The sequence below is a fragment of the Kitasatospora purpeofusca genome, from assembly GCF_034043715.1.
Lineage (GTDB): Bacteria > Actinomycetota > Actinomycetes > Streptomycetales > Streptomycetaceae > Kitasatospora > Kitasatospora purpeofusca_A.
On record NZ_JAXCLC010000003.1, the window covers coordinates 112,623 to 169,426 of the forward strand.

General features: G+C 73.8%; 48 protein-coding genes, 3 tRNA genes and 1 pseudogene (1 of these 52 only partly in view). 22 read left to right on the forward strand and 30 right to left on the reverse strand.

Annotated elements, in window-relative coordinates; all coding sequences use genetic code 11:
• The 7 genes from SM793_RS02660 to SM793_RS02690 all read right to left on the reverse strand — a co-directional run.
• On the reverse strand, positions 1-216 hold the 5' end (the start) of the coding sequence (locus tag SM793_RS02660; protein ID WP_320436329.1) for a serine hydrolase domain-containing protein. 1,050 nt of this gene lie to the left of the window's left edge; the window shows 216 of its 1,266 coding nt (coding positions 1-216); the start codon lies at positions 214-216; the stop codon falls past the left edge of the window.
• A gap of 258 nt (positions 217-474) precedes the next feature.
• Complete coding sequence (locus tag SM793_RS02665; RefSeq protein WP_320436330.1) at positions 475-1,245, reverse strand: CDP-alcohol phosphatidyltransferase family protein; 771 nt, start codon at positions 1,243-1,245, stop codon at positions 475-477.
• A gap of 106 nt (positions 1,246-1,351) precedes the next feature.
• Positions 1,352-2,083, reverse strand: a complete 732-nt coding sequence (locus tag SM793_RS02670) for a YidC/Oxa1 family membrane protein insertase (protein ID WP_320436331.1) — start codon at positions 2,081-2,083, stop codon at positions 1,352-1,354.
• A gap of 87 nt (positions 2,084-2,170) precedes the next feature.
• On the reverse strand, positions 2,171-2,467 hold the full coding sequence (locus SM793_RS02675) for a DUF6412 domain-containing protein (protein WP_320436332.1): 297 nt from the start codon (positions 2,465-2,467) through the stop codon (positions 2,171-2,173).
• A gap of 77 nt (positions 2,468-2,544) precedes the next feature.
• Entirely contained in the window at positions 2,545-3,075 is a 531-nt protein-coding gene (locus SM793_RS02680) for a hypothetical protein (RefSeq protein ID WP_320436333.1), read from the reverse strand.
• Complete coding sequence (locus SM793_RS02685; RefSeq protein WP_320436334.1) at positions 3,072-4,523, reverse strand: hypothetical protein; 1,452 nt, start codon at positions 4,521-4,523, stop codon at positions 3,072-3,074. Before SM793_RS02685 ends, SM793_RS02680 begins: the two co-directional genes overlap by 4 nt.
• A gap of 6 nt (positions 4,524-4,529) precedes the next feature.
• Positions 4,530-4,952 (reverse strand): hypothetical protein, encoded by a 423-nt coding sequence (locus tag SM793_RS02690; protein ID WP_320436335.1) that lies wholly within the window; start codon positions 4,950-4,952, stop codon positions 4,530-4,532.
• 130 nt (positions 4,953-5,082) lie between these two features.
• Here SM793_RS02690 and SM793_RS02695 point away from each other — a divergent pair, with 130 nt between their 5' ends.
• Both SM793_RS02695 and SM793_RS02700 read left to right on the forward strand, forming a co-directional pair.
• A complete protein-coding gene (locus tag SM793_RS02695) occupies positions 5,083-5,367 on the forward strand; it encodes a type II toxin-antitoxin system prevent-host-death family antitoxin (protein WP_320436336.1) in 285 nt (94 codons plus the stop codon).
• Positions 5,360-5,782: a type II toxin-antitoxin system VapC family toxin gene (locus SM793_RS02700; protein WP_320436337.1), complete on the forward strand. Its 423-nt coding sequence runs from the start codon at positions 5,360-5,362 to the stop codon at positions 5,780-5,782. Before SM793_RS02695 ends, SM793_RS02700 begins: the two co-directional genes overlap by 8 nt.
• A 91-nt stretch (positions 5,783-5,873) precedes the next feature.
• Here the strand turns inward: SM793_RS02700 and SM793_RS02705 are convergent, their stop codons facing one another.
• Together SM793_RS02705 and SM793_RS02710 are read right to left on the reverse strand one after the other, a co-directional pair.
• Entirely contained in the window at positions 5,874-6,989 is a 1,116-nt protein-coding gene (locus SM793_RS02705) for a Gfo/Idh/MocA family oxidoreductase (RefSeq protein WP_320436338.1), read from the reverse strand.
• A gap of 436 nt (positions 6,990-7,425) precedes the next feature.
• A complete protein-coding gene (locus SM793_RS02710) occupies positions 7,426-8,205 on the reverse strand; it encodes an HAD-IIA family hydrolase (protein ID WP_320436339.1) in 780 nt (259 codons plus the stop codon).
• 325 nt (positions 8,206-8,530) lie between these two features.
• On the opposite strand from SM793_RS02710, the gene SM793_RS02715 reads away from it, so the two are divergent.
• The 3 genes from SM793_RS02715 to SM793_RS02725 all read left to right on the forward strand — a co-directional run bounded on the left by SM793_RS02715 (position 8,531) and on the right by SM793_RS02725 (position 11,976).
• The gene (locus SM793_RS02715; protein ID WP_320436340.1) at positions 8,531-9,865 is read left to right on the forward strand and encodes a low temperature requirement protein A; all 1,335 of its coding nucleotides are present in this window, start codon (positions 8,531-8,533) and stop codon (positions 9,863-9,865) included.
• Positions 9,866-9,967: 102 nt separating this feature from the next.
• Complete coding sequence (locus SM793_RS02720; protein ID WP_320436341.1) at positions 9,968-10,696, forward strand: uracil-DNA glycosylase; 729 nt, start codon at positions 9,968-9,970, stop codon at positions 10,694-10,696.
• Positions 10,697-10,917: 221 nt separating this feature from the next.
• Entirely contained in the window at positions 10,918-11,976 is a 1,059-nt protein-coding gene (locus SM793_RS02725; protein ID WP_320436342.1) for a glycoside hydrolase family 6 protein, read from the forward strand.
• Here SM793_RS02725 and SM793_RS02730 read toward each other — a convergent pair.
• The gene (locus tag SM793_RS02730; protein WP_320436343.1) at positions 11,973-13,265 is read right to left on the reverse strand and encodes a hypothetical protein; all 1,293 of its coding nucleotides are present in this window, start codon (positions 13,263-13,265) and stop codon (positions 11,973-11,975) included. The genes SM793_RS02725 and SM793_RS02730 overlap by 4 nt on opposite strands.
• A 235-nt stretch (positions 13,266-13,500) precedes the next feature.
• Positions 13,501-14,097, reverse strand: a complete 597-nt coding sequence (locus SM793_RS02735; RefSeq protein ID WP_320436344.1) for a DedA family protein — start codon at positions 14,095-14,097, stop codon at positions 13,501-13,503.
• A 325-nt stretch (positions 14,098-14,422) separates the two neighbouring features.
• On the opposite strand from SM793_RS02735, the gene SM793_RS02740 reads away from it, so the two are divergent.
• On the forward strand, positions 14,423-15,538 hold the full coding sequence (locus SM793_RS02740) for an LLM class flavin-dependent oxidoreductase (RefSeq protein ID WP_320436345.1): 1,116 nt from the start codon (positions 14,423-14,425) through the stop codon (positions 15,536-15,538).
• A 48-nt stretch (positions 15,539-15,586) separates the two neighbouring features.
• Here the strand turns inward: SM793_RS02740 and SM793_RS02745 are convergent, their stop codons facing one another.
• On the reverse strand, positions 15,587-17,773 hold the full coding sequence (locus tag SM793_RS02745; protein ID WP_320436346.1) for a putative bifunctional diguanylate cyclase/phosphodiesterase: 2,187 nt from the start codon (positions 17,771-17,773) through the stop codon (positions 15,587-15,589).
• 394 nt (positions 17,774-18,167) lie between these two features.
• The gene (locus tag SM793_RS02750) at positions 18,168-18,596 is read right to left on the reverse strand and encodes an OsmC family protein (protein WP_320436347.1); all 429 of its coding nucleotides are present in this window, start codon (positions 18,594-18,596) and stop codon (positions 18,168-18,170) included.
• 336 nt (positions 18,597-18,932) lie between these two features.
• Between SM793_RS02750 and SM793_RS02755 the strand changes: the two genes are divergently transcribed.
• The gene (locus tag SM793_RS02755; protein WP_320436348.1) at positions 18,933-19,295 is read left to right on the forward strand and encodes a chorismate mutase; all 363 of its coding nucleotides are present in this window, start codon (positions 18,933-18,935) and stop codon (positions 19,293-19,295) included.
• 147 nt (positions 19,296-19,442) lie between these two features.
• Complete coding sequence (lepB, locus tag SM793_RS02760) at positions 19,443-20,240, forward strand: signal peptidase I (RefSeq protein ID WP_320436349.1); 798 nt, start codon at positions 19,443-19,445, stop codon at positions 20,238-20,240.
• Positions 20,241-20,322: 82 nt separating this feature from the next.
• Here lepB and SM793_RS02765 read toward each other — a convergent pair whose 3' ends face one another.
• The 3 genes from SM793_RS02765 to SM793_RS02775 all read right to left on the reverse strand — a co-directional run bounded on the left by SM793_RS02765 (position 20,323) and on the right by SM793_RS02775 (position 24,348).
• Complete coding sequence (locus SM793_RS02765) at positions 20,323-21,414, reverse strand: EamA family transporter (protein WP_320436350.1); 1,092 nt, start codon at positions 21,412-21,414, stop codon at positions 20,323-20,325.
• Positions 21,415-21,563: 149 nt separating this feature from the next.
• Positions 21,564-24,014, reverse strand: a complete 2,451-nt coding sequence (locus SM793_RS02770; protein ID WP_320436351.1) for a transglycosylase domain-containing protein — start codon at positions 24,012-24,014, stop codon at positions 21,564-21,566.
• A 260-nt stretch (positions 24,015-24,274) separates the two neighbouring features.
• A tRNA-Lys gene (locus tag SM793_RS02775) sits at positions 24,275-24,348 on the reverse strand.
• A gap of 210 nt (positions 24,349-24,558) precedes the next feature.
• On the opposite strand from SM793_RS02775, the gene SM793_RS02780 reads away from it, so the two are divergent.
• Together SM793_RS02780 and SM793_RS02785 are read left to right on the forward strand one after the other, a co-directional pair.
• On the forward strand, positions 24,559-25,347 hold the full coding sequence (locus tag SM793_RS02780) for a DUF998 domain-containing protein (protein ID WP_320436352.1): 789 nt from the start codon (positions 24,559-24,561) through the stop codon (positions 25,345-25,347).
• Positions 25,344-26,300, forward strand: a complete 957-nt coding sequence (locus SM793_RS02785) for an alpha/beta hydrolase (RefSeq protein WP_320436353.1) — start codon at positions 25,344-25,346, stop codon at positions 26,298-26,300. The genes SM793_RS02780 and SM793_RS02785 overlap by 4 nt, the downstream gene beginning before the upstream one ends.
• A gap of 37 nt (positions 26,301-26,337) precedes the next feature.
• On the opposite strand, the gene SM793_RS02790 is transcribed toward SM793_RS02785, so the two are convergent.
• The 6 genes from SM793_RS02790 to SM793_RS02815 all read right to left on the reverse strand — a co-directional run bounded on the left by SM793_RS02790 (position 26,338) and on the right by SM793_RS02815 (position 32,396).
• Entirely contained in the window at positions 26,338-27,057 is a 720-nt protein-coding gene (locus SM793_RS02790) for a GPP34 family phosphoprotein (RefSeq protein WP_320436354.1), read from the reverse strand.
• 169 nt (positions 27,058-27,226) lie between these two features.
• Positions 27,227-27,300: transfer RNA gene (locus SM793_RS02795), tRNA-Lys, on the reverse strand.
• 85 nt (positions 27,301-27,385) lie between these two features.
• On the reverse strand, positions 27,386-28,147 hold the full coding sequence (locus tag SM793_RS02800) for a DUF4239 domain-containing protein (protein ID WP_320436355.1): 762 nt from the start codon (positions 28,145-28,147) through the stop codon (positions 27,386-27,388).
• 76 nt (positions 28,148-28,223) lie between these two features.
• On the reverse strand, positions 28,224-30,401 hold the full coding sequence (locus tag SM793_RS02805) for an ABC transporter ATP-binding protein (RefSeq protein WP_320436356.1): 2,178 nt from the start codon (positions 30,399-30,401) through the stop codon (positions 28,224-28,226).
• Positions 30,398-31,396 (reverse strand): ABC transporter permease, encoded by a 999-nt coding sequence (locus SM793_RS02810; protein ID WP_413815858.1) that lies wholly within the window; start codon positions 31,394-31,396, stop codon positions 30,398-30,400. The genes SM793_RS02805 and SM793_RS02810 overlap by 4 nt, the downstream gene beginning before the upstream one ends.
• Before the next feature lie 16 nt (positions 31,397-31,412).
• Complete coding sequence (locus tag SM793_RS02815; RefSeq protein ID WP_320436357.1) at positions 31,413-32,396, reverse strand: ABC transporter permease; 984 nt, start codon at positions 32,394-32,396, stop codon at positions 31,413-31,415.
• 432 nt (positions 32,397-32,828) lie between these two features.
• Between SM793_RS02815 and SM793_RS02820 the strand changes: the two genes are divergently transcribed.
• Positions 32,829-34,535 carry an ABC transporter family substrate-binding protein gene (locus SM793_RS02820; RefSeq protein WP_320436358.1) on the forward strand — a complete coding sequence of 569 codons (1,707 nt, stop codon included), beginning with the start codon at positions 32,829-32,831 and terminating at the stop codon, positions 34,533-34,535.
• Between the two features lie 601 nt (positions 34,536-35,136).
• Positions 35,137-36,327, forward strand: a complete 1,191-nt coding sequence (locus tag SM793_RS02825) for a low temperature requirement protein A (RefSeq protein ID WP_320436359.1) — start codon at positions 35,137-35,139, stop codon at positions 36,325-36,327.
• A gap of 188 nt (positions 36,328-36,515) precedes the next feature.
• Here the strand turns inward: SM793_RS02825 and SM793_RS02830 are convergent.
• Positions 36,516-37,349, reverse strand: a pseudogene (locus SM793_RS02830) (LysR family transcriptional regulator); the annotation flags it as partial.
• 376 nt (positions 37,350-37,725) lie between these two features.
• Here SM793_RS02830 and snpA (SM793_RS02835) point away from each other — a divergent pair.
• The 4 genes from snpA (SM793_RS02835) (at position 37,726) to SM793_RS02850 (ending at position 42,455) form a co-directional block, all read left to right on the forward strand.
• Positions 37,726-38,373, forward strand: a complete 648-nt coding sequence (gene snpA / locus SM793_RS02835; RefSeq protein ID WP_320436360.1) for a snapalysin — start codon at positions 37,726-37,728, stop codon at positions 38,371-38,373.
• A gap of 270 nt (positions 38,374-38,643) precedes the next feature.
• Entirely contained in the window at positions 38,644-39,276 is a 633-nt protein-coding gene (gene snpA / locus SM793_RS02840) for a snapalysin (RefSeq protein ID WP_320436361.1), read from the forward strand.
• Positions 39,277-39,520: 244 nt separating this feature from the next.
• Complete coding sequence (locus SM793_RS02845; RefSeq protein ID WP_320436362.1) at positions 39,521-40,192, forward strand: pentapeptide repeat-containing protein; 672 nt, start codon at positions 39,521-39,523, stop codon at positions 40,190-40,192.
• A gap of 163 nt (positions 40,193-40,355) precedes the next feature.
• Positions 40,356-42,455 (forward strand): phosphocholine-specific phospholipase C, encoded by a 2,100-nt coding sequence (locus SM793_RS02850; RefSeq protein ID WP_320436363.1) that lies wholly within the window; start codon positions 40,356-40,358, stop codon positions 42,453-42,455.
• Between the two features lie 70 nt (positions 42,456-42,525).
• Here the strand turns inward: SM793_RS02850 and SM793_RS02855 are convergent, their stop codons facing one another.
• Positions 42,526-43,014 carry an NUDIX hydrolase gene (locus tag SM793_RS02855; RefSeq protein ID WP_320436364.1) on the reverse strand — a complete coding sequence of 163 codons (489 nt, stop codon included), beginning with the start codon at positions 43,012-43,014 and terminating at the stop codon, positions 42,526-42,528.
• A 4-nt stretch (positions 43,015-43,018) separates the two neighbouring features.
• Complete coding sequence (locus SM793_RS02860) at positions 43,019-44,302, reverse strand: helix-turn-helix domain-containing protein (RefSeq protein WP_320436365.1); 1,284 nt, start codon at positions 44,300-44,302, stop codon at positions 43,019-43,021.
• 378 nt (positions 44,303-44,680) lie between these two features.
• On the opposite strand from SM793_RS02860, the gene SM793_RS02865 reads away from it, so the two are divergent.
• The gene (locus SM793_RS02865) at positions 44,681-44,845 is read left to right on the forward strand and encodes a hypothetical protein (protein WP_320436366.1); all 165 of its coding nucleotides are present in this window, start codon (positions 44,681-44,683) and stop codon (positions 44,843-44,845) included.
• The gene (locus SM793_RS02870; protein ID WP_320436367.1) at positions 44,846-46,033 is read left to right on the forward strand and encodes a methyltransferase domain-containing protein; all 1,188 of its coding nucleotides are present in this window, start codon (positions 44,846-44,848) and stop codon (positions 46,031-46,033) included. It abuts the gene before it with no gap.
• A 36-nt stretch (positions 46,034-46,069) separates the two neighbouring features.
• On the opposite strand, the gene SM793_RS02875 is transcribed toward SM793_RS02870, so the two are convergent.
• A complete protein-coding gene (locus tag SM793_RS02875) occupies positions 46,070-46,867 on the reverse strand; it encodes a phosphoribosyl-dephospho-CoA transferase MdcG domain-containing protein (protein WP_320436368.1) in 798 nt (265 codons plus the stop codon).
• 239 nt (positions 46,868-47,106) lie between these two features.
• Between SM793_RS02875 and SM793_RS02880 the strand changes: the two genes are divergently transcribed.
• On the forward strand, positions 47,107-47,373 hold the full coding sequence (locus SM793_RS02880) for a hypothetical protein (RefSeq protein ID WP_320436369.1): 267 nt from the start codon (positions 47,107-47,109) through the stop codon (positions 47,371-47,373).
• A gap of 29 nt (positions 47,374-47,402) precedes the next feature.
• Here SM793_RS02880 and SM793_RS02885 read toward each other — a convergent pair whose 3' ends face one another.
• Positions 47,403-50,630, reverse strand: a complete 3,228-nt coding sequence (locus SM793_RS02885) for a S41 family peptidase (RefSeq protein WP_320436370.1) — start codon at positions 50,628-50,630, stop codon at positions 47,403-47,405.
• A gap of 258 nt (positions 50,631-50,888) precedes the next feature.
• Between SM793_RS02885 and SM793_RS02890 the strand changes: the two genes are divergently transcribed.
• The gene (locus SM793_RS02890) at positions 50,889-52,562 is read left to right on the forward strand and encodes a chitinase (protein ID WP_413815859.1); all 1,674 of its coding nucleotides are present in this window, start codon (positions 50,889-50,891) and stop codon (positions 52,560-52,562) included.
• Between the two features lie 127 nt (positions 52,563-52,689).
• Here SM793_RS02890 and SM793_RS02895 read toward each other — a convergent pair whose 3' ends face one another.
• Entirely contained in the window at positions 52,690-53,052 is a 363-nt protein-coding gene (locus SM793_RS02895; RefSeq protein ID WP_320436371.1) for a MerR family transcriptional regulator, read from the reverse strand.
• A 65-nt stretch (positions 53,053-53,117) separates the two neighbouring features.
• Here SM793_RS02895 and SM793_RS02900 point away from each other — a divergent pair, with 65 nt between their 5' ends.
• Positions 53,118-54,353, forward strand: a complete 1,236-nt coding sequence (locus tag SM793_RS02900; RefSeq protein ID WP_320436372.1) for an MFS transporter — start codon at positions 53,118-53,120, stop codon at positions 54,351-54,353.
• Between the two features lie 137 nt (positions 54,354-54,490).
• Positions 54,491-55,426 (forward strand): hydroxymethylbilane synthase, encoded by a 936-nt coding sequence (gene hemC, locus SM793_RS02905; protein ID WP_320436373.1) that lies wholly within the window; start codon positions 54,491-54,493, stop codon positions 55,424-55,426.
• Between the two features lie 150 nt (positions 55,427-55,576).
• Here hemC and SM793_RS02910 read toward each other — a convergent pair.
• Positions 55,577-55,650 (reverse strand) — tRNA-Lys (locus SM793_RS02910).
• A 90-nt stretch (positions 55,651-55,740) separates the two neighbouring features.
• Positions 55,741-56,649: an NADP-dependent oxidoreductase gene (locus tag SM793_RS02915; RefSeq protein ID WP_320436374.1), complete on the reverse strand. Its 909-nt coding sequence runs from the start codon at positions 56,647-56,649 to the stop codon at positions 55,741-55,743.
• Between the last annotated feature and the right edge of the window lie 155 nt (positions 56,650-56,804).

The following is a 56,804-nucleotide window of genomic DNA, read 5'->3' on the forward strand; positions in this document are numbered from 1 at the left end:
CGTCGAGGAGCCGTCCGCGACGAACGCCCGCAGCTCCGCCCGCGCGTCGACCCCGCCCCGGCGGGCCTCGGCCCCGGCCGGGGCGGGCGCCGCCACCGCGGCCGGGGCGAGCGCGCCGACGGCGGCACCCGCCAGTGCGACGGCGGCCAGCCTCCTGCCCAGTCGACCGCGCCCGCTCAACCTGTCCACCAGGTAAGAATTTTGACTGAACGTCATGACAAGCCCCTCCGGCCCGGACCTCGGGCCCTCCACGTCCAGGCTGGCAGCTGCCCCGGCCGACCCGCGTCATCCTGCGGACCGGCCCCGGCCACCCCCGGCCGTCCGACGGGGGTAGCGGGTGCCCCGGTCGAACGGCGGGGGTCGGGCGGCGGCCGATCGGCATCACCGGGCTTGACAGCGGACGGCCCCGGTGCGCGTCAACGCGGCTTCCCAGGTGGCGAGTTCGTCCCTGCGGCGCGCTACCGCGCGGCGGGCCTACCGCAGCCGCGAGGAGGACAGGATCGAGGCCAGGTGCGCCACCACCATGCCCCAGGTGATCACCGCGATACCGGCCACCACCGCCCGGGTCGGCCCGATGCCGCCGACCGCCGCGTCCGCCACCGCCGCCCCCAGCAGTACCAGCGAGGCCTCGATGCCGTTGGTCACCCGGTGGATCTTGAACACCGACGCCAGCCGGCGCGCGGTCGCGATGCCCTGCGAACGCGGCTGGGTCGACTCCTCGTCCGCCGGAGCCAGCCCGCTGCGCGCCCGCGCCACGTCCACCAGGTCGGTCGACGCCTTCAGCAGCACCACACCGAGCGCCGCCGCCAGGCCCACCGACACCCACAGCTCCGACCCGCCCCGGGCCGCCCGGACACCCGCGCCGACCATCAGCGCCGCGTCCGCCAGATACGCGCCGAGCCGGTCCACGTACACCCCGGCCGTGCTGAACCGCCGCTTCCAGCGGGCCACCTCGCCGTCGACGCAGTCGAACAGCAGGAAGCCCTGGAACAGCAGCGCCGCCAGCACCGCGCCCACCGGCCCGGGGACCAGCAGCGCCGCCCCCGCCCCGACCCCGCAGACCACCATCAGCCAGGTCAGGGTGTTCGGCGACACCGAGGTCCGCACCAGCTGCCGGGTGACCCGCAACGACACGGCGCGCATGTAGAGCCGGCCCGCCCAGTGCTCACCGTTGCGGCTCGCCAGCTTCGCCCGCGGCTGACAGACCTCCCGCAACTCGGCCAACGCCGGCGCAGCGACCGCCATGACGCCACCCTCCCCTTCACCCGAGCCCACCTGCGTGATCGTCCGGCCGACCGGCCCGAACGATCACACAGGCTAGGCGAGGCCGGGCGGTCCGGCCGACCCGGCCTCAGACCAGCGCCAGACCCACGGGCTCCGGTGCGCCGTCCCGGTGCAGCCAGGCCCGCTCGGCCGCCGTCCAGGTGCTGGTCGTCAGCAGATAGACCGCGGCCGCCAGCGGGACGAGGGCCGCGAACAGCACGGTGCCGAAGGACAGGTACGGCAGGAACGCGAGCCCGGGCTGCGCCGGTGTGCCCTGGGCCGACTTCGCCGACTGGGCCGGCTGGGCCGCCTGCTTGGCCTGGGCCCGGCGGGCCTTTCGGAAGTTGACGTACCCCAGCGCCGCCAGCCCCGCGTACAGCACCGCGAACACCGCCCACTCGCCCGCACCGTGCGCCGACCCCACGTGCAACCCCAGCGGGGCACCGAACAGGGTGTGGCCGAGCAGGTCGTTCGGGGTCGTGAACAGCCGGTACATCACCGAGAAGAACGGGATCTGCACCAGCATCGGCAGGCAGCCCGCGAACGGCGAGGCCCTCTCCTCCCGGTACAGCTCGGCGAGCGAGGCCTGGAGCTTCTCCGGGCGGCCCTTGTGCTTGCGGTTCAACTCGGCGATCCGCGGCGCCAGCCGGGCCCGCGCCTTCTCGCCGCGCGCCGCCGCCCGAGCCAGCGGGTGCAGCGCCAGCCGGACGCAGACGGTGAACAGGACGATCGCGAGCGCGGTCGGGACGAGCTGCGCGAGCGCGGCGACGACATCGTGGGCCAGGCCGACGGCCGGGTCGAGGATTGCGAAAACGGACATGGTGGAGCGAGCCCTCCGGGGGTCTCGGGGTACGAGTGATCGACGGAGGACGGCCGCGACGGGCCGGTGGTGAAGGAATCCCCGGTGCTACGCGGCCGCCGGGACCGCTCCCGGAGCCCTCGGGCGCTGTCGGCCCCGGGCATCCGGATCACGCTGCGGGAGGAAGGCCGTCCGGAACGCGCGCCTGCGCAGCACCCCGGCCCGCACACTCGCCGGCGCCCGCGCCCCCAGCAGCCGCGCGACGACCAGCGCCCCCGCGACCGCCCCGGTCACCAGCACCACGGCAGCGGCGGCCGCCACCGACGTCAGCGACCCGCCGCCCTCGGCGAGCCACTCCCCACTCAGCACCCGGAGCAGCCCGAGCAGCATCGCGACCACAGCCACGTCCCTGCCTCCTCTGCGCTCCGGACCAGTACTGCCAACGATGATGCCAGACGGGGCCGCCGACCGGACCGGCGGTCTCAGGGGGTGCGCACAGCACTCACCCAGATCTGGCTGGTCCCGTCGGGCCGAGGGGCGAGGCATACCGAGGTCGAGGTCACGTGTCCGGGTGGACGTGACTCGAAGAGGCCACAGGTCATCGAGGGCTCGGTACGAGGATCGGGCGCCCCGATGTGGACGAGACCGTCATCGGTGCCCGGGTCGAGAGGTTTACCCGCGTGCCACTCGGCCACGGCGAGGCCGTCCCTGAACGTGCCGGTCTGCTCACCCGGCAGCCGGAACGACTGGACGCCGAGGTCGTACTGGAATCCGTTCTGGTGCCCCCACCGCACATCGACCGCCAGGGCGGGTACCGGCACCCGTGTCAGATCGGCGACCTGCTCCGCCGTCGCCGACATCCACGAACCCGGCCGTCCGCTGTCGTCGGCCGGCTTCCGGTCCGCCTCGTACGCCCAGTACAGGAGGGCCACCGGCAGCAGCACGGCACCGGTGAGCAGCGCGATCACCAGCCGTCGTCGACGAGTGAGCTGTCGGTCGGGCTGCCCCTTCATCGGTCCTCCCGGCCCGGATCGCTCCGTGTGCCGTCCCGGGTGCCGCTCGGCCAGCCGGGCACTGCGGGCAGGTCCGCCGAGGTCTCGGGCAGGGCGACGGTCCTCGGGGTGCTCCGTCCGATCAGGTCGTACTCCCTGGCCAGGCCGGTCTGGTGGAGTGCGGCCATATCGCTGTCCTTGATGTTGGTACCCGCGATCGGCGTGCTCTTACCGGGGTCCCAGTTGTACCGGTCCCAGATGTGGACCTGGTAATGGATCGAGACCTGTGGCTTTCCGTCCGGTCCGGGCCGGGCGGTGACCACGCCGGAGGTGGCGAAGGCGTGGCTGCCGATGGCCAGGTACCAGTTCCGGGTGTCCGCGGTTCGTTGTTGGGCGGCCTCGATCGGGACCGCCACCGGAGCACCGCCGGACTGCGCGAAGGCATCCAGGGCCGTCTGCCGCCACGCGGCCCGGTTGGTGGCGATCTGCCCCTCCACCAGGCCGCTGAGCTTCTGATCGTCACCGAGCATGCGGTCCACGTCCACGGTCAGTGGTTCTCCGCTCGCGGCCAGGAAGTGTTCCATGTGACGCGCGGCGTCGGTGTACCCGACGAACGTTCCTCCGCCCACGAGCAGTGCCTGTGCCGCCACTCCGATCGCATAGTCCCCCGGCCCGGGCGGTCGCTGGGCGAAGTCCCCCGCGCCCGCGTCCGGGGCGTGCCACTCGTAGTCGACCGGACCCAGCACGCCCGCCGCGACCAGCCGTTCCCCGTCCGCCGCCAGCAGCCCCGCACGGACGCTCGGGTCCAGCGCGCCCCACCAGAGCCGTAGGGCCTTCGGGTCGGTCGGCATCCCCGCGGCCCGGACGAGGTCGCCACGGGCCTCCGCCACCGCCCCGGCACGGGTCGCCGGGTCGACCTCGGCGGGGTCGAGGGTGCGGAGCGAGGCCGCCGCCGTCGCGTCGGCCTCGGTGGCGGCCGTGACGGCCTTCCGCATCGCCTCGACGTGCTGCTGCAGCTCCTCCCACTGCCGCCGCCGGTAGGCGATCGCGTCCGGGTCGTTGCGGTCCTCGGGCGGCAGTGGGGGCAGGGTGACGGTGCCGTCGGCGGTGACGGTGGCGCCGAGGGCCTCGGCGTCGCCGATGGCGCGCAGCAGGTCCTGCCGGGCCCGGGTGAACGCGGACGCGGCCCGGCGCAGGGCGGCGGTGACGGCGAGGGCCTCGTAGTGGAAGGCGGTCAGTTCGTCGGCGAGCAGGCCGAGCTCCCGGGTGGCCTCGTCGGCCGCGACGCCGCTCCAGGCGCGGGCACCGGCGGCGGCGAAGGGGCTCGGCGCGGCCCCGGTGAGCGGCTGGAGGACGTCCGAGCGCACCTGGCCGGCGATCTGTTCGGCGTGCCCGGCGAGGCCGTTCCAGGTGTCCCCGGTCCGGTCGAGTGTGGGGAGGGCGGCGTGCCGGAGCTGGGCGAAGGTCACCACGGCTCAGGGCGCCCGGTACGCGGAGGCGGCGGCGGTGTCGGCCGACCGGTAGGCCGTGGCGGTGGCCTCCAGCCGGTCGGCGGCGAGGCCGAGGCGGTGGTCGAGGCCGGTCCAGCGGGTCTTCCACCAGCTGAGGACCTGGGTGAGCGCGGCGCCCGTGGCGAAGCCGTCGGTGGTGAGGGCGAGGGCGGTGGCGGCGGTGTCCGGTTCGGCGTGGCCGACGGCCTGCCGCAGCTCGCCCTGGAGGCGCCGGGAGGCCGTGGCGGCGAGCCGGAGTGCGGTCGGTTCGACGTGGACGGGTGCGCCGGCCGAGGGGCCGTTCGCCCAGGGGCCCGGTCCGGTGGCGGGGCGCGGGATGCCGGGCGGCGGCCCGTCCTGGCCGTGGAGCCACGGATTCTGCTGTGCTTCGGTGGTCGTGTCGGCCACGGTCGGAGCCCCCCAGCGTGATCGGTCGATGTCGTACGGTAACGCGGCGGAGGGCCCGGGGTGGTGGATTTTCCGGCGGATCGGTACGCGAGGCGTAGCCGTCGGTGCTACACGGGGCTACTTTGAAAGCATGAAGACGATTACCCAGCGGGAGTTCCGGAACAACTCCGCCGCGGTGATGGACGCGGTGGAGGCGGGCGAGGTCTTCCACATCACCAGGAACGGGGTCGAGGTCGCCGAGCTGCGGCCGGTGGCGGGGCGCCGACGGCTCACGGCCGAGGAACTGGTGGCACGGCACGTGAAGCTGCCGCGGGTGGACTACCAGCAGATGCGCAAGGAGTCCGAGGAGTACTTCGGGCCGGAGGAACTGGTCGGGGACGAGGACGGCGACCCGTTCGAGCGGCCGCGTGGCTGAGCGGCGGCGGGCGTCCCGGCGGCGGCCCGCCGGGGTGCTGGACACGTGTGTCTACATCGACCTGGCGCTGCTGAGCCCGGCCGACCTGCCGGCGGTGCCGGAGCTGACCGCGATCACCTTCGCGGAGCTGCAGCAGGGCGTGTCGATGGCCCGTGACCCGGTCGGCCGGGCGGCCCGGCTGGAGGTGCTGGGCGCGGCGATGGCGGACTTCGATCCGCTGCCCTTCGACAGGGCCGCCGCCGCCCGCTACGGGACCCTGGTGACGCTGACGATCGCGGCCGGCCGGCAGCCGCGTCCGCGGCGGATCGATCTGATGATCGCCGCGATCGCTTCCGCGCACGGGCTGCCGCTGTACACGCGCAACATCTCGGACTTCAAGGGGCTGGGCTCGGCGGTCGAGGTCATCGGGGTCTGAGTACCCCCGCACCGCTCCCCGCTCCCCGCTCCCCGCTGCCCGCCTGCCGCCCGCACCCGCAGCAGGGGCGCGGGCGGCCGACGGGGCGGGGTCAGGCGGGCACGCCGTCGAGCCGGACGGAAGTGCCGGTGGCGGCCGAGGCGCGGGCGGCCTCCAGGACGCTCAGGGTGGCGACGGCGTCGCGCGGGTCGACCGGCGGCGGGGTACCGGGGTCGGCCAGGGCGGCGGCGACGCCCGCGTAGAAGGCGGGGTAGTCGCCGGGGTCGGTGGCCAGCGGCGTGGTGGACCCGTCGGTGCCGAGGGTGCCGTACTGGGCCGGGTCGTCGGCGCCCCACGGCATGGTGCCGTCGGGGCGCAGGCCGGTCCGCAGGGCCGCCTCCTGGGGGTCCATGCCGGGCTTGACGTATCCGGCGGTGTCGCCGAGGACCCGCAGCCGGGGGCCGACGAGCGGGGTGATCGCGCTGGTCCACAGGTGGGAGCGGGTGCCGTTGGCGTGGGTGAGGGCGAGGAACGCGTCGTCGTCGACCACCGCGCCGTCGCGCCGCACGTCGATCTCCGCGTACACCGTGTCGACCGGCCCGAAGAGGGTGAGCGCCTGGTCGACGAGGTGGCTGCCGAGGTCGTAGAGGGTGCCGCCGACCTCGGCCGGGTCGGCGAGTTCGCGCCAGCCGGGCTTGGGCTTGGGCCGGAACCGCTCGAAGCGGGACTCGAAGCGGTGCACCCGGCCGAGCGCGCCTTCGCGGACCAGGCGGGCGGCGGTGAGGAAGTCGCCGTCCCAGCGGCGGTTCTGGAAGACGGTGAGCAGGGTGCCGCTCGATTCGGCGAGCGCGCAGAGTTCGCGCGCCTCGGCGGCGGTGGCGGCGAGCGGCTTGTCGACCACGGTGGCCAGCCCGGCCCGCAGGGCGGCGCGGGCGAGCGGGGCGTGGGTGCGGTTGGGGGAGGCGATGACGACCAGGTCGAGCGCGTCGGGGTCGGCGAGCAACTGCTCGGGGGTGTCGACGGCGTGGGCGTCGGGGTGCTCGTGCCGCAGCTGGGCCCGGCGGTCGGGGTTGGCGGTGACCACCGCGGCGAGCCGGAGTCCGGGGGTGGTGGCGATCAGGGGCGCGTGGAAGGCGGAGCCGGCCAGGCCGTAGCCGATCAGACCTACGCGGAAGGGCGGGCGGGAGCCGGAAGCTCCGGGGGCGGCGGGGCGCGCGGAGGTGGTCATGTGCCTTACTCAATCACGGTGTGCCCGGTTGGCCCCGGCTTCGGCGACGGAGCCGGGGCATTCGGACCGGGGCCGGCGACGGAGCCGGGGCATTCGGACCGGCGCCGGCGGGGGAGCGGGCGACGCCGGGGGAGACCGGGCGACGTCGGCCGTCCCGGTGTTGCCGCCGTCCCGGTGTTGCCGCCGCCGCGGTGGGGGGCGCGGCGGCGGCAACACCGGGGTGGTGACCGCCGGGGCCGGTGCGGGGGACCAGGCGTGGCGCTCACGCTAACCGGGCCGGGCCGCGCCGCTGAGAGGTCATCGGTGCGGTTAGGGGCGGCTTAAGGAGTCCTTGAGGGGCGGCCGGACTCCTCCGGTCGGCCGCCGCCACGACGAAGGCCCTCCCGGGTGGGAGGGCCTTCGAGGTGCCTCGCGGCCGAGGGTTGGTGACCGCGCCTCAGATCAGGTCGACCAGGTCCGCGATCGAGTCGACCACCTGGGTCGGCCGGTACGGGAAGCGCTCCACCTCACTGGCCAGGGTGAGGCCCGTGAGGACCAGGAAGGTCGACATGCCGGCCTCCATGCCCGAGACGATGTCGGTGTCCATCCGGTCGCCGATCATCGCGCTCCGCTCGGAGTGGGCGCCGATGGCGTTCAGACCGGCGCGCATCATCAGGGGGTTGGGCTTCCCGACGAAGTAGGGCTCCACGCCGGTGGCCTTGGTGATGAGGGCGGCGACCGAGCCGGTGGCGGGGAGCGCGCCCTCGGCCGACGGGCCGGTCTCGTCCGGGTTGGTGGCGATGAACCGGGCGCCGGCGTTGATCAGGCGGACGGCCTTGGTCATGGCCTCGAACGAGTAGGTGCGGGTCTCGCCGAGGACGACGAAATCGGGGTCGGTGTCGGTGAGCACGTAGCCGACGTCGTGCATCGCGGTGGTCAGTCCGGCCTCGCCGATCACGTACGCGGTGCCGTTCGGGCGCTGGTCGGAGAGGAACTTCGCGGTGGCCAGCGCGGAGGTCCAGATGTGCTCGGCGGGGACGTCCAGGCCCATCCGGGAGAGCCGGGCGTGCAGGTCGCGCTGGGTGTAGATGGAGTTGTTGGTGAGCACCAGGAACGGCTTGCCGGACTCACGCAGCCGCTTGATGAAGGCATCGGCGCCGGGGATCGGCACGCCCTCGTGGATGAGGACCCCGTCCATGTCGGTCAGCCAGGTGTCGATGGGCTTGCGGTCTGCCACGGTGGTGTCTCCTAGGTCTTGCGATGGTTCGAAAATCGCACCGGACCGGACACCAGCGGCCGGCCGGGCGCCAATGGCTGCCCCAACGACGATCAGCCTAGTCGCCCCGGGCCGCTGGCCGTAGGGGCTGCCGACCGGTGGACGGGGGCGGTGGACGGGGGGCGGACGGGGAAAACGGGGCCGTGCCCGGGCGGGTCCCGGGCCGTACGAGCCCCGTGATCGCGGGCCGGCACGGGCTGGTCTAGCCTCGGCACTGCTGTTGCGGGCCCGGCCCCGGTCGTCGTACCGGGCGGGCCCGTTCGCTGTGTGCGCCGAGGAGGGGCGGATGAGCACAACGGGGGAGCTTCCGGTGGGTGCCGAGGAATCGGCGGTCCGGACGGGGGAGCGGTCGGAGGGGAGACAACTGGAGGGGAGACGGCCGGAGGGGAAGCAGTCGGAGGGGAGACGGTCGGGTGAGGGGCCGGGCGGCGGCCCGGGCGGGGAGCTGCCGGAGAAGCGGGTCACCTGGGCGGAGCTGTACTTCGACCTGATCTTCGTCTTCGCGATCACCCAGGTCTCCGGCCTGCTGCACCACCGCCACGACCTGCTCGGGATCGCGCAGGCGCTGGTGGTGTTCGTCCCGGTCTACTGGTGCTGGGTCGGCACCACCGTGCAGGCCAACATCCGCGACGTGGACACCGCGCGCGACCGGCTGGGCATCCTGGCCGTCGGGTTCACCGGCCTGGTCATGGCACTGGCCGTGCCCGGCGCGTACGGGAACCGGGGCGTGCTGCTCGGCGCCGGGTACTGGGCGGCCCGGGTGGTGCTGCTGCTCCTGCTGGTGCGCGTCCCGGGGGTCTGGCGCGGGCCGTACGGGGTGGGCGTGCTGGTCAGCGGGCCGTTGCTGGTGGCGGGCGGGCTGCTGCCGGAGGGGCCGAGGGTCGGGCTCTGGGCGCTGGCGGCGCTCTGCGACCTGTCCGGCCCGGTGGTGTTCCGCCGCAAGCTGGCCGCCGTCGCCTACCACCCGTCGCACATGCCGGAGCGGTTCGCCCTGTTCCTGCTGGTGGCACTCGGCGAGTCGATCGTCGGGATCGGCGCGAGCGCGGCGGCGGTCCGCCTCGACGCGGCCGAACTCGTGGCGGTCACGGCCGCGTTCACCATCTCGGCCGGGCTCTGGTGGCAGTACTTCGTCTTCGCGGCCGATGCCATGCGGCACGCCGTCACCGTCGCCGACTCGCGCCGGGACATGGTCCGCAGGGTCTTCCAGTACGGGCACCTGGCGCTGGCGGCCGCGGTGATCTCGGTGGCGGTGGGCTTCGGCGAGACGGTGGCCGATCCCCGCCGGGCGTTGGGCGCGGCCTCGGTGGGGCTGCTGTACGGGGGGTGCGGACTGTATCTGCTGACCTTCGGCTACACGCGCTGGATGATGTTCCGGTCGGTCGCCACCACCCGGATCGTGGCGGCGGCGGTGGTACTGGCGCTCGCGCCCGCGATGGTGCGGTGGCCGGCGCTCGCCGCACTGGTGACGCTCGCGGTGGTGCTGGTGGTGCTGAACGTGGTCGAGCACCGGCGCGTGGCCGCGGCGGCGGTCCCGGAACCAGCCCCGGAACCAGCCGCGCAAGCGGCCCGGGAGCCCTCCGGCGAAGCGGTCGCGGACCCGGTTGTCGGTGGGCCTGTGTAGCGTTCGGGGTGAAAGAGGGCGTACGGCGCGAGGGGCGCGATATGCCCGAAGGTCGGGGCGGTGTCGCGGTGAGCGGCCGTCCGGTGGGAGGTAGATGTCGTCGTGACGGACACGGTCGAGGCGAACGTGGGCGGGGCGGAATCGGGAGCCGGTCTGGAGCTGCCGGAGTCCTGGCGGGAGGTGCTGGGCGCCGAGGCGGAAAAGCCGTACTTCGCCGAGCTGGCGGCCTTCGTGGCGGCCGAGCGCGCGGAGCACCAGGTGTTCCCGCCGAGCGGGCAGGAGTTCTCCGCACTGGAGGCCACGCCGTACGAGAAGGTCCGGGTGCTCGTGCTCGGCCAGGACCCGTACCACGACGACGGCCAGGCCCACGGGATGAGCTTCTCGGTGCTGCCCGGCACCAGGACGCCGCCCTCGCTGCGCAACATCTTCAAGGAGCTGGACGCCGACCTCGGCGTTCCGGCGCCGGACAACGGCTACCTGATGCACTGGGCCGAGCAGGGCGTGCTGTTGCTCAACGCGGTGCTCACGGTCCGTGCGCACGAGGCCAATTCGCACAAGGCCAAGGGCTGGGAGAAGTTCACCGACGCGGTGATCAAGGCGGTGAGCGCGCGCGAGGAGCCGGTGGTCTTCGTGCTCTGGGGCAACTACGCCAAGAAGAAGCTTCCGCTGATCGACACCGGGAAGCACGTGGTGGTCCAGGGCGCGCACCCGTCGCCGCTGTCCGCCAAGCTGTTCTTCGGCAGCCGCCCGTTCTCGCAGATCAACACGGCGCTGGAGGGCTTCGGGGTCGACCCGGTCGACTGGCGGATCCCGGACCTCAAGCAGGTCTGAGCCGAGCCGGGGCGTCCCCGGCCGAGCCGTCCGGCCGGGCCTGTCCCTGACGGCCCGTCTCCTCGCCGCGGGCCGCCCGCCGTTCACCTTCCGGTGGACGGCGGGCGGTGCCCGGTGTGCGAAGCTGGGGCCGGACCGGGTCGCCGGGCCGGATCTGGGAGGGGCGGTACGTGCGCCGAGTTGGGCGAGGGGCCGGCCTCCGGCCGGCCGTGGGAGCGGCGTTGCTGGGGCTCGTGGCCGGGCTCGCGGGCTGCGCCGGAGGGAGTCCGACGGGAGCGGTCGCACCGGCCACCACATCTGCGGCGGTCGCGCCCGGGGCGGTTCCGGGGGGAGCGACCGCGCCCGGGGGGCCGACGCCGGGCGCCCTGCCGCAGCTCCCCGGCCAGACCTTCTACGTCTCCGACCGGACCGCCGCCGCCCAGCAGGTGACCGCGCTGCGCGGCCAGGGCCGGACGGCGGAGGCGGACATCCTGCTGCGGATCGCCGCCCGGCCCTCCTCGCAGTGGCTGACCGACCAGGCCGCCCGGGGCACCGCCGAGCAGGTGAGCCGGCGCGCCGCCGAGGCCGACCGGACGCCGGTCTTCGTCGCGTACAACATCCCGCACCGGGACTGCGGTCTCTACTCGGCCGGCGGCGCCACCGACGCGGCCGCGTACCGGTCCTGGGCCACCGGGCTCGCGGAGGCGCTCGGCGACCGCCGCGCCTGGGTGGTGCTGGAGCCCGACGCGGTCGCGCACACCCTGGACGCCTGCGGGGTCAAGGGCGATGCCGCCGCCGAGCGCTACGGCCTGCTGGCCTTCGCCGTCCAGGAGTTGAAGAAGCGTCCGCAGGTGCGGGTCTACCTGGACGCGGGCAACCCCGGCTGGGTGCAGGACCAGGCCGCACTGGCCGACGCCCTGCGCAAGTCCGGGATCGCGGCGGCCGACGGCTTCGCGCTGAACGTCTCCAACTTCTACTCCACCGACCGCGGCACCGCGTACGGGGCCCAGCTGTCCGCCCGGCTGGACGGCAAGCACTTCGTCGTCGACACCAGCCGCAACGGCAACGGCCCGCTGGGCGCGGAGGCGTGGTGCAACCCGCCCGGCCGCGCGCTCGGCACGCCGCCCACGACGGAGACCGGGCAGCCCGGGGTCGACGCCTTCCTCTGGATCAAGAACCCGGGCGAGTCGGACGGCGAGTGCGGCCGGGGCGAGCCCCGGGCGGGCGAGTTCTGGCTCCCGTACGCGCTGGGCCTGGCGACGGCCGCCGCCACCGGCCAGGTGGACCCGGCCAGTTCCTAGCCGGCCGCACCGAGGAAGGACTCCCAGCCGCCGGCCGGCGCCTGCCCCACGTTGAGGGTGCGCAGCTTGCGGAGGGTGGACTGGTCCTGCACCTCCAGCCACTCGACGAGCTGCTTGAACGAGACCAGCCGGACCTCGGGCTTGCCCGCGACGGTCTTGAGGGTCTCCTCGACGGCGTCCATGTAGATGCCGCCGTTCCACTGCTCGAAGTGGTTGCCGATGAAGAACGGCGCGCGGTTGCCGTTGTAGGCGCGGTCGAAGCCCGCCAGGTAGGAGTCCCTGGCCTGGGTGCGCCAGTCGTTGAACTTGGCCGGGTCCCCGTTGGTGACCTTCGACTGGTTGGCCAGGATGTTGTAGTCCATGGAGAGCACCTGGAAGGTGTGCCCGGGGAACGGGATGCTCTGCAGCGGGAGGTCCCAGACCTTCCCGTCCTGCACCTTCTGGGGCCAGATCTGCTGGCCGCCCGAGGAACTGGCGTCGTACTTCCAGCCGAGGGCCGCGGCCGTCGGCAGCAGGGCCTTCTGCCCCTCCAGGCAGGGGGTGCGGCCGCCGATCAGCTCCTTCTTGTAGTCGAAGGGCAGCGGGTCGACGTCGGTGAAGCCGGTGTTGGTCCGCCACTGGGTCACGAAGCCGACGGCCTGGTCGATCTCGCTCTGCCAGTCCTCGGGGGTCCACTTGTTGACGCCGTTGCCGTCCGGCCGGGTCGAACAGAAGTGGCCGTTGAAGTGGGTGCCTATCTCGTGGCCGGCCAGCCAGGCCTGGCTGACGAGCTTGATGGTGTTCTTGACCGCGCCGTCCGACAGGTAGGGGATGTCGGACGCGCCGACCGAGTGCTTCGGCGGGTGGTACAGCTCGGACCTGCCCTTCGGCAGGGCGTATATACCGGAGAGGAAGAAGGTCATCGAGGCCTTGTGCTCCTCGGCGAGCTTGAGGAAGCGGGGGAACTGGCCGTCCTCGGTCGCTCCGGCGCCGTCCCAGGAGAACACCACGAACTGCGGCGGGCGCTCGCCGGGCTTGAGCTTCTCCGGCTTGGGCTGGTTCGGCTGGGGGCCGGTGTCGGAGGTCGAGCCGTCGCCGATCGGCTTGCCCTTGGCCGGGGTGCCGCTCGGGGTGGCGCTGGTTCCGGTGCTCGCCCCGCCGGTGGTGGGGGCGGGGGCGGCGCCCGAGCTGGAACCGGAGGCGGAGGCGGCGGCCGGTCCCGAGCCGCTCCCGGAGCAGGCCGTCACCGCTCCGAGGGCCGCGGTCGCGGCGGTGGCTGTGAGCACGGTCCTGCGCGAGATGCTGCCCATCGTCTCCCCTGGGGTCGTCCGGACCGGGTACGGCCGTGGCCGTTCCCGAATCAGTCAATTCAGACAATTGAGTGATTATCCGTTGTTAGGATTGCATGCGGACGCACGGGTCACCAAGGAACCGGGGGCCGCCGACCGTGAACACGCTCGGCACACCTGTACGGGATGCGAAGAAATGTCTTCTGTTGCCGTCCTGTGACGCTTCGCCCGATTCGAGGGGCGTGCCGTCGCGGCGTCAGCCGAGCGAGAGCCGGCGGTTGCGGCGCACGATCCGCGCGATGGCGGTGCTCACCGCGGTGGCCGCCGTGCAGGAGACCGCGAGGCTGAGCCAGGCGGTGTCGAACCAGTGGCTGTTGAGCCAGCCCAGGGTCACGATGTAGGCCGCCCAGATCATCGCGGCCAGCGCCGACCAGCGCAGGAAGCGGTGGGGGTGCGCGGGGGAGTGCCCGATGGCCAGATCGAGGACGGTCCGCCCGGCCGGGACGAAGCGGGCGACCACGACCATGACGGCCGCCGCCCGCGTGGTGCGTTCGTCCAGCGCCTGCTGGACCCGCGCCACGCTCGCCGCGAGCTTCGGGCGGTGTTCGAGCCGCCGGTTGACCATGGGCGCGCCGCGACGGGCCAGCTGGAGCAGCAGCAGATCGCCGAGGAAGGAGGCGGTGGCCACGCCCAGCCCGAGCAGTACGGGCGCGCCGTCTATCTGCGCCGTCTTGAGCACGGCGAGTATGACGAGCGTCCCGCTCGGGATGAAGGGGAGGAAGGCGTCGCCGAGGACGGCGCAGAGTGCCAGGGCGCAGATCCCCGAGGATCCGGCCAGTGTCGCGATGTCCATGTGCTTCCTCCCTCCAGGCTGCCCGGAGGAGCAGTGGTTGCAAGGGACAACGCTAGCGCCTCGACTTTTCATGCCATGAAGCACCCCGGCTGTGCGGCGGCTCACAGGTGCCGGGCCTCACCTGCCCTCACCTGCCCGGACCTGCCCGGCCCGGTCCTGGAACGGAGCGGGCCCCGGAACGGACCGGGCCCGGGGCGGGGAACAAGGCGGACCGCGGCCGGGGTTGACCACTGTCGGCACCGGCGGCGGCACCGGCCGACCCGGTGGCCGGCACCGGTGCGCCGCACCGGCGGACGGAACGACCACGGCCAGGAGGACGGACGGTATGACGACCGAGGACAGGCGGGCGAAGCAGCGGGAGGACGGGAACGCGGCACCCGCCCCGGACCCGATCCGGGGAACGGCCCGGGGAACGGCGCCCGCCCCGCTGTCGATTCTCGACCTGGCCACCGTCGGGGTCGGCCACACACCCGCGCAGGCGCTCGCCGCGACCACCACCCTCGCCCGCAGCGCCGAGGAATGGGGCTACCACCGCTTCTGGGTGGCTGAGCACCACGGCATGCCCGGTGTCGCCAGCTCCACCCCGGCCGTCCTGCTGGCCCACCTCGGCGCCCACACCACCACCCTGCGGCTCGGCTCGGGCGGCGTGATGCTGCCCAACCACGCCCCGCTGGCGATCGCCGAGCAGTTCGGCCTGCTCGAAGCCCTCCACCCGGGCCGGATCGACCTCGGCCTCGGCCGGGCCCCCGGCACCGACGCCGCCACGGCCCGGGCACTGCGCCGGGGCCTCGGCGAGGGCGCCGACGACTTCCCCCGCCAGCTCGCGGAGCTGACCCACTTCCTCGACGGCAGCTTCCCGGCCGAGCACGCCTACGCCCGGCTGACCGCCGTCCCGAGGGGCGAGGGACGGCCGCCGATCTGGCTGCTCGGCTCCTCCGGATTCAGCGCCCAGCTGGCCGGCCGCCTGGGGCTGCCGTTCGCCTTCGCACACCACTTCAGCAGCGTCAACACCCTCCCGGCCCTCGACCTCTACCGCTCGGAGTTCCGCCCCTCAGCCGTCCTCGACGAGCCGTACGCGCTGATCGGGGTGGGCGCGGTCGCGGCCGACGACCGGGCCGCCGCCCGCCGCCTCGCCCGCTCGGCGGCCCTCGGCATGCTCCGGCTGCGCCGCGGCAACCCGGGCCCCATCCCCACGCCCGAGGAGGCCGAGTCCTACCCGTACAGCCCGGCGGAGGCGGACTTCGTCGACGAGTGGCTGGGCAATGTCGTGCTGGGTTCGCCGGGCGAGGTGGCCGACGGGCTGGAGGCGCTGCGCAAGCGGACCGGGGTGGAGGAGCTGATGGTGACCTCGCACATCCACGGCCACGAGGCGCGGCTGCGTTCCTACGGGCTGATCGCCGAGGCGTACGGCCTGACCGGGGCCCCGGCCTCGGCCGGCTGACCCGCGTCCGCCCCGACCCTCCGGCCCGTCCTACCTGTCCTACCCGTCCTATTCGGCTTGCCCGCTGCGGTTGTCGCGCCCGTCCCGGTTGTCGCGGTCGTCGCGGAGTATCGCCGCCACCAGTTCCGCTTCGCCCGGGCGGGCGAAGTACCAGCCCTGGGCGGTGTCGCAGCCGGTGAGCCGCAGCCGTTCGGCCTGGGCGGCGCTCTCGATGCCCTCGGCCGTCACGGTCAGGCCGAGGGTGTGGGCGAGCTGCACCATCGCGCCCACGATCTGCTCGTCCGCGTCGCTCCGCCGCGCGCCGGACTCCGGGAGTTCCGCCCGGGAGCCGGTCGGGGAGGGGTCGCGGAAGCCCTCGATGAAGGTGCCGTCCAGTTTCAAAACGTGCACCGGGAGCCGGGAGAGGTAGGCGAGGTTCGAGTAGCCCGTCCCGAAGTCGTCGATCGCGATCCGGACGCCCATGTCGGCGAGTGCCTGGAGCGCCTGGAGCGGGCGTCCGCCGGGGCCGAGCAGCGCGCTCTCGGTGATCTCCAGCTGCAACAGCCGGGCCGGCAGCCCGGTGCGTTCGAGGACCTCGGCGACATCGGCGACGACGTCGGAGTCCCAGATCTGACGGGCGGCCAGGTTGACGCTCACGAAGGTCTCGGTCTCGGGGAACTCTGTGAGCCAGCGCTGTGCCTGGCGGCAGGACTCCTCCAGCACCCACTTGCCGAGCGGCACGATCGCCCCGGACTCCTCGGCGAGCGGGATGAAGCGGTCCGGCGAGAGCGTCCCGTAACGGGGGTGGCGCCATCTGACCAGGGCCTCGGCGCCGTGCACGGCGCCGTCGGCGAGGCCGACCAGCGGCTGGTACTCGATGGTGAACTCGCCACGCTCCAGCGCCGGGCGCAGCGCGGTCGCGAGCAACTGGCGGGTCAGCTGGTGGGCGCCGCGGTCGGGGTCGTAGAGGGTCCACCGGGCCCGGCCGTCGGCCTTGGACCAGTACAGGGTGGCGTCGGCGTCCTTGACCAGGTCGGTGGGGGTGGTCTCCTGCACGGAGCGCTCGACGACGCCGACACTGGCGGTGACCACCAGGCGGTGGCCGGCCACGTCGAAGGGGCGCTCCAGGGCTTCGAGGATCCGGGCGGCCAGATCGGTCAGCTGGTCGCTGCCCCGGCTGTCGGTCACCAGGACGGCGAACTCGTCGCCGCCCATCCGTGCCACCAGCTGGGTGCCGTGTGCGGAGAAGCCGCGCCGCAGCCGGGTGGCCACGGCGATCAGCAGCTGGTCGCCGATGTGGTGGCCGAGCGTCTCGTTGATCGCGGCGAACCCGTCGAGGTCCAGGTAGCAGACGCCGATCCGGGGGCTGTCCGGCCCGTCCCCGGTGTCGCCCCCGCCGGCGGCCAAGGCCGGGGCCGGGAGCGCGGGCGCCGGCGGGGGCGCCGTCGACCGGTCGGCGGTGAGGCAGGCGGCGTCGAGGCGTTCGAAGAAGTACGTCCGGTTGGGCAGCCGGGTCAGCGGGTCGTGCAGAGCCTGGTACTCCAGCCGGTCGCCGAGCCGGCGCTGCTCGGTGATGTCCTCGACCAGGGCGAGGGTGTAGAGCGGCCCGCCCGCGGCGTCCCGGATCAGCGAGACGGTCACCTTGCTCCAGACCGTCCGGCCCTCGCGGTGCCTGAGCTGCTTCTCGACCCGGAGCCGGTCGCGCTCGCCGTTGACCAGGGCCGGGAAGAGCCGGTGCGGCATGCCCTCGGGGTCGACGATCTCGTGGATGTGGGTCCGCGCCAGCTCGCCGACGGTGCGGCCGGTGAGCGTGGCGAAGGCGGGGTTGACCTCGATGATCCGGTCCTCGGGGTCGATCAGGGCCATACCGATGCCGGCGTCCCAGAAGGCGGCCCGCAGCCGGGCCTCGCTCGCCCGCAGGGCGGCCAGCAACTGGTCACCGCCCTCGGCCGCGACCGGTTCCGGGGTGCCGTTGCCGGGGCTGCCGTCCGCCGGCCGGCGGGTGTCGTCGGAGAGCGGCCGCGAGCAGGTCGGGCAGAGCAGCGCGCCGCCGGCCGCACCGGCCGCACCGGCCGTGCCGTCCACACCGTCGACACCGGCCACGCCGTCCAGGACGGCCTGCACGGCACCGGGGCCGGTGCCGTTCGTGCTGCCGACGGGGTGGAGGGCGGGCGGCAGGAGGCGGCGGTGTGCCCGTGGCTCCTCGCGCCGTACGCCGGGGCGGTGAGCGTCGGCCCCCTCGTTCTGGCCCGGCACGGCATGCTCCCGTCCGCTGCTGACGCTTGACGCTGGTCCGGCCGGTCACCCGACTGCGGCGGCCCGGCCCCGCACCCTGCCGGGGCTCCTTCGGGCGGGCGGCGTAGCGGAACGCTCGGGACGGAGCGGGCCGGGCCGAAGCCCGCCTGAGGAACCGTGAGGAACAGGGTGCTGCGGCCGATCATAGGACGCGACGGCAACGCGCGGTGACCGCCGCCAGGGTGATTCGTCGGCTTTGGGGGCAAGTACGGCGATACATGCGGACGCCCCCGGTACACATCACATGATGTGCACCGAGGGCGCGTGCTCCGACAGTGCGCCCTCGGGCCCCGGCGGAGCGCCGAACGCGCGCCCCACCGGGGCCGAGGAGCAGGAGGAGCGGAAGGACGGACGGTCAGCCGGCCAGCTTGGCCGTGAGGGTGATGGTGGTGCCGGTCAGGGCCTGGCTCACCGGGCAGTTCGCCTTGGCGTCCTCGGCGGCGGCCACGAAACCGGCCTCGTCGAGTCCGGGCACCTCACCGGTGACGGTGAGGTGGATGCCGGTGATGCCGGTGCCCGGCTGGAAGGTGACATCGGCCTGGGTGTCGAGCTTGGTGGGCGGGGTGCCCGCGCCCGCCAGGCCGTGCGAGAGCGCCATCGAGAAGCAGGCGGAGTGCGCGGCCGCGATGAGCTCCTCCGGGCTGGTCAGCCCGTTCGGCGTCTCGGCGCGGGCCGGCCAGGACACCGGGAACTCGCCGATGCCGGACGACGCGAACGTCACCTGGCCCTTGCCGTCGAGCAGGTTGCCTTCCCAAGCGGTGCGGGCGGTGCGAGTGGTTGCCACGATCGGTACCTCCATCGAAAAATGAGGAACTGCTGGTTCGTCACGTCCGGTCCTGCCGCGCCCCAGCCTACGTGCAGGTCCGGGGCCTGCCACAAGTAGCGCCTCGGTCTGCCGAGTCCGAAAATCCCTCGCCCGCCCGGGCGGACGCGGCCTGCGGCGGGCGGGCCCGGGCAGCTCGGAGCGCCGTCCGGCGGTCGGTCCGTGTGCCGTCCATATCGTGGACCGATCGGCCAAATGGTGCGGGCCGGTGCCGGGCGCCCTGTTAGATTTGCGCGGGCCCGGGCCCGGCCGCCGGACGGCCGGGCGCAAGACCGAGAGAGCCGCGGAGCCTTCCCGATGACGGACCACCCCACGACCCCCGACGCCGGACTGCCCGAGGGGGTCGACGACGCCGTGCGGGCCGAGCTGACCAGCCTGCGTCAGAGCATCGACAACATCGACGCCGCGGTGGTCCACATGCTGGCCGAGCGCTTCAAGGCGACCCAGCGGGTCGGCCGGCTCAAGGCCGAGCACAGGCTCCCCCCGGCCGATCCGGCCCGCGAGCGCGCCCAGATCAAGCGCCTGCGCGAGCTGGCCGCCGGCGCGCACCTGGACCCGGTGTTCGCGGAGAAGTTCCTCACCTTCATCATCGCCGAGGTCATCCGACACCACGAGCAGATCGCGAGTGCCGCTGTGACCAGCGGGAACGACGCCGTCTGACGGCCCGCGCGGCCCGCGCCGCCGGCCGGAGCCGCCGTCGACGCGGGCCGGGGGGATGTCGGGCACGGGTAAAAGCCCGATTTCGCCTGGATCCCCGATTGGCGTAGCGTGCTGGTTCCCCCGCAGCCGGAGAGTGGAGCAGCGACGATGGCGGTGAACCTGCCGGACACCCACGGCGGCGATGCCGGGGCCGGTACCGCCGCCCCCGCTGCCCCGGCCGGGGGCCGGGCCGAGGCCCGGCGGGCACGGCGGTCCGCCGAGGGGCGTCGGAGCAGGTCGCCGAAGAAGGGGCGGTCGGGGCGCCGGCCGAGGCCGTGGTGGATCGAGATCCCGGCCATGGCGGCGGTGGGCCTGGTGGTCGCGCTGCTGATCAAGACCTGTCTGTTCCAGGTGTTCACCATCCCCTCCGGTTCGATGGAGAACACCCTGCGGATCGGTGACCGGGTCGGCGTCAACAAGCTCGCCCCGCTGACCGGCTGGAAGCCCGAGCCGGGCCAGCCGGTGGTGTTCAAGGACCCGGGCGGCTGGCTGCCGCCGCAGGCGACCGACGGGAACCCGCTGACCGACGCGCTGGGCTCGGCGCTCTCCTTCGTCGGCCTGGTGCCGCCGAAGGACGACAACTACCTGGTCAAGCGGGTGATCGCGACCGGTGGGCAGACGGTGCAGTGCTCGGGCACCACGCTGACCGTCGACGGTGCGAAGGTCGACGAGCCGTACCTCCATCCCGGGGACGACTCCTGCGCCGGCCTGGACTTCGGCCCGGTGACGGTGCCGCAGGGCCACGTCTGGGTCGAGGGCGACCACCGCAGCGACTCCGCCGACTCCCGGTACCACCAGCGGGGCCCGGGCGGGGGCGCCGTGCCGGTGGACAACGTGGTCGGTCCGGTGTCGGCCGTGGTGTGGCCGCTCGGCCACCTCGACTGGTTCGGCTGGGTCGGCCGCTGATCGGACCGGTTCCGGTCCCTGCCTCTGCCCCTGCCCAGGTTTCCGCCCCGGCCTCGCGCCGGGCTCCGGCGGCTCCCGCCGGTCACCGCTCCCGGCCGGGCTCCTTCTCCGGGGTGCCGCCGGCCTCGGCCCCGGCGGCCCGCGCGAGCCGCTCGCCGAGCGCGGTCGCGCCCGCCGGAACCGCCGTGAGACCCGCGTCCAGGCCGGCCTCCCCGCTCTTCCCGGTCCCCCCGGACACCTCCGCCGCGGCGGGCTTGCTCGCCTGGGCCGCGAAGGCGCCGGCCAGCACCAGCAGTCCGCCGGTCACCTGCGGCAGGCCGAGGTGCTCGCCGAGCAGGACCCAGGCCAGCACGGTCGCCACGACCGCCTCCAGATTGGCCACCACACCGGCGACCGGCGGCGACAGGTGGCGGACGGCGACGACGCCGGTCAGATAGGCGAGCACGGTAGCGATCAGGACCATCCAGGCGGCCGGGAGCAGCGCGGGCAGGGTGTGCCCGTTCATCACCACGTCCCCGCCGAGCTTGCCCCAGTCCGCCTGCCAGGGGCGGGTGAGGGCGGTGAGCAGGACCGAGCCGATCAGCAGGCCGTACGCGCTGACCGCGATCGGGTCGACGGGGCGGTCGCCCCGGCTCCCGGCGTCGGCGAGCACGAAGTAGCCGACCTGGCAGCAGGCGGCGCCCAGGGCGAACAGCACGCCGAGCAGGTCGAAGCTCAGCCCGTTCCACACCTCGACCACGCAGGCGAGTCCGGCGACCGCGACGCCGGCGCCGATCGCCGCGCCCCGGCTGATCGGCCGGCGCTGGACGAACCGGACGTAGCCGATGAGCAGCGGCGGGCCGAGGTACTCGATCAGGAGGGCGACGCCGACCGGGATCCGGGAGATGGCCGCGAAGTAGCAGGCCTGCACGCCCGCGACGGCCAGCAGGCCGAAGCCGATCAGCAGGCCGGGCCGCCGCAGCACGGCCTCGCGGTGGCGGTAGGCCAGCGGCAGCAGGACGACGGCGGCGCCGGTCACCCGTAGCCAGACCACGTGCAGGGGCGACAGCCCGGCCTCGATCAGTGGTTTGGCCGCGGTGCCGGAGCCGCCGAAGGCGACCGCGGAGACGAGGGCGAGGGTGAGACCGAGGGTCCGGCCGGAGGAGCGGCCGAGCGGGGGCTTCGAGCTGTGCACCGACGAAGTGTGACAGCAGGACCGCGATTTCGGTAAGGGGTCATTTCGTTATTCGGTCCTGCACGTCACCCGCGGTGAGCCCCCGCTACCGGCCGCAGCCACCAGTCGCAGCTACCGACCCCGCTACCGACCCCCGCTACCGGCCGCAGCTACTGGCCGGAGCCGGTCCCGGTGCCGCCGCCGGACCCCGTGCCGGTGCCGCCGGTGCCGCCGGTCGGCTGCGGTGGCGTGGTGGGTCCGGTGGTGGGTCCGGTGGTCGGCGCGGTGGTCGGCGCCGGGGTCCTGGTCGGCCTGCTGGTCGGCTGCGGCGTCGTCGGCTGGGTCGGGGCGGTGGTCGCCCCGCCGGTGCCGCCGGTCGGCTGCGGTGTCGTGGTCGGTCCGCCCGACGGCGTGGCGGTGGGCTCCGAACCGGTGCCCGACCCGCCGGAGCCGCCCGACCCGCCGGAGCCGCCCGCTCCGCCCTGGCCGCCTTGGCTGCTCCGCGGCGACGGCTCGCCGGAGGGCGTCGCCGTCCCGTCCGGGGTGGCCGGCGCGGAACTCGCGCCGCCCGAGGGGCTGGGCGAAGCGCCGGCCCCGGAGGAGCCCCAGCCGCCGCGCCCCGAGTCGTCCGCGCCCGAGGGGGCGGGGAACTCGGAGACCGGCTGGCCCTTGAGCGCCGCCTTCATGTAGGCGGTCCAGATCTGCGCCGGGTACTGGCCGCCCGCCGCGCCGTCGAGTCCGCCGGTGCCGCTCAGGCTGACCTGCGCACCGGTGCCCGGGTCCTGGCCGAACAGCGCGACCGAGGTGACCAGCTCCGGGGTGTACCCGACGAACCAGACCGCCTTGTGCTCGTCCGTGGTGCCGGTCTTGCCCGCCGCCGGCCGGCCCAGTGCCTTGGCCCGCCAGCCGGTGCCGCCCTGGTCGGCCACCACACCCTGGAGCATCGACGTGACCTGGCGCGCGGTCTGCTCGCCGACCGCCTGGGTGGTCTTGTGGGCGGGCAGCGCGACCGGCTCGCCCTCGCGGTCCACCGACTGCACCAGCCACGGGGTGATCTGCCTGCCGCCGTTGTCCAGCGTGGCGTACACGCCGGCCATGTCGAGCACGCTGGGGGTCGAGGTGCCCAGCGGGATGGAGGCCACCGGGTCCAGGGACGGGGTGTTGCTGGGCAGGCCGAGCGCGACCGCGGTGTCCCGCACCTTCGCCAGGCCGGTGTCCTGGGCGAGCTGGGCGAAAGCCGAGTTCACCGACCAGTCGGTGGCCTGCTGGAGGGTGATCTGGCCGTAGCTCTTGTCGCCCTCGTTCGGCGGCGCGTACGGGGTGCCCTTCCCGCCGCGGACCTTGCGCTCGCTGGTGCCGTCGTAGACGGTGCGCGGGGTGACGGTCTGGCCGGACTGCGTCTTCGCGTTGTTCTCCAGCGCCGCCGCCAGCGCGATCGCCTTGAAGGTCGAGCCCGACTGGTAGTCCCGCCGGGTCGCGTTGTCGATGTAGTGCTTGGTGTAGTCGACGCCGCCGTACAGGGCGACCACGGCCCCGGTCCTCGGGTCCACCGAGGCGGCGCCGGCCTGGACGGCGGCGTCCTTCTTCCGCTTGTCCGGGTCGAGGGTGTCGTGCAGCTGGGCCTGGACGGAGTCCTGGAGGGCCTGCTGGCGCGCCGGGTCGACGGTCAGCCTGATCGTGTAGCCGCCCTTGGCCAGCTCCGACTCGCCGATGACCTGGTTGGTGGTGAGGTACTCGGTCGCGGCGTTGACCAGGTAGCCGGCCTGGCCGGACAGTCCGAGCTGCGCCTGCGGGTCCTTGACCTCGGGGAAGGCGGTGGCGGTCCGCTCCTCGGCGGACAGCCAGCCCTCCTTCACCATGCCGTCGAGCACGTAGTTCCAGCGGTTGACCGCGTTCTGCCTGCCCGCCGGGGTGGCGGTGGCGACGTCGTACGCGGTGGGGGCGTTCAGCAGCGTGGCCAGGTAGGCGCCCTGGGCGGCGTCGAGCTGTGCGGCGTCGACGCCGAAGTACTGCTGGGCGGCGGCCTGGACGCCGTACGCGCCACGCCCGTAGTAGGAGGTGTTGAGGTAGCTGGAGAGGATCTCGTCCTTGGTCTCGGTGGCGTCCACCTTGATCGCTATGAAGAGTTCCTTCACCTTGCGGCTGACCGACTGCTGCTGGTTCAGGTAGGTGTTCTTCACGTACTGCTGGGTGATGGTGGAGCCGCCCTGGGTGCCCTCGCCCTTGGCGGTTTTGACGGCGGCGCGGACCATGCCGGCCACGTTGACGGCGCCCTCGTGGTAGAAGTCGCGGTCCTCGGCGGCCAGGGTCGCGTGCTGCGCGGCGGGGGAGACCTTGTCCAGCGGGACGTTCTGGCGGTTGGTCTGGCCGGTCCGGGCGAGCACCGAGCCGTCCTGGTAGAGCCAGGTGTTGCTCTGGGTGGTCGCGGCCGCGTGCGCGTCCGGCACCTTCACCAGGGCGACGCCGAGGGCGAACAGGCCGACCCCGAGCAGGACCGAGGCCACGAGGCCCACCAGGGTCAGCCGCCAGGTCGGTACCAGCCGGCGCCAGCCGGTCCGCCGGGGCCGTCGGACCCTGGTCTTCCGGGTGCGTTGCGCGCCGCTCGGGGCGTTACGGGACAAAGCGGCGGCCTTTCCTGCGGGCGGGCGACGGGAGGGTGCGCGGTCGGGGCGGCGGCACGTAGGGCCGGCCCGCGCGGACGGGACCGTCGGCGGTCGGGAGCTTTTGCCCCTTTTCCGGTGTACAGCCCAGAACGCGCCGAAGGTACCGGTTGGCTCCACCGAGACGGGAAGCGAGACCGACATCACACACAAATCGGGCGTCAATGGGCAGCGAAAAGCCGGAGAGCCCCTCGTGTGAACGAGAGGCTCCCCGGTGTCTGTGCGCCGCCAGGGACTCGAACCCCGGACCCGCTGATTAAGAGTCAGCTGCTCTAACCAACTGAGCTAGCGGCGCCTGCTGACGGGGAAAACAATACACGCTTCCGAAGAGTGCCTCGAACCACCTGGGCGTCACCGGGAACAGCCTGTCCGTTTCCGCCCGGTTGGGGTGGAGTTTGGTGGCGGCTAGGGTGGATTTGTGCCCAGCTCCCATCCCGGTCGCCGGAACGCTCGGCGCACCCCCGCCCCGACGTCCGCCCCGACGTCCGCCCCGACGTCCACCCCGATGTCCGCCCCGGCCTGCGGTCCGACCGGCGGCACCGGCCCGCGCCCGGCCCCGGCCCGGCCGGGGGCCGCCACCGGGGCCGTCGCCGCACTGCTGCTGCTCAGCGCGGTGGCGTACACCGCGTGGGTCCTGGAGGTGGTGCTCAGTACCGGGCTCGACCCGGTCCAGGCCTACATCAGCGAGCTGGCCGCCGAGGACCAGCCGCTGGGCGGCCTCTTCCGGGCCACCGACCTGGTCGCCGGACTCGCCGTGCTGGCGGCGGCCCTCCTCGCCCTGTCCGCCTTCCATCTCCGCCGCCCGGCGACCCCGGCGGCCGGGGAGAGCCCGGGCCGGCGGCCCTGGGCGGCGGGCGGCTGGGCCGCGCTCGCCCTGTTCGGCGCGGCCACCGCCGCGGACTCCCGGCTGCCGCTGAGCTGCGCGCCCACCAGCGACGAGATGTGCGCCGCCCGCGAGACCGCCGGACTCGTCCCCGCCACCCACACCGCGCACGCCGTGACCAGCAGCCTGGCCATGCTCGGCGCGCTCGGCGGGCTGACCGCGCTCACCGTCGCCGCCCGGCGCTACCGCCGGTGGCCGCCGGTGCGCCGGTACGGGCCGTGGCTCCTGGGCGCCGAGGTGCTCGCCACCGGCTGGAGCCTGAGCGCGATCGCCGCCTTCGAGGCGGGTCGCGGCACCTGGGCGCTGGGCGCCGGCCAGCGGCTCCAGGTGCTGATCGTCGCCCTCTGGCTCGCGCTGCTCGCGGTGGCCGTCGGCCTGCCGGGCCGGACCGAGCGGCGGGATCCGGTATGACCGGCGCCCGCGGCCCGACCGGGGACGGCGCCGGAGGCCCCGGCGGTCCCGAGGGCCACGAGGACCACAAGGGTCCGTCCGGCCCGGCGCCGACCGCCTTCGTGCGGATCGACGGCACCCCGCTGCACGTCCGGGTCGAGGGCCTGGGGCCGGTGTGCCTGCTCACCGGCGGGCTCGGCAGCAGCTGGTTCGACTGGGACCTCGTGGTCCCCTTCCTCACCCCCTACCGCACCGTCGTCCGCTTCGACCGGCCCGGCTACGGCCTGAGCGCCTCCGAACCGGCCGACCGGCCCGCCCCCACCGCCGCCGGGGAGGCGGGCCGGATCCGGGCCGTCCTCGACGCGCTCGGCCTGCCCGGGCGCTGCACGGTGGCCGGGCACTCGCTGGCCGGCTTCCACGCCGAGGCGTTCGCGCGGCTGTACCCCGAGCGGACGGCCGGGCTGGTCCTGCTCGACGGCAGCGTCGAACCCGACCCCCGGCCGCGCCCGGCGCCCCGCCTGCGGGACCTCGCGGCGCGCGCCACCGCCGCCGCCGCCACCGCCGTCGCCGTGCCCTACCTGCTCGGGCCCGCCGTACGCCGGACCGTCGCCCGGGCCACCACGGTGCGGCACGAGGACCTCGCCCCGGCGCCGCTGGTCCGGCACTGCTACCGCACCGGGCGGTCGCTGCGGGCACTGCTCCGGGAGAACACCCACTACCTGGACATGGCCGCCGAACTGGCCGCGCTGCGCCGCGCCGCGCCGCTCCCGGCGGGCCTGCCGGTGACCGTGCTCGCCGCCGACGACGGCCTGAGCGGCCCCCGGACCGAGGAGTGGCTGGCCGCCCAGCGGGGGCTCGCCGAGCTCCTCGGCGCGGAGTACCGGCGCACCGCCCCGGCCGGGCACCTGCTGATGTTCGATCGGCCGGACGCGGTGGCCTCGGCGGTCCTGGACACGTCCCGCGGGCCGGGCTGAACCCCGGACCCGGCCGGGGTCGCCCGGCCGTCGCCGCTCAGCCGCCGCCGGCGTTGTCCGACCCGACCACCCGGTGCAGGGCCTGGGCGATCGGCTGCTCCCGGGCGACCGCCCGGAAGGACTTCCGCAGCTCGGAGTGGATCCGGCCGGGGAAGAGCCGGCGGTCCAGCCGCGCGGCCCAGAGCATCCCGGCCAGCTGCAGGTCCCGCTCGGCCGCCGGGGAGGCCCCCCACCGCGCGGCGTCCGAGCCGTACCCGGAGGCCGATCCCTTGCGGGACAGGGAGGCGGTGATCCGCTCGGCGATCTCGGCGGCGACGGTGGCGCGCACGGGCGGCCAGGCACGGTACGGCACCAGCAGGAGGATCCGGCGGCGTTCGGCGGTCAGGTGCCCGCTCGCGACCAGCCGTTCCCGGAAGGAGCGCACCGCCGGAGCCCGCGGCACGCGGCGCAGGGCCGCGTCCAGGCCGGGCCGGCGCCCCTTGGGGGCCCGCTCCAGCCGGGCGAGCACCTCGGCGGTGACCTCGTCGCACGCCCCGACCGGGCGGAACGCGGTGATCCGCCGGCCTTCGACCGTGATGCCGCCGGTCAGCAGCAGCTCGGCGAGCACGGCGGCCGCGACCGCCCGCTGGAAGCCGTTCCGGGAGACCCGCAGGGTGCCGCTGTCCGGGTCGGTGCAGAGCAGGACCAGCTCCTCCGCGAGCGCGAGCGGGAGGCGGTCCGAAGGGTCGGAAGGGTCGGGCGGACCGAGGGAAGCCACGGCGGCAGCACCTCCGATGCGAGGACGGACCCCCACGCTATCCGCCGACCGCCGCCGTTTCCGGGCCTTCCGGGGAACGGGGGGAACGGTTACGAGCGGTCGGGAACGGTCGGGAGCGCGGGAACGCCGTAGGCCCCCTCGCTGCTGCGAGGGGGCCTACGACCGTCGGTGCGCCGCCAGGGACTCGAACCCCGGACCCGCTGATTAAGAGTCAGCTGCTCTAACCAACTGAGCTAGCGGCGCCTGCTGACCTGGAAGACATTACACGCAATCGGGCCGATCCGCCGAATCGCGACAGGACGGTCACCCATCGTGGCGACAGCCGCCGTCAGTGGGTGGTCGGCAGCCGGGCGAGGAAGATCTCGAAGGCATCGGGGCGGACGGCGCTCAGCCCGTCGAACGGGTAGTTCAACTCCTTCACCACGATGAGGGACACGCAGATCATCGCGGTCATGATCAGCACCATCGCGGTGTGCAGCCGCAGGCTGGAGACGCTGAACAGGAAGGTGAAGGCGATCGACAGCACCGCGCCGAGGATCAGCGGGGCCCAGAGCAGCGGCGGGACGGCGTTCTCGATCTGGTTGAGCCTGGCCCGCCGCTCGGTGGCCAGCCCCTCGACGTGCGCGACGGCGTGTTCGAACTGGACCTGCTGGACCGGGCCCGCCGGTCCGAGGGCGTTGGTGGTGTCGCGGATCCGGTAGACCAGCTCGGTGGTCCGGGGGGCGCTCGCGTGACCGTCCTTCATCACCGGCCACTCGTCGTCGATGACGCTGTGCGCGTACCGCAGCGTCAGGGTGGTCAGTTCGGCGCCCTCGGTGGTGGGGAACTGGCGGGCGTTCCAGTACAGGCCCGCGAGTTGGTCGGCCTCGCGGAAGGTGGTGGCGCGGGCCTCGTCGGCGGCCTCCCAGACCACGATCACCACGAAGGCCAGCAGGACCGCGTAGAGCACCCCGACCATGGCGAAGACCGCGGCGGCCACCTCGTTGCCGGGCGACCGCGCCTTGTGCAGGGGGTGACGGGGGAGCAGGTGGAGGCCCACGGCGACGACGGCGAGGGTGCCGAACAGGATCGTCAGGTTGGACCAGGTCATAGCAGCAGTTGTCGCACGGCTCCCAAGGCTCCGCCAGGCGGGCGTCCGCCGTTCGGAGTGAACGGCGGACGCCCCGTCACCCCTCCGGGAAGTGGCAGGCGGCCCGGTGGTCGGGGGCCGGCGCACCCGCGGCCGCCGGCAGCGGGCCGGCCCCGGTGAGCGGCGGCGCCTCCGTCTCGCACCGGTCGCGTGCCCCCGCGTCGAGCCCCGCGTACACCGGGCAGCGGGCGCGGAACGGGCAGCCGGTGTGCCGGACAGTGGGGGAGGGCGGGTCGCCGGCCAGCAGGATCCGGGTCCGGGTCCGCTCGGCGGCCGGGTCCGGCAGCGGGACGGCCGAGAGCAGCGCCCGGGTGTAGGGGTGCCGCGGGCGGTCGAAGACGGCGGACACCTCGCCCTGTTCGACCGTCCGGCCCAGGTACATCACGCTCACCCGGTCGGCGAGGTGCCGGATCACCGAGAGGTCGTGCGAGACGAAGAGATAGGAGAGGCCCAGCTCCGCCTTGAGGGACTGGAGCAGGTTGAGCACCCCGGCCTGGATCGAGACGTCCAGCGCGGAGACCGGCTCGTCCAGGACCAGCAGCCGGGGCCGGACGGCCAGCGCGCGGGCGATCGAGATCCGCTGCCGCTGGCCGCCGGAGAACTGGTGCGGGTAGCGGGCGGCGTGGGCCGGGTCCAGGCCGACCTGGCGGAGCAGTTCGGGCACCCGGCGGGTGATCTCGTCCTTCGCGGCCCGCTGGGCGCGCAGGGGTTCGGCGACGATGTCGCCGACCGGCATCCGGGGGTCGAGGCTGGCCATCGGGTCCTGGAAGACGATCTGCAGATCGGACCGCATCCGGTGCGCCTCGGCGCGGGAGAGCGCGGAGGTGTCCCGGCCGAGCAGCTCGATCCGTCCGGACTCGGGGGCGGCGAGGCGCAGCAGCTCGAACAGGGTGGTGGACTTGCCGGAGCCGGACTCGCCGACCAGGCCGAGGGTCTCCCCCTCCCGGATCGACAGCTCGACGCCGTCCACCGCGTGGACCGAGCCGATCCGGCGCTTGAACACGGTGCCCTTGAGCAGCGGGAAGGTCTTGGTGAGCCCCTCGACCTCCAGGACCGGCGGGCGCTGCTCCCGGGGGACCGGTGCGGCGGCCGGCGCGGCCGGGAGTTCGGGCACGGGGTAGACCTCGGTGGGCGCGGGCCGTCGTTCGGCCAGCTCGCCGGCCCGGACGCACGCCGCCAGGTGGTCGGCCGGGCCGGTCGGGCCGTCGGTGTCCGTCTTCGCATCGGTGTCCACGTCCGCCGTCCCGTCGGCGGTCAGCGGGGGTTCGGACGTGCGGCAGCGGTCCTCGACCAGCGGGCAGCGGGGGGCGAACGGGCAGCCCGGCGGCAGCTCGGCCATCGGCGCGGGCGTGCCGGGTATCGGCACCAGCGGTCCGCGCTTCCCGTCCAGTCGGGGGACGGCCCCGACCAGGCCCAGCGTGTACGGGTGGCGCGGCGCGGCGAACAGCTCGTCCACGCCCGCCGTCTCGACCACCCGGCCCGCGTACATCACCGCGACCCGGTCGGCCATCCCGGCGATCACCCCGAGGTCGTGGCTGACCAGGACGAGCGCGGCGCCGGTCTCGCGGCGGGCGGTGCGCAGCACGTCGAGCACCTGCGCCTGGATGGTGACGTCCAGGGCGGTGGTGGGTTCGTCGGCGAGCAGGACGTCCGGGTCGTTGGCGACGGCCATGGCGATCATGGCGCGCTGCCGCATGCCGCCGGAGAACTCGTGCGGGAAGCTGTCGAGGGCGCGGTCGGGGGCCGGGATGCCGACGAGGTCGAGCAGTTCGGCGGCCCGCTTGCGGGCGGCGGCGCGGTCGAGGCCGGGCCGGTGGATCCGCAGGGCCTCGACGAGTTGGTCGCCGATCCGGTAGACGGGGGTGAAGGCGGAGAGCGGGTCCTGGAACACCATGGCGATCCGTCGGCCGCGGACGGCGGCCAGTTCGCGTCCGGGCAGGCCGATCAGCTCGCGGTCGTCCAGCCGGACCGAGCCCCGGACCCGGGCGGTACCGGGCAGCAGGCCGAGCACGGCCAGCGCGGTGACGGACTTCCCGGAGCCGGACTCACCGACGATGCCGAGGGTCTCGCCCCGGTGCAGGGTGAGGTCGACGCCGCGCACGGCGGGGACGGGGGCGGAGCCGCGTGGGCCGGTGAAGTCGACCCGAAGGTCGCGGACGCGCAGCAGCGGGGTCCCGGTGGTGTTCCCGGTGGTGGTCGTGGCGGTGGTGGTCACGCGCTGGTCCTCTTCTTCGTGGCACGGGCACGGGCACGGGCGCGGGCGCGGGACCGCCGGGGCCGCCGGGCGGCGTCCGAGGTGGGGTCGAGCGCGTCCCGCAGCCCGTCGCCGATCAGGTTGACCGCCAGGACGAAGAGCACCAGCAGCCCGGCGGCGAAGTAGAACAGCCAGGGGAAGACCGGGGCCTCACTGGTGCCGGCGGCGAGCAGGGTCCCGAGCGAGACGTCCGGCGCCTTGACGCCGAAGCCGAAGTAGGAGAGCGCGGTCTCGCTCATCACGGCGCCGCCGACCGCGATGGTGGCATCGATGATGAGGAAGGAGGCGACGTTCGGCAGGATGTGCCGGGAGATGATCCGCAGCGGACGGACGCCCATGAACTGAGCGGCGCGCACGAACTCCCGCTCCCGCAGCGAGATGGTCATCGAGCGGACCACCCGGGCGGTGATCATCCAGTTGAACAGGGCGAGCAGCAGCACGAAGGCGAGCCAGCCGGCGCCCTTCAGCCGGGGCGAGACGATGGTGATCACCAGGAAGCTGGGGAAGACCAGCATGAGGTCGACCAGGAACATCAGCAGCCGGTCGGTCCAGCCGCCGAAGTAGCCGGCGCAGGCGCCGACCAGGGAGGCCAGCACGGTCGAGAAGAGCGCCACCAGCAGGCCGATGACCAGCGACTTCTGCAGGCCGCGGATCGTCTGCGCGAAGACGTCCTGGCCGACCCCGTTGGTGCCGAACCAGTGGGTGCCCGAGGGGGGTTGGCGCAGCGCGCCGTAGTCGGGGGTGGCGTAGTCCCAGGGCGTGAGGAACCCGCCGCCGAAGGCGAGCAGGAACAGCAGCAGGACGATGACCACGCCGACCACCGCCCAGCGGGCGGCGAGCAGCCGGGCGAGGACGATCCGTCCCCGGCCGGTCGGTCCGGGGGCGGGGGCAGCGGCGGGGGAGACGGGTCCGGCGGGCTCGGCGGGGCCGGCGGACTCCGCGATGACGGCGGTCAAGGGGGCTCTCCTCGGTTCAGGACCGCACGCGCGGGTCGAGGGCGGCGTGCAGGGTGTCGGCGAGGAAGCCGGAGGCGAGCACCACGACCGCCGCGAACAGGTTGACCGCGACGACCGCGTTGACGTCCTGCTCGTTGACGGACTGGATGAACCATTCGCCCATGCCGTGCCAGCCGAAGATGGTCTCGGTGAACGCGGCGCCGGTGAAGATGCCGAGGAAGCTGTACGCGAACATCGTCGACATCGGGATCACCGCCGTCCGCAGTCCGTGCTTGACCAGGGCGCGGCCCCGGGTGAGGCCCTTGGCCTCGGCGGTGCGCAGGTAGTCGGAGCCGAGCACGTCGAGCATGGTGCCGCGCTGGTAGCGGCTGTAGGTGGCGAGGCCGCCGAGCGCCAGCGAGAGGGTCGGCAGCAGCAGGTGCAGCGCCCAGTCGGCGAGGTGGGCGCCGAGGCCGCCGCTGAGGCCGGGGGTCTCGTACCCGGTGAACGGGACGACCTCGTGGCCGACGGCCTCCTTGGCGGCGATGGCGCCGTTCTTGAGGAAGAGGGCGACCAGGAACACCGGGGTGGAGAGCAGGACGAAGGAGAGCACGGTGAGCAGCCGGTCGGAGATCCGGTACTGGCGCACGGCGCTCCAGGCGCCGGCGGCGACGCCGAGCACCATGCCGAGCAGGCTGCCGATCAGCAGCAGCCGCAGTGAGACCCAGACCCGGCGGCGGAAGTCGTCCATCACCGGGGTGTCGTGGATGGTGCGGCCGAGGTCGCCGTGCAGCAGCAGGCCGCCCGCCCAGTGCCCGAACCGTTCGACGACCGGGGTGCGGTCGTTCAGATTGAGGTCCGTGAGCTGGCGCTCGACCGAGGCGGCGGCCGGGCGCGGCACCTTCGCCTCGAAGTAGACGCGCGGCTGCAGCGCGGCGCCGGCCAGCGCGTACGCCAGGAAGACGGCGGCGACCAGCAGGGCGGCGTAGTAGGCGAACCGCTTGATCAGGTAGCGGAGCATCAGCGGCCGCCCGGGGTGGGGGCGGGGCCGACGCGTCTGGTGGGCATCGGAGGGTGGCCTTCGGGTCGGGGGTGGGGGGAGCGGGGTGCCGTGGGTGCGGGTGCCGAGGGGGTGGGCGCGGTGGGCGCGGTGGGCGCGGCAGGTTCGCGGGGCGGGGGTGGGCAGGCGGGTCGCGGGTGGTTCCCGGCCGCGCTCTTGACCGTGGTCAGGAAAGCGTGCAGGTCAGAGTCTGGCACCGGTGCGCGGCCGCCGTATTGCGGTCGTGTTGCGCCCCGTTTCGTTTGGATCAGGTGTCCACCACGCCCCCTGGTACTCGTCCTGATCGGCTGTTACGTTCTGTCCCCGGCACCGACTTGGCTGCCCACGCTCAAGCCTCGCCACACCTCGCGATGCTCATCTGTCACCACTCGCCGGACCTCACGGGGGACCCTCATGCACGCTTCCGCCACGCCTGCGCGCCGACTCGGCCGCGCCGCCGTACTCGCTCTCGCCGTCGCCCTCGCGGCCACCGCGTGCAGTTCCGGCGGTGGCGGCTCGGCGGACACGGCGGTGAAGAGCGCGGCGCCGGGGCAGGGGTCCATCGACATCAACGCCCAGCCGCTGGACCGGATCCGCGACGGCGGCGAGGTCCGCTTCCCGCTCTACCAGTGGATCACCCAGTGGAACCCGTTCCAGGTGGACGGCCGGTACGGCGACGCGGTCGAGATCATGCGCACCGTCGAACCGGACCTCTTCGGCACCGACGAGACCGGCACCTTCAAGGCGAACGCCGACTACCTGGTGGACGCCAAGGTCACCTCGACCTCGCCGCAGGTGGTCACCTACAAGCTGAACCCGAAGGCCAAGTGGTCGGACGGCAAGCCGCTGAGCTACCTCGACTTCAAGGCCGACTGGGAGGCCAGCAACGGCAAGAAGGACGGCTACAACATCGCCGACTCGGCCGGCTACGAGCTGATCTCCGGGGTCGAGCAGGGCGCCGACCCGGCCGAGGTCAAGGTGACCTTCTCCGAGACGTACGCGGACTGGCAGAACCTCTTCCGCCCGCTGATCCCGGCCGCCGGGATCGCCACCGCCGACGACTTCAACAAGGGCTGGGTGGAGAAGGTCCCGATCACCGCGGGCCCGCTGAAGATCGGCTCGGCCGACAAGACCGCGCAGACCCTGACCCTGGTCCCGGACCCGAACTGGTGGGGCGCCAAGCCCAAGGCGGAGCGGATCGTCTTCCGGGTGATGTCGCAGTCCGCGACCACCCAGGCCTTCCTCAACAACGAGATCGACTTCGCCACGGCCGGCACCGCCACCGCGTACGGGCAGCTCAAGGACGCCAAGGACGCGGTGATCCGCTCGGCCAGCCCTTGGGACGAGGTGCACATCTCCTTCGGCGGCGGCGGTGCGCTGGCGGACCAGAAGGTGCGTCAGGCGCTCGGGAAGGCGCTGGACCGCAACGCGCTCATCAGAATCGCCAACAACGGGGTGCCGGTCGAGTTCAAGCCGCTCGGCAACCACATCTTCATGCCCAACCAGGCCGGTTACCAGGACAACTCCGGCGAGTGGGCGAAGTTCGACGTGGCCGCGGCGAAGAAGCTGCTGGACGAGGCGGGCTGGAAGGAGGCCGGCGGCGGCCAGCCGCGCACCAAGGACGGCCAGCCGCTGACCCTGCACTGGGTGCTCAACGAGTCCACCCCGCAGGCCCAGGTCGACCTCGCCACCGCCGCCCAGGCGATGTGGCTGGCGGCCGGGGTCAAGGTGGAGGTCGACAAGGTCGCGGCCAACGACTTCTTCACCAAGTACGTCAACCCCGGCAAGTGGGACGTCGCCAGCTGGCGCAACACCGACTCGTTCCCGCTCTCCAGCAGCCTGACCAACTTCCGGCTGCCGCAGGGCGACAACGTGTTCGGCAACTTCTCCAAGCTGGGCAGCGAGGAGATCGACGGGCTGCTGAAGAAGGCGGCCGGCACGATCGACCCGGTGGAGGCCGCGAAGCTCTACAACCAGGCGGACGCCAGGATCTGGGAGCTCGGCCACACCTTCGAGCTGTACCAGCGGCCGACCGTGGTGGCGGCCCGCAAGGGGCTCGCCAACTACGGAGCCTTCGGCCTGGCGAGCACGGACTACACCAAGGTCGGCTGGGAGAAGTAGCCGCCGGGGGCGGGACCGGCGCCCGGAGCTGAAATCGGAGCCGGGCGCTGGATCGGAGCCGGGATCGGAGCCGGGCGCTGGACCGGAGCCGGGGCGGGCGTCCTCGGGATGGGTGTCGTCGGGATGGGTGTCGTCGGGACGTCCGTCGGTGGGGCGGGCGCGCGGCGCAGGCCAGCGAGCGCACGGCAGGCGCTGGCGAGCAGCGCGGTGATCACGGGGCCGGTGGTACGGACACGGGATACCGGCGCTGCCGCCCCCGCTGTCCTGCCACCGGCCTTGACCTTCCGCGATGCCCGCAGGCCGCCCGTGTCGTGGGGCCCGTCCCCGGACCCCGCCCGTTTCGAACCGGGACGAATCTAGCGGGGCGGTCCGGGCCCTCGCGCCCTACCGCGCGGGGCGCGCCCGGAAACCCGCCGTGCTGTCACCCGGTTCGCGCACCGAAGCGTCAACTCTCGCTGACGCCACGGCAAATCAGGCTGTTCCGGGGCAATCGGCCGCCCCCGCCGACACCGTCGGGGCGGTCGGCGGTGCGTGCGCGGGACCCTGCGCGCTGCCAGGATCGGCGGGTACAGCCCGCCGCCCGGAGCCCGGAGAACAGTCGATGAGCAGCGATTCCGCCGCAGTCCCCCCACCGCACCACGCCGACCCGCGCCCGGTGCGCCGGATGGTCCCGCGCAGCCGGGAGGAGCCGCACCGGGTCGCCACCCCGCTGGAACTCTTCTTCGACCTCTGCTTCGTGGTCGCCGTCGGCCAGGCCGGGCGGGAGCTGGCCCACGATCTCGCCGAGGGCCACTGGGGCGACGGGCTGGCCGGCTACTCCTTCGCCTTCTTCGCGATCTGGTGGGCCTGGATGAACTTCACCTGGTTCGCCTCCGCCTACGACTGCGACGACGTGCCGTACCGGGTCACCACCCTGGTCCAGATCGCCGGCGTGCTGATCCTCGCGGCCGGGGTGCCGCGGCTCTTCGCCGACCAGGAGATCGTGCTGTCGGTGGTCGGCTACGTGGTGATGCGGCTGGCCATGGTCACCCAGTGGCTGCGCGCGGCGGCCGCCGAGGAGGGGCCGGCGCGCGGTGTGGCGCTGCGCTACGCCGCCGGGATCACCCTCTGCCAGATCGGCTGGACGGTGGTGCTGGTGCTCCCGCACGACGTCCGGGCGGTGTTGATCCCGATCGGGATCCTGGCCGAGCTGTCCGTGCCGGTGGTCGCCGAGCTGCGGATGCGGACCAGCTGGCACCCGCACCACATCGCCGAGCGGTACGGCCTGTTCACGCTGATCGTGCTCGGCGAGACGGTGGCGGCGGCGACCGTCGCGGTGCAGTCCGCGGTGGACGAGCACGAGGGGCTGAGCCGGCTGCTGCCGGTCGCGGCCGGCGGTCTGCTGATCTGCTTCTCGGCCTGGTGGATCTACTTCGCCCGGCCGGTCCACGACCATCTGCGCGACAACCGGCAGGCCTTCCTCTGGGGCTACGGCCACTACCTGGTCTTCGGTGCGGCGGCGGCGATCGGCTCCGGGCTGGAGGTGGCCGTCGAATCGGCCGTGCACAAGGCGCACGTGTCCGAGACGGCCGCCGCCGCGACGGTGACCGTGCCGACCGCGCTCTACCTCGTCACCGTGTGGTTGCTGCACTCCCGGCACGTCAAGACCGGCGCGGCTCAGGTGCTGCTGCCGGCCGCCTCGGTGGTGGTGCTCGCCTGTACGGCGGCGGGCGGCTCCGGGGTCCTGGCGGCGGGCCTGGTGACGGCGTCGACGGTGGCGGTCGGGGTGGCGCTGCAGGCCAGGGAGCGCTGAGCGAGCGCGGTCGGCCCGTCCGCGCGCGGCGGGTCGGGCGGCGCCGGCCCCAGCAGGCCGTGCAGGACCTCGCCGTGCCCGGACAGCCAGGCCCGGTACGCGGGGCTGGCCTCGGCGAGGTCCAGGTAGGCCGCCCGCAGCTCCTCGTACAGTGCCTCGCGGGCCGGCCGGCCGAGGGCGCGGGGCCGCCAGACCAGGAGCAGCCGCACGGTCAGCGGGTCGCCGTGCAGCCGGCGGACGACGGTGCCCGGTCCGGGCAGTGAGGTCGGCTGGCAGGGGCGGACCGCTTCGCCGGAGGCGACGAGCTCGGCGGCGGTGGCGTTGTCCCGGACCTGGACCACGCGCGGATTGAGCCCGGCGGCGCGGAACACCCGGCGCATGGCGGCGTACTCGTGGTCGGCGGTCGGGTCCACCATCCAGGTGTCCTCGGCGAGTTCGGCCAGCCGGACCACCTGCCGCGAGGCCGCCGGATGGCCCGAGGTGAGTGCGACGAACTGCGGCTCGCGGGCGAGCAGGACCCGGTGCTCGGCGTCCGGCGGCAGCCGCACCGGGAAGCCCTCGCTCTCGTGCACGAAGGCGACGTCCAGTTGGTCGGCGGCGATCATCCGGAGCAGGGCGTTGGCGGAGATGTCGATCTGGATCGTGGTGTCGGTCTCCGGCAGCCGCTCGTGCACCCGGCGCAGCCACGCGGCCACCGCCCGGCTGCCGACGCTGCCGATGCGCAGCCGGCGGGCCCGCTCGCCACCGGCGGCCTCCCTGGCCTCCTGGCGCGCGGCGGTGACCAGCGCGGCCATCTCGGCGATCACCGGTCTGGCTCTGGACAGCACGGAGTGGCCGAGCGCGGTCGGCCGGCTGCCGGTCTGCTCCCGGGTGAACAGCGTTCCGCCGACAGCCCGTTCGATGCGGTGCAGCTGGGTGGTGAGCGACGGCTGGGTCATCCCGAGCTGCAGCGCGGCCTTGCGGAGGCTTCCGGTGTCGGCGATCGCGCACAGCACCCGCAGGTGTCTCACGTCGAGCTCCACACGGGGGAGCGTAACGGCCAGAACGGGATGACGCCAGGGACATGACAGGCTGTCGGGTCGGCAGGGGCGCGGGCGCCGGACCGCGCGGGCGGGGCAGCGGGCGACTCCCGGGCGACTGCCGGCCGACCCCCGGGCGGATCCACGGGCGACTCCCGGACGACCCCCGGGCGATACCCGGCCGACTCCCGGCCGACCGCGGGACGGATCTCCGGGAGCGGCCCCCGGCGGGTGCGGGTGATTGGTTCGGGCTATCGCCGGTTGACATCATCCGCCGGGCCGCCGGCCTGGCCGAAGCTCTGTGGGCAGCAAGCATTCATCCGATGCCCGCGGTCCGGCCCCCACCGCCCGCGGCGCACTCGCGAATCGGAGCCCCCACATGAACCGCATGCCGCGAACGCTCTCCGTCGCGCTCGGACTCGCCCTCGCCCTAGGAACGGCCGCCCTGCCCGCCGCCGCCACCGCCGCCCCGGTGACCGCTCCCGGTCCGGCCGCCGCCCACGGGTACACCCCGGGCGCCGCCACGAAGAGCGCCGGCAAGGCGGACGACCGGGCGTTCTACGAGGCCGTCATGAAGTCCGCGCGGGCCAAGCAGGCCGCCACCCCGTACCTGCGGGCCGTCGTGGTCACCTACGACGCGGGCAACGCGCCCTCCTTCGCGGCGGAGATAGCCCGGAGCGCGCAGATCTGGAACGGCTCGGTCGCCAATGTCCGGCTGCAGGAAGGGTCCGGCGCCGACTTCGCCTACTACGAGGGCGACGACCCGGAGAACGGCTCGTACGCGAGCACCGACGGTCACGGCCAGGGCTACATCTTCCTCGACTACACCCAGAACCAGCAGTACTCCTCGGTGCGGGTGACCGCCCACGAGACCGGCCACGTGCTGGGCCTGCCGGACCACTACTCGGGCCCGTGCAGCGAGCTGATGTCCGGTGGCGGGCCCGGTCCGTCCTGCACCAACGCGTACCCGAACAGCACCGAGCGCAGCCGGGTCAACTCCCTCTGGCGCAACGGCCTGGCCGGCTGACGTCGGTGTGCCCGGCCCGCTGACCCGCAGACCGGCCTGCTGGCCGGCCTCGTGACCCGCTGACCTGCCGCCCCGCTGATCTGCTGCCCGGCCTCGTGCCCGCTGATCTGCCGGTCCGCCGGTCCACCCTTCGCGGCCCGCCCGTCCGGCGGGCGGCCCCTCGACGCGCGCCGCCCGGACGCCCCTCCGGCCGGTCCGGCGCGCCCGCACCACCGCGGTACCCCGCCCGAAGTACCCCCGACCCCTCGGTCCTTGAACGGGAGCCCCCACATGAACCGTGTCTCACGCACGTTTTCCGCTGCCGTCGGACTGGCGCTCGCCGCCGGTCTGGCCGTCCTGCCGACCACCACCGCCGCCGCCGCGCCGACCCAGGGCTACACCGCCGCCGGCTCCGCCTACGCCGGCTCGCCCACCGAGGACGCCAACAACAAGGCGTTCTTCGAGGCCGTCATGGCGTCCGCCCGGGCCAAGCAGGCCGCCAACCCGTTCCTGCTCGCGGTCACCGTGACCTACGACGCCAGCAGCGCGCCCACCTTCCGCAACCAGATATCCCAGAGCGCGCAGATCTGGAACAGCTCGGTCGCCAACGTCCAGCTGCGCTCCGGCTCGGCCGCCGACTTCCGCTACTACGAGGGCAACGACTCGCGCGGCTCGTACGCGAGCACCGACGGCCACGGCCGCGGCTACGTCTTCCTCGACTACGCGCAGAACCGCCAGTACAGCTCGCTGCGCGTCGTCGCGCACGAGACCGGGCACGTGCTGGGCCTGCCGGACCACTACTCGGGCCCGTGCAGCGAGCTGATGTCCGGTGGCGGCCCCGGCACCTCCTGCACCAACCCGAACCCGAACAGCACCGAGCGCAGCCGGGTCAACACCCTCTGGCGGAACGGCCTGGCCGGCTGATCCTCCTCCCGCACCGCAGTGGACGGCCCGGTCGCCGAACCCCCGGCGACCGGGCCGCCCCGCGTGCGTTCCCGCCCTTCGCGGCGCACCTGAGCAGGGCCGGCGGTGGGCGCCCCACCGTGCCACCGCCGCGCCCGCTCGCGCCGCACCCCCGGGCGGCGGCTGCGCACCCCGGGGCTGTCGGTACCCCGTGCGAGCATGCGGACGAGGAGCCGTCCGCCGCCGACCGTGAGGTGCCACCGCCATGCCGCCGTCCAAGCCCCAGCACGTCCCCGACCGCCTGGAGGACCTGCCGTACGCGGACCACCTGGTCCCGCACCGCGGCCCGCTGCGCGGCGACGACCGCTACGACACCGTCCACTTCGACGGCGGCGAGTACACCGACCAGTCGGCCGCCGGCGCCACCTTCCTGGAGTGCGCCCTGACCGGCGTCGCCCTGAGCGGCGTCAAGCTCCGCCAGGCCCGGTTCAACGAGGTCTGGTCGCAGGCCGGCCGCTGGGTGGCGTGCGACCTCGTCGACAGCGAGTGGCAGGACAGCGCCGTCACCGGCGGCGTCCTGGCCGGCATCGCCGCCCACGGCGCCGCGCTGCGCCGGGTGGTCCTGCGCGGCTGCAAGCTGGAGGCGGTCAACCTGCGCGCCGCCGTCCTGCGCGACGTCGTCTTCGAGGACTGCCTGCTGCGCGACGTCGACTTCGGCGACGCGAAACTCACCGGAGTGTCCTTCCCCGGCTCGACCCTGGAGGAGGTCCACCTGCGCGGCGCCACCCTGAGCGGCGTCGACCTGCGCGGGGCCGTCTCCCTCGGCCTCCCCGACGGCCACCAGGGCCTGCGCGGCGCCCTGATCAGCTCCACCCAACTCCTCGAACTGGCACCCCAGTTCGCCCATGCCCTGGGGATCACGGTGAAGGACGACTGAGCCCCTGTTCAGCTCCCGGTCGTTCGGTGACGGCCGGGAGAACAGTCCGACAAACCTGCTTCCGGCCCCTGGCCGGGCCGTCCGGGCGGGTGGAAGATGCTGCGCGATCGAGTGGCCCCGAGTTGTGTGCACAACCTCGCCAGTGAAGGGACGGGCTGGGCTGATGGCCGAGTTGAGTCGTAGGAAGTTCGTGACCATGTCCGGTGCCGCCGCCGCGGGCCTCGCCGCGGCCGGTGCCGGCAGCACCGGAGCGGGCGCCGCCCCGGCGGCCGGAGCGCCGGGGGAGGTAACCGCCGCTGCCCCGTCGGCGGCGCTGTCGCAGACCGGCACCCTCGCCGACGCGAAGCACATCGTGATCCTCATGCAGGAGAACCGCAGCTTCGACCACTACTTCGGCACCCTGCGCGGCGTCCGCGGCTTCGCGGACCGCTCCGCCATCCAGATCGCCGGCGGCTACTCCGTCTTCAACCAGCCCAACGGCCTGGGCCGCCAGTACCCGTGGCAGTTCAGCCTCACCAAGCCGGCCGGCGGCGCCGACCCGGAGCGCCTGGCCCAGTGCAACGGCGACCTCGCCCACGGCTGGGGGGACCAACACCGGGCCTGGAACGGCGGCAAGATGGACTCCTGGGTGGCGGCCAAGGGCAACAACCGCCCGCTCGGCTTCCTCACCCGCCAGGACATCCCGTTCCACTACGCGCTCGCCGAGAACTGGACCATCTGCGACGCCTACTTCTGCTCGATGCTGAGCGCCACCGGCCCCAACCGCACCTACCACTGGTCCGGCCAGATCGACCCGACCGGCGCGGCGGGCGGCCCGGCCTACGACGGCGGAGACGAGAAGGGCCTGCGCTGGCAGACCTACGCCGAGGCGCTGGAGAACGCCGGCGTCAGCTGGAAGGTCTACCAGAACGCCGCCGACAACTACGGCGACAACGCTTTGGCCTATTTCACCCAGTTCGCCAACGCCCCGGCCGGCAGCCCGCTCGCCGTCAAGGGCATGGGCTCCGTCCCCAAGGTCACCGGGAAGACCCCGGACGACATCGTCGCCGCGATCAAGTCCGACGTGCTGGCCGGGACGCTCCCGCAGGTCTCCTGGATCGTCCCCAACCAGGAGGTCTCCGAGCACCCCTACGCCACCCCGGCCGACGGCGCGCACTTCGTCCACCGGGTGATCGACGCGCTCAACGCGGACGCGGACGTCTTCAACTCCAGCGTCCTGTTCCTCAACTACGACGAGAACGACGGCTTCTTCGACCACGTCCCGCCGCCCGCCGCCCCGGCCGGCACCCCGGGCGAGTTCTACGGCGGCACCAACCTCGGCCTCGGCTTCCGCGTCCCGATGATCGCCGTCTCCCCGTGGACCCGCGGCGGCTGGGTCTCCTCCGAGGTCTTCGACCACACCTCGGTGCTGCGCTTCCTGGAGAAGTGGACCGCCGCCATCGGCAGGCCCGCCACCTGCGTCAACATCAGCGACTGGCGCCGCCGGGTCTGCGGCGACCTGACCGGCCTGTTCGACTTCGCCAACCCGGTCTACGGCCTGCCCGGGCTGCCCGACACGGCCGGCGCGGTGGTCGGCATGTCGAGCTGCGGCCCGCTGCCCAACCCGGCCCCGGTGGACAACAAGCTGCCCGCCCAGGAGACGGGAACCCGCCCGGCCCGCGCCCTGCCCCACCAGCCGAACGCCAACCTGGACCACCTGGAGTACGGCTCGGCCGGTGCGATCAAGGTCTGGCTGACGATGGCCAACGAGGGCGCGGTGGTGACCAAGTCCGCCCACTTCGCCGCCTACGCCAACGCCTACCGCGGCGGCGGCCCCTGGCAGTACACCGTCGACCCCGGCGGCAACCAGAGCGACTTCTTCAACTGCGGCACCGGCTTCGGCGGCGGCCCCTACGACCTGAGCGTGGTCGGCCCCAACCGCTTCCTGCGCCGCTTCAAGGGCGATGCCAACAAGGCCGGCAAGAACGCGGCCGTCACCTGCTCGTACGCGGTCGAACCGGGCACGGGCAAGCCCGCGGTGTACTTCAAGCTCGCCAACACCGGTACTGCGGCGATGACCTTCACCATCACGTCCACCAACTACCGCACCGACGGCCCCTGGACGTACCAGGTCCCGGCGGGCGGCAGTGTGACGGACTTCTTCAACGCCGTCGCCTACACGAATGGTTGGTACGACTTCACCGTGACGGTGAACGTGGACACCACCTGGTCCCAGCGCTTCACCGGCCACCTGGAGACCGGCACGGCCAGCATCACCGGCTGAGGCACAAAACGGGGTCCGCTGCCCGCACACCGGGCAGCGGACCCGGGGGAGGTGCGTCAGACCGCGCCGTTCAGGAAGTCGGGTGCCCGTCGTTGAGGTAGCGGGGCCGCCCATCCTGCAGGGCCGCCAGAGCGGCGTCATAACGAGGCAGAAGCCGGGCGCGCAGAAGCCGACGTGCGTCGGTAGGCGCGAGCATCGCAGCTTCTATCAGCTCGGCGTCATGGGGGAGTAGGACATCCGCCTGATCGGTGGTGATCACGCCACCGTCGAAGATGAAGGCAAGTTGATCGTCCCACGGCCCGTGTGGGGGTACCCAGTCGACGACGAGAAGCCCGCAGGTGCGGATCTCCAAGCCGAGTTCTTCGCGTAGCTCGCGGCGCGCCGCCAGTTCCGGGGCTTCGTTCGCCTCCGCCATCCCACCAGGGAGGTCCCAACCCGGCTTGTAGCCCGGGTTCACGACCAGGATCCGGCCCACGGGGTCTCTGATGATCACATCGGCGGCAACGCGTTTCCGCGCCTGTCTGGCGTTGCCCTCGGCGAGGTAGGCGGCCCATGCCACCGGGTCATCCGGCGTCGGTGTCCCCACTGCCGTTCCCTCCCCTTCGCGGCGGCATGATGTCGGCCAGTAGCAACGCCCGGGTTCTGCGTGCTTCGGCGAATCGTGCCAGATACTCACGGACGGGACGGTAATCGGCGTGCTCGGCGAGCTGATCCCGAAGGTCGTCAAGCTGCTGAACGACCCTTACTGAACCGAGGGTGGGGCTGGTAGCGAGAAGTTCGGCCCCGACCCCGACCGCGGCGTCCAGTTCCTTGCGCTGCACGTGCACGGCTGCGAGCGTGATGCGGCTCAATGCAAGGGATCTTGCCCGTCCATGGCCTCGAAGCCGCACGGCCTCCTGTGCGTGCTCCAGCGCATCGCTGTACCGCCCCAAGTCCTTGAGCGCCAGAGCGGACTCACTGGCCAGGGCCGCGTGATCGAAGGGGCTGAGCCAGGGATGAGCGTCATCCGTGGCGAGGTCGAGGAGAGTGCGAGCCTGCCCGAGTGCGTACCTCGCCGATGTCGGCTGCCCGAGTGCTGCCAGAGCGCGAGCGTGCATCGTGTGAAGGCGTGCGGCCAGACTCGGCAAGTGAGGGCCACCGCGGGCGATTTCAATCCCAGTCAATGCCCAATGTGCAGCCTGCTTGGTATCGCCGGACTGTAGGGACAGGTGACTGTTGCTCGCGGCGACGTGGGCCGCGAACGGCTGATCACCTGAGATCCGCGCGAGCGGCAATGCCTTGGCGAAGTGCGCAGCCGCCAGGACGTCCTGGCCCGAGTCATGCGCCATCCAGCCAGCCATTTCGGTGAGAGCGGCGGCGGCGCCGAAGACGCTTGGGCCCGTCGTGCCGTCCATCAAGCGCGGAGCCACACTCACCCGCAGGTGTTGTACAACGGCGCCGTACAGTCGCCCGCCGCCGGCTTGGCGGTCTGCCTCGCGAAACGCATCCATTGCTGCGAGGTCGTCGGATTCGGCAAGTACGGCCGCCAAGGGCGCCGGTTGCACCGGCGCTGTTGGTTCCCACGGGCGTATTGCGAGGCCGAACAAGCTGCCCGGGATGTGGAACGCGTCGGCCAGTTGCTCGAACATCGACAACTTTTCGACCCGGGTCCGACCATTCATGTAGTCGTACAGACGGCCCTGTGTGATCTCAGCTGCTGCGGCGAGACGGCGTGTGCTGACGCCACGGCCGTTCAGCAGCTTGAACAGAGCGCCGATATCGCGTGCTCGGAGGATGGCCAGCATCCGCTCATCTCCGAGGAGCCCCGCGACGACATCGCGCGGTGATGGTGGCTGGTCCAGGTCCACTGTTTCGCTCCCCCTGACGGCGCGCTCCGATCGTAAGCCCACAGCGTGTGCACGGACTCCAACTTGGAGTCACCGACTCGGAGTCTCCGGGCAAGGGCTCTGCGCCGTTGAATGGCGGCACTGGCAGGTGACTCGCTGCTCCCCGGGGAGCAGCGAGAGGATCAGCACCACCCGCCCTGGTCGCCCTTCCATGAGACGGCCGGTGCGGGCACCTCGCACCGATGTACGACCAGGAGCGTCGCCCGACGCCCGGTTCTCCCCATCGTGAGGAGCAGTCAGCATGAGCACCCCGATCGAACGTCCTCCCGGCCCGACAGCGCCGGAGATCGAGTGGCGCACCGAGAACGCCGACCAACCATCTACGTAGGAGGACTGGCCATGGCCTGGGGTACGGGTAAGGGCGGAAGCAGTGGCGGCGGATCGGGCGGCAACGACGGTGGGCAGGGCAGGCACGGGGGCAAGAAGGACCCCGGCGACTCCAAGACGACCGCCGATCACCAGAGCGGCAAGGTCGACAACAAGCACAAGAAGGACGAGAAGTAGTTGACCGGTGAGCACGAGACGGGGCAGGCCGCCATGCGCGGCCTGCTCCGGGCTGTCGCGGAATACCTCGGCCACGACGTGGCCCCCGAGTGGGAGGCCGCCGCCTACGCGGTCCCCCGCCACCACTTCATGCCGGAACTGGTCCGGGACGCGAACACACTTGAGCCGATCAGCAGGACCGGCGACCCCGCCGGCTGGTGGGCCACCGCCTATGCGGAAGCCCCGGTGGTCACTCAGGTCAACGACGGTCGGGAGACCGACGACGACCCGGTTCCGACGTCGTCCCTGTCCGATCCGGGAATCGTCTTCCGCATGCTCGACATGCTCGACCTGCGGAGCGGCATGCGCGTGCTGGAGATCGGCACCGGTCCGGGGTGGAACGCGGCGCTCATGTCGCACCGCCTCGGCCCGGACCTGGTGACCAGTGTCGAAGTCGACCCCGCTGTGGCCGCGAGCGCTCGCACCGCCCTGCACGACCTCGGGCTGTCCCCCGTGGTGGTGTGTGGTGACGGCAGCCGCGGATGGGCCCCGGGCGCTCCGTACGATCGCGTGATCGCCACCTGCGCGTTCCGGTCCGTGCCGTCGGATCTGATCGCACAGACCGTACCGGGCGGGTTGGTTCTGCTGCCGTGGGACAGTCCGTGGATGGGGTGGGGTTTGCTGCTGCTGGCGGTGGCCGAGGACGGCAGTGCCTCGGGGCGGTTCAGCCCGCACAGTGCTTTCATGCTCAATCGGAGGCAGCGATCCGGGGTCCGGCTCTACCGGGACGTGGTCCGGGACGAGCACGTGCCCGACGAGTCGTTCACCGACCTGCCCGCGTTCGAGATCGCCGAGGATCGGGGGGACCTGTCGTTCAGCATCGGCATTCGCCTTGCCGATGTGTGGCAGGCCTGGGACAACGATCCCGATGTGGACGGCGTCGCCCGCCGGCTCTGGCTCGCCACCACGGACGCGAAGTCGTGGGCGGCCGTGGACTGGGCGGGCGACGGAGCGAAGGGGTTCACGGTATGGCAGCACGGTCCCCGACGGCTGTGGGCCGAGGTGGCCGAGGCCCATGCGTGGTGGCTGGTCGAGGACGAGCCCGGACCTGACCGTTTCGGGCTGACCGTGGCCCCCGACGGGTCGCACAGCTACTGGCTCGACGACCCGCGGACGGTCGTACGGAGTTCCGCACCCCCGCTGGAGTGAGCCCGGGGCGCCGCCGATTGGGCGGCGCCCCGGACCTCACAACTCCCGGGGAAACCACGGGTCGTGGACCTCCCGAGGGCCGTCCGGGGTCAACAGAGTAAGCGTGAACGGACCCGCCGCGTACTCGGTCAGCAGCACCGCGCCGTGGCGGGTCTCCAGTTCGGCCTGGAGGGGCACCCGCAGCCGGCTCAGCGCCCGCCGCAGTTGCAGCGCGTCGCGGCGGCTGATCGGCTGCGGAGCGCGCAGCACTACCCGCAGGGGGCTCAGCGGGCCTGCCACCGGTTCGCCGGTGGCCAGCTCGTAGCCGATCGCGCCGACCGGGCCCCAGGCCAGCCGGTGGTCCGCGATCAGCTGTCCGGCGGTGGGCAGCACCGCCAGGGCCGGGACCGCCGCGATCCGGGCGGGGGACAGCAGGCCGATCCGGCCCGGCAGCTGCTCCGGGCGCAGCGTGCGGGCCACCGCCGCCCGGGGTGCCAGTGCGTCCAGCCGCTGCCCGCGTTCGGGGCCGCGCACCGTGACCGGGATCCAGGTCTCGGCGGCGGCCGACGCGTCCCGGGTGCAGCGCACGGGACGGGGCGTGTCCACGGGCGACCCCGCCATGGAAGGGGCCCGGGCGACCGTCACCCAGGGGTGCGCGCGCAGCACCTGCCGGGTCCAGGCGGGAAGTTCGCCGCCGTCGAGGGGCCGCAGGGAGCTGGGGCACCGCATCAGCAGCAGGTCGTGCGCGCCGGGCGGCCGCCCGCCCGGTGCAGCCAGGGCCCCGACCAGTCGGCGCGGCCCGCCGTGCGGGTCCTCACTCGGACGGGGGAGGCGGGGAAGGGCGGCGACGGTCACGGTGGGCTCCAGGGGTGGACGGGACCGGCTGACGGTTCCCACCCTTCCCCCGCCCCACCGCCCCGGCTACGGACCTTCGGCGCCCACCACCCGGGACCAAGGGCTCAACCGGGACCAAGGGCTCAACCGGGATCAAGGGCTCAACCGGGACCGAGGGCCCAACGGCCCCGCAGCGGGTGCGGGCCCGGCACCGCGGTGTGAGAGTGGGGGCAAACCGGAATCAGCCCGGAGGAGGAGTCATGGGCATCTTCGACAGGTTCCGCCACAAGGCGCAGCACTCCGCCGAGGAGGCCAGGTCCTCGCTCGGTGGGGGCCCCGAGCAGGGCACCGCCGCGATGACCGACGCCGCGCAGCGCGCCGCGCTCGCGCACGACGAGGCCGCCGACGCCTTCGGCAGCGAGGCGGAGAAGGCCAGGGAGGCCCGGGAGTCGGCCGCGATCGGCGAGCGGGAGGCCGAGGAGCGGGCCCGCCAGGACATGACCGCGGAGGGTGACCCCTGGGGCTGACCCGCTGGGGCGGGCGACCCGGCCGCCGCTCACCGCTCCCGGGGCGGTAGCGGCGGCCGCCGCAGGTCCGGGCGCGGTGTGTCCGCCGGGGGAGGTACCGCGGCCGGTGCGTCCTCCAGCAGGTCCAGTGCCAGCCGCACCGCCGTGGCCAGTTCCGGGTACCGCCCGGCGGCCCAGTCCCCGGGGGTGCGGAGCACGTGCACGTCCGGTTCGACGCCCCGGTTCTCGATCGACCAGCCGAGCCCGCCGGTGAACCAGGAGGCGTTCTTCGGCACCGAGATCTGCGTCCCGTCGCCGAGCAGGTGCCGCCCGGTCATGCCGACCACTCCGCCCCAGGTGCGGTTGCCGACCACCGGGCCGAGTCCGAGCAGCCGGATCGCGGCGATGACGACGTCCCCGTCCGAGCTGGTGGCCTCGTCGGCGAGTGCCACCACCGGCCCGCGCGGCGCGTCGCGCGGCCACCGGACGGGTTCCCGGCCCCGGCTGAAGTCCCAGGCCAGCACGCGGCGGGTGAGTTTCTCCAGGACGAGTTCGGAGACGTTGCCGCCGGCGTTGCCGCGCACGTCCAGGACGAGCGCGGGTTTGTCCATCTCCCGCCGCACGTCCCGGTTGAACTGCGCCCAGCCGGAGCCGCCGAGGTCGGGGATGTGCAGGTAGCCGCACCGGCCGTCGCTGAACTCCCGGACCAGGGCGCGCCGTTTGACCACCCAGTCCTGGTAGCGGACGGGCCGTTCGTCGGTGAGCGGGGTGACCGTGATCCGGCGCGGGGTGCCGTCGGGGCCGCCCCGGCGCAGGGTGAGCTCGACGCTGGTGCCGCCGGTGCCGGCGAGCAGCGGCAGCGGTCCGCGCACCGGGTCGACGGGGCGCCCGGCGACGGCGAGCAGTTCGTCGCCGTCGTGCACGCCGTGGGTGGCGAGCGGGGCGCGGGCGCGCGGGTCGGAGGACTCGCCGGGCAGGACGCGGTCGACCAGCCAGTGTCCGTCGGGGGTGCGGTGGGCGTTGGCGCCGAGCAGGCCGACGGGCTGCTGGGCGAGGGAGGGGCCCTCGCCGCGGCGGGACGGGGTGACGTAGGCGTGCGAGGTGCCGAGTTCGCCGAGGAGTTCGCGCAGCAGGTCGGCGAAGTCGTCGGGGCCGGCGATCCGCTCCAGCAGCGGCTCGTACTGGGCGACGAGGGCGGGCCAGTCGAGTCCGCACATCCCCTCGTCCCAGAACTGGTCCCGGACGATCCGCGCGGCCTCCGCGTAGGACTGGCGCCACTCGGCGGCCGGGTGCACGGTGTGGGTGATCCGCCGCAGGTCGACGGTGGTGGCGCCGGAGGGCGCGGTGACCGGGACGATCCGCAGGGTGCCGGCCGAGTAGACGGCGACCGAGCCGCCGTCGCCGGAGACCGCGAAGCCGTCGAGCCGGTCGGCGAGGGTGGAGCGGCTGCCGCGAGCCAGGTCGTAGTACTCCAGGGAGGGGCGGCCGGAGGTGTCGTCGGGGTTGGTGAAGGTCTGGCCGAGCATGCCGGAGATCGGCCAGCGCAGCCAGACCAGGCCACCCCGGACGGCGTCGGTGGCCGAGTACTTGCCGGCCAGGACGGGGAACTGGACCAGCCGCTCGCCGATGCCCTCGGGGTCGACGTGGACGGTGCCGTCGCCGCCGCCGTCGCCGTGCGGGGCGGGGTCCTCGTCGGGGGCGGCGAACGGGGACGGGGTGCCGGCGGCGAGCGGGACGAGGTAGGGGCGGCAGCCGAGCGGGAAGGAGAGGTCGCCGGTGTGCACGTCGTGGACGGGGTCGAAGCCGCGCCAGGAGAGGAAGGCCAGGTAGCGGCCGTCCCGGGTGAAGACCGGCTGCTCGTCCTCGAACCGGCCGTCGGTGACGTCGACGACCGGTGCGGGGGCGCCGGTGCGGGTGAGCCGGATCCGGCGCAGTGAGCGGCCGGCGGCGGGCTGGGACCAGGCGATCCACCGCGAGTCGGGCGAGAAGCGGGCGCTGGTGACCGGTCCGTGGCCGGAGGCGGCGAGTTCCCGGACGGTGCCGTCGGCGGCGGTGAGCAGCAGTAGCCGCCCGTCGGCGGAGGTGACGGCGAGGAGGGCGCCGTCGGGGGCCGCGGTGAGTTCCAGGACGCGGCCGAGCCGCCCGGCGGCGAGCACCCGGTGGCCGTGCTGCGAGGGTGCCTGCTCGTGGCCGGGCAGCGGCACGATCTCGACGGCGTCCTCGCCCTCGGCGTCGGTGATCCAGGCGGCCTCGCCGGTCCCGGCGAGCACGACCGGCAGCCGGGTCCGGACGCCGGGGGTGTCGGCGAGCGCCCGGGCCGGGCCCTCGCGGTGGGTGAGCCAGTACTGGCTGCCGCGGACGGTGATCACCCCGGCCCGGCCGGTGCGGTCGCAGGCGAGGTCCTTGACGTGGGAGGCGGCGGCGACCCGGTACGGGCGGCGGCCGGCCCGGGAGCCGCCGAGCGGGACGCGCAGCCGGCGCGGGGCGGGGGCGTCGAGGCCGTCCAGCAGCCAGAGGTCGCCGGCGTGCTGGTAGACGATCCGGGTGCCGTCGGTGGCGGCCTCGCGGGCGTAGTAGGAGGCGTGGTCGGTGTGCCGGCGCAGTCCGGTGCCGTCGGGGCGGCAGGAGTAGAGGTTGCCGACGCCCTCGTGGTCGGAGAGGAAGGCGATCCGGTCGCCGTCGGGGGCGGTGACCGGCATCGGGCAGGCGAGGTGTCCGGGGAGGTCGGCGAGGATCCGTTCGCCGTCCACCCAGAGCCGGCCGGTGGCGCCGCCGCGGTAGCGCTTCCAGGCGGCGGGTTCGTGCGGGGCGGCTCCGGTGAGCAGCACGGTGTGGGCGGGGCCGACCTGGGCGTCGCCGACCGGTCCCCAGGGCATCCGCCGGGCGGGGCTGCCGTCGGGGGGCAGGGCGTGCGCCCAGGTGTAGTGGCCGAAGGGCTCGTGGTAGGAGGTGACGGCGAGCAGTTCGCCGTCGGGCAGCCAGCCGCGCAGCCGGGTGTCCTGGCTGCCCCAGTAACTGAGCCGGCGGGCCTCGCCGCCGTCGACCGGGGCGGTCCACACCTCGGGGGCGAGGCTCAGCCAGCCGGTCCAGGCGAGGGTGCGGCCGTCGGGGGAGATCCGGGGGTGGCTGACCCGGGTGCGGTCGCAGCTGATCCGCCAGGCCCGGCCGGTGCCGGCGGCGTCGGGGTCGAGCGGGGCGATCCAGACGTCGTCCTCGGCGGTGAACGCCAGCAGGCCCCCGCGCAGGTGGGGGTGGCGGAGGTAGCCGGGCGACGTCACCCTTCCATGCTTCGGCCGCGGGTCGCGCCCGGCAACCCGAGCCCGGACGGGCGGGTCGGGCGAGGGCCCCGGGACCCGCCCCGACCTGCCGCTCCCGGCCCCCGGAACCGGTCTGGACCATTGACACCGTACGGCCGGATCCACTTCAGTGGTCTAGTCCAACTCTGATGCCCGGCCGCGCCGTTCCCCCACCACCGGTGCGCGCCCGGGCATGCCCCGGACACCCCCACACCCGCGCCTCCGCGAGGAGTCCCCCACATGCGCAGATCACCCGTCACCCTGCCCGCGCCCGCCCGCCGCCGGCCGCGCGCCCTGCTGGCCGCCGGCACCGCCTCGGCCGTCGCCGCCGCCACCATGGTCGGCCTCACCCTGGGCCTGGCGCCCAGCGCCTCGGCCGGGGAGTTCCTGGTCAACGGCGGTTTCGAGAGCGGCGCCCTCGGCCCCTGGAGCTGCTCCGGCGGCACCGGCAGCGTCGTCACCGGGCAGTCCCACGGCGGGAGCTACGCCCTCGCCGGGGCCGCCTCGGCGGGCGACAGCGCCCGCTGCGCGCAGACCGTCGCCGTCGCGCCGAACACCGCCTACACGCTCAGCGCCTACGTCAAGGGCTCGTACGTCTACCTCGGCGTGGACGGCGGCACCTCGACCTGGACGCCCGGCACCGGCGGCGCCTACCAGAAGCTGAGCGTCGCCTTCACCACCGGCGCCACCCAGACCAGCGCCACCGTCTACACCCACGGCTGGTACGGCCAGGGCACCTACTACGCGGACGACGTCTCGCTGGACGGCCCCGGCGCCCCCAGCCCGACCGCGACGCCGACGGTCACTCCGACCGTCACGCCCACCGTGACGCCGACGGTCACCCCCACGGTGACCCCGACCGTCACGCCCACCGGGACCCCGACCACCCCGCCGCCCGGCTCCAAGGCCCTGGTCGGCTACCTGCACGCGAGCTTCGCCAACGGCGCCGGCTACACCCGGGTGGCGGACGTCCCCGACTCCTGGGACTTCATCAACCTCTCCTTCGGCGAGCCGACCTCCGTCACCTCGGGCGACATCCGGTTCAACCGCTGCCCGGCCACCGAGTGCCCGACCGCCGAGTCCGACGCCGACTTCAAGGCCGCCATCGCGGCCAAGCGCGCCAAGGGCAAGAAGGTGCTGATCTCGATCGGCGGCCAGAACGGCCAGGTGCAGCTCACCACCGCCGCCGCCCGGGACGCGTTCGTCGGCTCGGTCTCGGCGATCATCGACAAGTGGGGCCTGGACGGCCTGGACATCGACTTCGAGGGCCACTCGCTGTCGCTCCAGACCGGCGACACCGACTTCAAGAACCCGACCAGTCCGGTCGTCGTCAACCTGATCTCGGCGATCCGGACGCTCAAGGCCAAGTACGGCCCCAGCTTCGTGCTGACCATGGCGCCGGAGACCTTCTTCGTCCAACTCGGCTACCAGTACTACGGTTCCGGTCCCTGGGGCGGCCAGGACCCGCGGGCGGGCGCGTACCTGCCGGTCATCCACGCCCTGCGCGACGACCTGACCCTGCTGCACGTCCAGGACTACAACTCCGGCTCCATCATGGGCCTGGACAACCAGTACCACTCCATGGGCGGCGCGGACTTCCACGTCGCGATGACCGACATGCTGCTCAAGGGCTTCCCGGTGGCGGGCAACACCAGCAACGTGTTCCCGGCGCTGCCCGCCTCCAAGATCGCCATCGGCATGCCGGCCACCACCAACGCGGGCAACGGCTACGTCGCTCCGGCCGAGGTGAACAAGGCGCTGGACTGCCTCACCAGGCTCGCCAACTGCGGAAGCTACGTCCCCAAGGCGGGCGCCCAGCCCGGCCTGCGCGGTCTGATGACCTGGTCCATCAACTGGGACCAGTTCGGCGGCCGGGAGTTCTCGAAGAACTTCGACTCCTACTTCCGCCGCTGAGGGCCGACCGGCCACCGGTCGAAGGCTGAGGCCCGAAGCCCGAAGCCCGACGGCCGAGGCCCGACGGCTGAGGCCCGAGGCCCGGAGGCTGACCGCTGGGCGGCGGTGGGTCGGACGAACCCGCCGCTCAGCGGTCCACCCGGACCGCCGCCAGGTACTCCGCGATCGCGTCCCGGTTGCGGGTCAGACAGGAGATCCGCTCGCTCATCCCGGACAGCTCCTGCTCCAGGGTGGCCATCATCTCCGGGGTGGCGTGCTCGAAGTGGATGGTGCGGGGCTTGTCGAGACAGGGCAGGATCTGTTTGATGATCCGGGTCGGCAGCCCCGCGTCCAGCAGCCCCCGGACCTGCAGCACCCGGTCCACCGTCGGCTCGTCGTAGGCGCGGTAGCCGTTGGCGCAGCGCTCGGCCACGATCAGCCCCTGCTCCTCGTAGTACCGCAGCAGCCGCCGGGACGCCCCGGTCCGTTCGGACAGCTCGCCGATCCGCATGTGCCCCACCTCACAGCCGGTCGCGTTGACCCTCACATCAATGTGAGGGTTCGAGCATATCCGGCATGCCGACCACTCCACGGACGACCGTCCGGACCGCCCCGCCCGCCGCCCCGCCCGCCGCCCCGGCGCCGGCGGCCCTGCCGCTGCCCGCCCTGCTGGCCCTCGCCACCGCCGTCTTCGTCACCGCCCTCACCGAGACCCTGCCGGCCGGCGTGCTGCCCGGGATGAGCGCGGACCTCGGCGTCGGCGAGTCCGCCATGGGCCAGGCCGTCACCGTCTACGCCGTCGGCACCGCCCTCACCGCCGTCCCGCTCACCGCGGCCACCGCCGGCTGGGGCCGCCGACGCCTGCTGCTCACCGCGATGGTGGGCTTCGCCGCCGCCAACACCGTCACCGCGCTGTCCACCAGCTACCCGCTCACCATGGCCGCCCGCTTCCTCGCCGGGGTCGCCGCCGGCCTCGCCTGGGCCCTGCTCGCCGGGTACGCCCGGCTGCTCGCGCCGCCCGAGCTCCAGGGCCGGGCCATCGCCGTCGCGATGACCGGGGTGCCGCTCGCCCTGTCGCTGGGCGTGCCCGCCGGGACCTTCCTCGGCTCGGCGACCGGCTGGTGGGTGCCGTTCCTGCTGATGACCGCGATCGCGGTCGGCGTGACCGGCTGGATCGCCGCGGCCGTCCCCGAGGTGCCCGGCCGGGCCCGCGGCGAACGGACCCCGGTGCTGCGCTCCCTCACCGTCCCGGGGGTGACCCCGGTGCTCACCGTGACCGTCGTCCTCGTCCTCGCCCACACCGTCCTCTACACCTACATCGCGCCCTTCCTCGACCGGCGCGGCATGGGCGGCGCCACCGACGCCGTGCTGCTCGCCTTCGGCGCGGCCTCGCTGCTGAGCATCTGGCTCACCGGCGCGCACATCCACCGCAGGTCCCGCGCGCTCACCGTCGGCGCCACCCTGCTGATCGCCGCCGCGGCCGCCGTACTCGGTCTGGCCACCGGCAGCACCCTCGCGGTGTACGCGGCCGCCGCGCTGTGGGGACTCGGCTGGGGCGGCATGCCCACTCTGCTGCAGACCGCCGTCGGCGACGCGGGCGGCGAGCAGGCGGACGCCGCGCAGACGGTGCTGGTCACCCTGTGGAACGCGGCGATGGCCGGCGGGGGCGTGGCCGGCGGCCTGCTGCTGGACCGGCTCGGCGCGGGCTCCTTCCCGTGGACGGTGCTGCTCCTGCTGCTGGCCGTCCTGGCGGTCGTCCTGGCCGCGCGTACCCACGGCTTCCCGGCCCGCCGCCCCGGCGCCGCCTCCTGACCGGTGCCGCGCCCGGCCCGCCGCCCGAGCGGTGCCGGTCCAGTACCCGCCCGGCCCGGGCACCGGCGCGTCCGGCGGCACCGCCGGCCGGGTGACCCGGTGCCCGGGCGGGCCCGCTGACGAATTATCATCCAGCAATGACCACCGCAGAGTTGATCCGGATCGTCTCCCGCTCCTCGCCGATGGCGCTCGCCCAGGTCGAGCGGGTCAGGGCCGAACTCGCCGCCCTGCAGCCGGAGGTGCGCACCGAGGTGGTTCCGGTGACCACCTCGGGCGACCGCTGGATGGGCGATCTGGCCCGGCTCGGCGGCAAGGGCGCGTTCACCAAGGAGGTGGACGCCGCGCTGCTCGCCGGCGAGGCGGACCTCGCGGTCCACTGCCTCAAGGACGTGCCGGCCGACCGCCCGCTGCCGGCCGGCACCGTGTTCGCCGCCCATCTGCGCCGCGACGACATCCGGGACGCGCTGGTCCACCCCGGCGGTCTGACCCTGGACGAGCTGCCGCCCGGCACCCGGATCGGCACCTCCTCGGTCCGCCGGCGGGCCCAGCTCTCGGCCTCCCACCCGCATCTGGAGTACGTGCCGATCCGCGGCAACGCCAACAGCCGGCTGGCCAAGCTGGCGGCGGGGGAGGCGGACGCCCTGCTGCTGGCGCTCTCCGGGCTGGAGCGGATCGGCGAGACGGCGCGGATCAGCGAGGTGCTGTCGGTCGAGGTGATGTGCCCGCCGATCGGCGCCGGGATCCTCGCCCTGCAGTGCCGCGCCGACGACACCGCCACCATCGACGCCGTCACCGGCCTCGGCGACCACGCGACCTGGCGCGAGGCGAGCGCCGAGCGGATGTTCCTGCACGTGCTCCAGGGGCACTGCAACTCGCCGATCGCGGGCTGGGCCAAGGCCGAGGAGGACGGCCGCCTCTCGCTGCGCGGCCGGGTCTTCACCCCGGACGGCAAGCAGGTCCTGGACGCGCACGAGTGGGCGGGCTCGCTGAGCCCGGAGGACCTCGGCACCGCGACGGCGCTGGCCCTCAAGCGGCAGGGCGCCTCCGAGCTGATCGCCGCGATCCCGCACTGACCGGCTCCCGGCTCCCGGCCCCCTGGCTCCGGCTCCGGCGCGGCTGCCGGGGCCGGTCCCGGGGCCGGTCCAGGTCCACGGCCGGAACGCCGGAACCCCCGGAAACGCCGGTAGGCCCCTCGCTCGCGCGAGGGGCCTACCGATTGTCTGTGCGCCGCCAGGGACTCGAACCCCGGACCCGCTGATTAAGAGTCAGCTGCTCTAACCAACTGAGCTAGCGGCGCGCGCTGACGGGGAAGACATTACCTGGTCAGCGGGGGAAACACACAATCGGTCCGGACCGCCCCCCCGGACGGTCCGGACCGCCGTGCCGGTCAGGGGACGAGGACGACCTTCCCCCGGACGTGCCCGGTGCCCACCAGCCGGTGGGCGTCGGCCACCCGCTCCAGCGGGAAGGTCTCGGCGATCTCCAGCCGCAGCCCGCCCGCCTCCCAGAGTCCGACCAGCTCGGCCAGTCGTGCCGCCGTCCGCTCGCCCCTGACGCCGACGGCGCCCAGCCGCGCGGCCCCCCGGTAGTCGACCACGGTGCCGATCCTGGACCGGTCGGCGACCAGCTCGACGGAGGCCTCCAGCGCCCCGCGCCCGGCCAGGTCGAAGGCCGCGTCCACCCCCTGCGGCGCCACCGCCCGGACCCGCTCGACCAGCCCCTGGCCGTAGCCGACCGGGATCGCGCCGAGCGCCCGCAGATGGTCGTGGTTGCGCTCGCTCGCGGTGCCGATCACCGTGGCGCCCCAGGCCCGGGCCAGCTGGACGGCGACCGTGCCGACCCCGCCCGCGGCGGCGTGGACGAGCACGGTGTCGCCCTTGCCGACCTTCAGCGCGGTGAGCCCGACGTGCGCGGTCTGCCCGGAGGCGGACAGCGCGCCGGCGTGCTCCCACGGCATCCCGGCCGGCTTGCGCACCAGCCGGTCCGCGTCGGCGACGACCAGTTCGGCGGCGCAGCCGAGCACCCGGAAGCCCAGCACCTCCTCGCCGACCGCCCAGCCGTCGACGCCGGGGCCGAGGGTGTCGACCACCCCGGCGAACTCGTTGCCCGGGGTCAGCCCGGGGACGAGCTCGACGCCGTACGGCGCCCGGCCCTCCCGGATCGCGAGGTCCGCCGGCTGCACCCCGGCGGCGTAGACCCGGATCCGGACCTGGCCCGGGCCGGGGGTGGGGTCGGGCACGGTGGTCACCCGCAGCTCCTCGGGGCCGCCGAACCGGGGGACGGTCACTGCCTTCATGCCGGGCGCTCCTGTCACGTGCTGTCGCAATCCCTGCCGGATCCCGCGGTCCGCTGTCGGTCCGGACCCGCGAGGTTCCGATCATCGGATCTGAAGCGCGCTTGAGGTCAACCCCTCCTCGGCGTGTCGCCCGAGTTGAGATCATTGTCGGATTT

Bases quoted from the DNA above. Each gene is read 5' to 3' on its own strand.
- SM793_RS02890 (WP_413815859.1), top strand. From the start codon at position 50,889: ATGCGCAGATCACCCGTCACCCTGCCCGCGCCCGCCCGCCGCCGGCCG.
- snpA (WP_320436360.1), top strand. From the start codon at position 37,726: ATGAACCGCATGCCGCGAACGCTCTCCGTCGCGCTCGGACTCGCCCTC.
- SM793_RS02715 (WP_320436340.1), top strand. From the start codon at position 8,531: ATGAGCACAACGGGGGAGCTTCCGGTGGGTGCCGAGGAATCGGCGGTC.
- SM793_RS02825 (WP_320436359.1), top strand. From the start codon at position 35,137: ATGAGCAGCGATTCCGCCGCAGTCCCCCCACCGCACCACGCCGACCCG.
- SM793_RS02705 (WP_320436338.1), bottom strand. From the start codon at position 6,989: ATGACCACCTCCGCGCGCCCCGCCGCCCCCGGAGCTTCCGGCTCCCGC.
- SM793_RS02740 (WP_320436345.1), top strand. From the start codon at position 14,423: ATGACGACCGAGGACAGGCGGGCGAAGCAGCGGGAGGACGGGAACGCG.
- SM793_RS02695 (WP_320436336.1), top strand. From the start codon at position 5,083: ATGAAGACGATTACCCAGCGGGAGTTCCGGAACAACTCCGCCGCGGTG.
- SM793_RS02785 (WP_320436353.1), top strand. From the start codon at position 25,344: ATGACCGGCGCCCGCGGCCCGACCGGGGACGGCGCCGGAGGCCCCGGC.
- SM793_RS02820 (WP_320436358.1), top strand. From the start codon at position 32,829: ATGCACGCTTCCGCCACGCCTGCGCGCCGACTCGGCCGCGCCGCCGTA.
- hemC (WP_320436373.1), top strand. From the start codon at position 54,491: ATGACCACCGCAGAGTTGATCCGGATCGTCTCCCGCTCCTCGCCGATG.
- SM793_RS02780 (WP_320436352.1), top strand. From the start codon at position 24,559: ATGTCCGCCCCGGCCTGCGGTCCGACCGGCGGCACCGGCCCGCGCCCG.
- SM793_RS02730 (WP_320436343.1), bottom strand. From the start codon at position 13,265: ATGGGCAGCATCTCGCGCAGGACCGTGCTCACAGCCACCGCCGCGACC.
- SM793_RS02845 (WP_320436362.1), top strand. From the start codon at position 39,521: ATGCCGCCGTCCAAGCCCCAGCACGTCCCCGACCGCCTGGAGGACCTG.
- lepB (WP_320436349.1), top strand. From the start codon at position 19,443: ATGGCGGTGAACCTGCCGGACACCCACGGCGGCGATGCCGGGGCCGGT.
- SM793_RS02735 (WP_320436344.1), bottom strand. From the start codon at position 14,097: ATGGACATCGCGACACTGGCCGGATCCTCGGGGATCTGCGCCCTGGCA.
- snpA (WP_320436361.1), top strand. From the start codon at position 38,644: ATGAACCGTGTCTCACGCACGTTTTCCGCTGCCGTCGGACTGGCGCTC.
- SM793_RS02850 (WP_320436363.1), top strand. From the start codon at position 40,356: ATGGCCGAGTTGAGTCGTAGGAAGTTCGTGACCATGTCCGGTGCCGCC.
- SM793_RS02900 (WP_320436372.1), top strand. From the start codon at position 53,118: ATGCCGACCACTCCACGGACGACCGTCCGGACCGCCCCGCCCGCCGCC.
- SM793_RS02880 (WP_320436369.1), top strand. From the start codon at position 47,107: ATGGGCATCTTCGACAGGTTCCGCCACAAGGCGCAGCACTCCGCCGAG.
- SM793_RS02680 (WP_320436333.1), bottom strand. From the start codon at position 3,075: ATGAAGGGGCAGCCCGACCGACAGCTCACTCGTCGACGACGGCTGGTG.
- SM793_RS02915 (WP_320436374.1), bottom strand. From the start codon at position 56,649: ATGAAGGCAGTGACCGTCCCCCGGTTCGGCGGCCCCGAGGAGCTGCGG.
- SM793_RS02815 (WP_320436357.1), bottom strand. From the start codon at position 32,396: ATGCTCCGCTACCTGATCAAGCGGTTCGCCTACTACGCCGCCCTGCTG.
- SM793_RS02865 (WP_320436366.1), top strand. From the start codon at position 44,681: ATGGCCTGGGGTACGGGTAAGGGCGGAAGCAGTGGCGGCGGATCGGGC.
- SM793_RS02755 (WP_320436348.1), top strand. From the start codon at position 18,933: ATGACGGACCACCCCACGACCCCCGACGCCGGACTGCCCGAGGGGGTC.
- SM793_RS02800 (WP_320436355.1), bottom strand. From the start codon at position 28,147: ATGACCTGGTCCAACCTGACGATCCTGTTCGGCACCCTCGCCGTCGTC.
- SM793_RS02670 (WP_320436331.1), bottom strand. From the start codon at position 2,083: ATGTCCGTTTTCGCAATCCTCGACCCGGCCGTCGGCCTGGCCCACGAT.
- SM793_RS02895 (WP_320436371.1), bottom strand. From the start codon at position 53,052: ATGCGGATCGGCGAGCTGTCCGAACGGACCGGGGCGTCCCGGCGGCTG.
- SM793_RS02665 (WP_320436330.1), bottom strand. From the start codon at position 1,245: ATGGCGGTCGCTGCGCCGGCGTTGGCCGAGTTGCGGGAGGTCTGTCAG.